This is a genomic window from Mucilaginibacter sp. (assembly GCF_039207105.1).
GTDB lineage: Bacteria > Bacteroidota > Bacteroidia > Sphingobacteriales > Sphingobacteriaceae > Mucilaginibacter.
Window position 1 is genome coordinate 1 of the sequence record NZ_JBCECK010000022.1, and the last position, 55,470, is coordinate 55,470.

Annotated in this window: 42 protein-coding genes; 22 read left to right on the forward strand and 20 right to left on the reverse strand. The window is 40.9% G+C overall.

From position 1 onward, the window contains the following. From AAGC65_RS06740 to AAGC65_RS06765, 6 genes are all read right to left on the reverse strand, one after another. On the reverse strand, positions 1 to 1,382 hold a 1,382-nt coding region (locus tag AAGC65_RS06740), incomplete at its 3' end, for a sialate O-acetylesterase (protein WP_343111660.1). Positions 1,383 to 1,387: 5 nt separating this feature from the next. After that, entirely contained in the window at positions 1,388 to 2,953 is a 1,566-nt protein-coding gene (locus AAGC65_RS06745) for a sodium:solute symporter (protein WP_343111661.1), read from the reverse strand. Between the two features lie 5 nt (positions 2,954 to 2,958). Further along, a complete protein-coding gene (locus AAGC65_RS06750) occupies positions 2,959 to 4,119 on the reverse strand; it encodes a four-carbon acid sugar kinase family protein (protein ID WP_343111662.1) in 1,161 nt (386 codons plus the stop codon). Next, on the reverse strand, positions 4,116 to 5,162 hold the full coding sequence (gene pdxA / locus AAGC65_RS06755; protein ID WP_343111663.1) for a 4-hydroxythreonine-4-phosphate dehydrogenase PdxA: 1,047 nt from the start codon (positions 5,160 to 5,162) through the stop codon (positions 4,116 to 4,118). The genes AAGC65_RS06750 and pdxA overlap by 4 nt, the downstream gene beginning before the upstream one ends. Next, on the reverse strand, positions 5,159 to 6,091 hold the full coding sequence (locus AAGC65_RS06760; protein ID WP_343111664.1) for a dihydrodipicolinate synthase family protein: 933 nt from the start codon (positions 6,089 to 6,091) through the stop codon (positions 5,159 to 5,161). The genes pdxA and AAGC65_RS06760 overlap by 4 nt, the downstream gene beginning before the upstream one ends. Positions 6,092 to 6,097: 6 nt before the next feature. After that, positions 6,098 to 7,261 carry an iron-containing alcohol dehydrogenase gene (locus tag AAGC65_RS06765; RefSeq protein WP_343111665.1) on the reverse strand — a complete coding sequence of 388 codons (1,164 nt, stop codon included), beginning with the start codon at positions 7,259 to 7,261 and terminating at the stop codon, positions 6,098 to 6,100. Between the two features lie 515 nt (positions 7,262 to 7,776). Between AAGC65_RS06765 and AAGC65_RS06770 the strand changes: the two genes are divergently transcribed. The 5 genes from AAGC65_RS06770 to AAGC65_RS06790 all read left to right on the forward strand — a co-directional run bounded on the left by AAGC65_RS06770 (position 7,777) and on the right by AAGC65_RS06790 (position 13,621). Further along, the gene (locus AAGC65_RS06770; RefSeq protein WP_343111666.1) at positions 7,777 to 9,483 is read left to right on the forward strand and encodes a ribulokinase; all 1,707 of its coding nucleotides are present in this window, start codon (positions 7,777 to 7,779) and stop codon (positions 9,481 to 9,483) included. A 4-nt stretch (positions 9,484 to 9,487) separates the two neighbouring features. Further along, entirely contained in the window at positions 9,488 to 10,186 is a 699-nt protein-coding gene (locus tag AAGC65_RS06775; protein ID WP_343111667.1) for an L-ribulose-5-phosphate 4-epimerase, read from the forward strand. A 47-nt stretch (positions 10,187 to 10,233) separates the two neighbouring features. Then, positions 10,234 to 11,724: an L-arabinose isomerase gene (araA, locus tag AAGC65_RS06780; protein WP_343111668.1), complete on the forward strand. Its 1,491-nt coding sequence runs from the start codon at positions 10,234 to 10,236 to the stop codon at positions 11,722 to 11,724. Positions 11,725 to 11,868: 144 nt separating this feature from the next. Continuing rightward, positions 11,869 to 12,459 carry a Crp/Fnr family transcriptional regulator gene (locus AAGC65_RS06785; protein WP_343111669.1) on the forward strand — a complete coding sequence of 197 codons (591 nt, stop codon included), beginning with the start codon at positions 11,869 to 11,871 and terminating at the stop codon, positions 12,457 to 12,459. Between the two features lie 94 nt (positions 12,460 to 12,553). After that, positions 12,554 to 13,621, forward strand: coding sequence for an SDR family oxidoreductase (locus AAGC65_RS06790; protein WP_343111670.1), 1,068 nt, complete (start codon positions 12,554 to 12,556; stop codon positions 13,619 to 13,621). A gap of 66 nt (positions 13,622 to 13,687) precedes the next feature. On the opposite strand, the gene AAGC65_RS06795 is transcribed toward AAGC65_RS06790, so the two are convergent. After that, entirely contained in the window at positions 13,688 to 14,725 is a 1,038-nt protein-coding gene (locus tag AAGC65_RS06795; RefSeq protein WP_343111671.1) for an acetamidase/formamidase family protein, read from the reverse strand. A 33-nt stretch (positions 14,726 to 14,758) separates the two neighbouring features. Beyond that, positions 14,759 to 16,159 carry a M28 family metallopeptidase gene (locus tag AAGC65_RS06800; RefSeq protein ID WP_343111672.1) on the reverse strand — a complete coding sequence of 467 codons (1,401 nt, stop codon included), beginning with the start codon at positions 16,157 to 16,159 and terminating at the stop codon, positions 14,759 to 14,761. A 213-nt stretch (positions 16,160 to 16,372) separates the two neighbouring features. Between AAGC65_RS06800 and AAGC65_RS06805 the strand changes: the two genes are divergently transcribed. Beyond that, on the forward strand, positions 16,373 to 17,383 hold the full coding sequence (locus AAGC65_RS06805; RefSeq protein WP_343111673.1) for a GntR family transcriptional regulator: 1,011 nt from the start codon (positions 16,373 to 16,375) through the stop codon (positions 17,381 to 17,383). Positions 17,384 to 17,385: 2 nt separating this feature from the next. On the opposite strand, the gene AAGC65_RS06810 is transcribed toward AAGC65_RS06805, so the two are convergent. Continuing rightward, entirely contained in the window at positions 17,386 to 18,417 is a 1,032-nt protein-coding gene (locus tag AAGC65_RS06810) for a GntR family transcriptional regulator (protein ID WP_343111674.1), read from the reverse strand. 194 nt (positions 18,418 to 18,611) lie between these two features. On the opposite strand from AAGC65_RS06810, the gene rhaM reads away from it, so the two are divergent. The 13 genes from rhaM to AAGC65_RS06875 all read left to right on the forward strand — a co-directional run bounded on the left by rhaM (position 18,612) and on the right by AAGC65_RS06875 (position 41,041). Beyond that, positions 18,612 to 18,926, forward strand: coding sequence for an L-rhamnose mutarotase (rhaM, locus tag AAGC65_RS06815; RefSeq protein ID WP_343111675.1), 315 nt, complete (start codon positions 18,612 to 18,614; stop codon positions 18,924 to 18,926). Between the two features lie 55 nt (positions 18,927 to 18,981). Further along, positions 18,982 to 22,632 carry a DUF4450 domain-containing protein gene (locus tag AAGC65_RS06820; protein WP_343111676.1) on the forward strand — a complete coding sequence of 1,217 codons (3,651 nt, stop codon included), beginning with the start codon at positions 18,982 to 18,984 and terminating at the stop codon, positions 22,630 to 22,632. A gap of 273 nt (positions 22,633 to 22,905) precedes the next feature. Further along, positions 22,906 to 24,132 carry an oligogalacturonate lyase family protein gene (locus AAGC65_RS06825; protein WP_343111677.1) on the forward strand — a complete coding sequence of 409 codons (1,227 nt, stop codon included), beginning with the start codon at positions 22,906 to 22,908 and terminating at the stop codon, positions 24,130 to 24,132. Between the two features lie 13 nt (positions 24,133 to 24,145). Beyond that, positions 24,146 to 27,001: a glycosyl hydrolase gene (locus AAGC65_RS06830; RefSeq protein ID WP_343111678.1), complete on the forward strand. Its 2,856-nt coding sequence runs from the start codon at positions 24,146 to 24,148 to the stop codon at positions 26,999 to 27,001. Positions 27,002 to 27,172: 171 nt separating this feature from the next. Further along, on the forward strand, positions 27,173 to 30,388 hold the full coding sequence (locus tag AAGC65_RS06835) for a TonB-dependent receptor (RefSeq protein ID WP_343111679.1): 3,216 nt from the start codon (positions 27,173 to 27,175) through the stop codon (positions 30,386 to 30,388). A gap of 19 nt (positions 30,389 to 30,407) precedes the next feature. Next, complete coding sequence (locus AAGC65_RS06840) at positions 30,408 to 31,928, forward strand: RagB/SusD family nutrient uptake outer membrane protein (RefSeq protein ID WP_343111680.1); 1,521 nt, start codon at positions 30,408 to 30,410, stop codon at positions 31,926 to 31,928. Between the two features lie 91 nt (positions 31,929 to 32,019). Next, positions 32,020 to 33,426: a glycosyl hydrolase family 28 protein gene (locus AAGC65_RS06845; RefSeq protein WP_343111681.1), complete on the forward strand. Its 1,407-nt coding sequence runs from the start codon at positions 32,020 to 32,022 to the stop codon at positions 33,424 to 33,426. After that, positions 33,426 to 34,196 (forward strand): rhamnogalacturonan acetylesterase, encoded by a 771-nt coding sequence (locus AAGC65_RS06850; RefSeq protein ID WP_343111682.1) that lies wholly within the window; start codon positions 33,426 to 33,428, stop codon positions 34,194 to 34,196. The genes AAGC65_RS06845 and AAGC65_RS06850 overlap by 1 nt, the downstream gene beginning before the upstream one ends. Positions 34,197 to 34,205: 9 nt before the next feature. Then, a complete protein-coding gene (locus AAGC65_RS06855) occupies positions 34,206 to 35,015 on the forward strand; it encodes a rhamnogalacturonan acetylesterase (protein ID WP_343111683.1) in 810 nt (269 codons plus the stop codon). A gap of 24 nt (positions 35,016 to 35,039) precedes the next feature. Then, positions 35,040 to 36,110 carry a glycoside hydrolase family protein gene (locus tag AAGC65_RS06860; RefSeq protein ID WP_343111684.1) on the forward strand — a complete coding sequence of 357 codons (1,071 nt, stop codon included), beginning with the start codon at positions 35,040 to 35,042 and terminating at the stop codon, positions 36,108 to 36,110. Between the two features lie 9 nt (positions 36,111 to 36,119). Beyond that, a complete protein-coding gene (locus AAGC65_RS06865) occupies positions 36,120 to 38,261 on the forward strand; it encodes a hypothetical protein (RefSeq protein WP_343111685.1) in 2,142 nt (713 codons plus the stop codon). A 42-nt stretch (positions 38,262 to 38,303) separates the two neighbouring features. Continuing rightward, the gene (locus tag AAGC65_RS06870) at positions 38,304 to 39,449 is read left to right on the forward strand and encodes a glycoside hydrolase family 88 protein (RefSeq protein WP_343111686.1); all 1,146 of its coding nucleotides are present in this window, start codon (positions 38,304 to 38,306) and stop codon (positions 39,447 to 39,449) included. Beyond that, on the forward strand, positions 39,449 to 41,041 hold the full coding sequence (locus AAGC65_RS06875; RefSeq protein WP_343111687.1) for an arylsulfatase: 1,593 nt from the start codon (positions 39,449 to 39,451) through the stop codon (positions 41,039 to 41,041). Before AAGC65_RS06870 ends, AAGC65_RS06875 begins: the two co-directional genes overlap by 1 nt. A gap of 40 nt (positions 41,042 to 41,081) precedes the next feature. Here AAGC65_RS06875 and AAGC65_RS06880 read toward each other — a convergent pair whose 3' ends face one another. Together AAGC65_RS06880 and AAGC65_RS06885 are read right to left on the reverse strand one after the other, a co-directional pair. After that, positions 41,082 to 42,293: a hypothetical protein gene (locus AAGC65_RS06880; protein WP_343111688.1), complete on the reverse strand. Its 1,212-nt coding sequence runs from the start codon at positions 42,291 to 42,293 to the stop codon at positions 41,082 to 41,084. An 86-nt stretch (positions 42,294 to 42,379) separates the two neighbouring features. Beyond that, on the reverse strand, positions 42,380 to 43,993 hold the full coding sequence (locus AAGC65_RS06885; protein WP_343111689.1) for a Na+/H+ antiporter: 1,614 nt from the start codon (positions 43,991 to 43,993) through the stop codon (positions 42,380 to 42,382). A 222-nt stretch (positions 43,994 to 44,215) separates the two neighbouring features. Here AAGC65_RS06885 and AAGC65_RS06890 point away from each other — a divergent pair, with 222 nt between their 5' ends. The 3 genes from AAGC65_RS06890 (at position 44,216) to AAGC65_RS06900 (ending at position 48,001) form a co-directional block, all read left to right on the forward strand. Next, complete coding sequence (locus AAGC65_RS06890) at positions 44,216 to 45,907, forward strand: GH39 family glycosyl hydrolase (RefSeq protein ID WP_343111690.1); 1,692 nt, start codon at positions 44,216 to 44,218, stop codon at positions 45,905 to 45,907. Between the two features lie 133 nt (positions 45,908 to 46,040). After that, the gene (locus AAGC65_RS06895; protein WP_343111691.1) at positions 46,041 to 47,717 is read left to right on the forward strand and encodes a GMC family oxidoreductase; all 1,677 of its coding nucleotides are present in this window, start codon (positions 46,041 to 46,043) and stop codon (positions 47,715 to 47,717) included. Between the two features lie 62 nt (positions 47,718 to 47,779). Further along, a complete protein-coding gene (locus AAGC65_RS06900; protein WP_343111692.1) occupies positions 47,780 to 48,001 on the forward strand; it encodes a DUF6965 family protein in 222 nt (73 codons plus the stop codon). A gap of 53 nt (positions 48,002 to 48,054) precedes the next feature. Here AAGC65_RS06900 and AAGC65_RS06905 read toward each other — a convergent pair whose 3' ends face one another. From AAGC65_RS06905 to AAGC65_RS06945, 9 genes are all read right to left on the reverse strand, one after another. Then, entirely contained in the window at positions 48,055 to 48,363 is a 309-nt protein-coding gene (locus AAGC65_RS06905) for a hypothetical protein (protein ID WP_343111693.1), read from the reverse strand. Between the two features lie 143 nt (positions 48,364 to 48,506). Continuing rightward, the gene (locus AAGC65_RS06910; RefSeq protein ID WP_343111694.1) at positions 48,507 to 48,680 is read right to left on the reverse strand and encodes a histone H1; all 174 of its coding nucleotides are present in this window, start codon (positions 48,678 to 48,680) and stop codon (positions 48,507 to 48,509) included. Positions 48,681 to 48,766: 86 nt separating this feature from the next. After that, positions 48,767 to 50,128 carry a nucleotide pyrophosphatase/phosphodiesterase family protein gene (locus AAGC65_RS06915; RefSeq protein ID WP_343111695.1) on the reverse strand — a complete coding sequence of 454 codons (1,362 nt, stop codon included), beginning with the start codon at positions 50,126 to 50,128 and terminating at the stop codon, positions 48,767 to 48,769. A gap of 8 nt (positions 50,129 to 50,136) precedes the next feature. Beyond that, positions 50,137 to 51,342: a metabolite traffic protein EboE gene (gene eboE / locus AAGC65_RS06920; RefSeq protein WP_343111696.1), complete on the reverse strand. Its 1,206-nt coding sequence runs from the start codon at positions 51,340 to 51,342 to the stop codon at positions 50,137 to 50,139. A gap of 6 nt (positions 51,343 to 51,348) precedes the next feature. Beyond that, a complete protein-coding gene (locus AAGC65_RS06925; protein WP_343111697.1) occupies positions 51,349 to 52,515 on the reverse strand; it encodes a 3-dehydroquinate synthase in 1,167 nt (388 codons plus the stop codon). Positions 52,516 to 52,544: 29 nt separating this feature from the next. Then, positions 52,545 to 53,432 carry a UbiA-like protein EboC gene (gene eboC / locus AAGC65_RS06930; RefSeq protein ID WP_343111698.1) on the reverse strand — a complete coding sequence of 296 codons (888 nt, stop codon included), beginning with the start codon at positions 53,430 to 53,432 and terminating at the stop codon, positions 52,545 to 52,547. 5 nt (positions 53,433 to 53,437) lie between these two features. Then, a complete protein-coding gene (locus AAGC65_RS06935; RefSeq protein ID WP_343111699.1) occupies positions 53,438 to 54,421 on the reverse strand; it encodes a TatD family hydrolase in 984 nt (327 codons plus the stop codon). 25 nt (positions 54,422 to 54,446) lie between these two features. After that, the gene (locus AAGC65_RS06940) at positions 54,447 to 55,166 is read right to left on the reverse strand and encodes an EboA domain-containing protein (RefSeq protein ID WP_343111700.1); all 720 of its coding nucleotides are present in this window, start codon (positions 55,164 to 55,166) and stop codon (positions 54,447 to 54,449) included. 7 nt (positions 55,167 to 55,173) lie between these two features. Then, the coding region (locus AAGC65_RS06945) for a transmembrane 220 family protein (protein ID WP_343111701.1) at positions 55,174 to 55,470 on the reverse strand (297 nt) is incomplete at its 5' end.

Here is a 55,470-nt window from a genome sequence, read left to right on the forward strand (position 1 = left end):
GTGCCAAACAGATCACCTTCTATAAAATCTTTAAAAGCATAACGTACCGCTACAGGTTCTTTTACCAAAGGTGATGATACAATGATCACACTGCCCGATATATTAGCCTGCGCGGGATAAAATATTTTATCCTTACCGGCAATTTCAAACTCCTGCAAAGGCTTGTTCCAGGAAGTGAGTCCATTTTCGGCATGATCGAAACGGATGGTTGCCCGGTTTCCGTCAACGGTAATACTCTTATACAACGGGCTGGCGTAGTCAAATCCCTTAATGCCATAAGTTTGCGCAAGTGCCAAATAGGCTAAACGGGTGCCCACCTGTTCTTTACGTGGCGGATGGATAGTAGCCTGTTCGCCTACATCAAGTAAGACCGCCATACCACTATTAGGTATTACATTTATAGATTTACGCTGGGCGTCTCGCAGATACGCTGAGTTATATTTTTTACCGGCATTGTAGGGAGGTAGCTGGGCGTAATCATAAGGGGCTATTTGTACATAATAAAATGGGAAGTCACCTTGTGCCCAAAGCTGCCGCCAGCGCTTTACCATAGCAGGGAAAAGTTTTTCGTATTCATCTGGCCGCTCATAGTTTGATTCGCCCTGGTAATAAATGCAGCCTTTAATAGCATAGCCGATAACAGGATGTAACATGCCATTGAAAAGCGTAGTAGGAGTACGGGATACGTCCTTTATAGAATCTGTTTTGGCCGGAATTTTTATCTCAGGAAAATCTTTTAAGCCATCAGGATCCATCCAGGCCTCCGAGCTCGATCCTCCATAACAATCACTAATGAGGCCAATAGGCACATGCAGCATCTCGTTCAATAACCGGCCAAAATAGTAGCCTGTCGCACTGAAATTAGCTACAAATTCTGGCGATGCCACATGCCACTGAGATGGTTTGCTGTTTTCCTGCACTTCAGTAACCGATGAATGCGGAACAGTATAAATGCGGATATTGTTATTGGTTGATTTCAATATGGCGTCAACCGAACCGGTGATGGGCTGGCTTTTATAGCCTTTCATAGGTATCTCCATGTTTGATTGCCCTGTGCAAATCCAAACCTCACCAATTAATACGTTACTGAGTTTAATGGTTGAATCGCCTTTTACTGTGATAGTATAGGGGCCTCCGTAAACTGGTGTAGTTACTTTTGCCATCCATTTGCCATTACTGTTTGCTTTAACCTGATAGCTTTTTTTATTCCAGGAAGTAGTTATGGTAATGTTTTTGTCTGGCTTTGCCCAACCCCAAATAGGGGCGTGGCTTTGCTGTTGCAGTACCATGTTGCTGGTAAATACAGATGCTAATTTTTGTGCTTTAACAGGAAGATTTATAAGAAGACTACAGATCAGTAATGACAATAATTTATTTTTCATCCGTATTATTTATTCAATTTATGGGCGCGTTTAGCTTCAAGCCATCCGCTGAATAGTAAATTCTTATTAAGTACCGGTTTTGGAAAAAACAGGCTGGCTCCGTAGCCTACCACAATAACCACCAGATGACTATAAACACCTAACATGTATTTATGTTGATTGAAATTGTAATTACCTAAATCAAGCAATATATGTTTATCATCGCCCAAGCCAATTTTGGTAGATGTTAAAAAAGCGTAAGCAGTGAATATGATGCAGGCTGTAATACCAATGTTAAGTCCTTGCCAGTTGGCGCGGCTGCTGAACAAGCCTAATAAGAAAATACCCGCAATACCACCAGAGAATATAGCATACAGCGTGAACACTATTCCTAAAGCACCCTCGTCACCGGCAAGCAAGTATAGTGTGGCAATTAAAATGGCACCTATTCCTGCTAATACTACTATCCATCGGCCGGCCTTTAAATATTCTTCATCAGTTTTATGAGGACGAAATTTTTTGTAATAATCTTCAATACCAATAGCCGAAAGGCAGTTGAGGTCGGCTCCAAGGCTGGATATGGCGGCTGATATTAATGCAGCTAATATCAAACCCACTACACCAGTAGGCAGTTTGGTCATGATAAAATACGGGAATACCGCATCGGCTTTAATACCCGCAGGTAAAGGGTTTTGCTGATAAAATGCAAACAGCGCCGTTCCTATAAACATAAACAATGCCCATAGCGGAACGGTTAAGGCTACTCCTAATATTGATGCCCTTATAGCTGCTTTATCTGTTTTGGCAGTAAGGTAGCGCTGAACCATAGTTTGGTCGGTACCATACTTTTGTATGGCATAAAACACGCCGTTAATGGCCATTACAATAAAGGTGAGCTTTTTGAAATCCCACGCGTAAGGACCAAAGTTGTTTTTATGATTAATGCTGGCAATATGCCAAAGCTCTGGAAAACCGCCTTTTATAGAGTATATGAGGATAATGAATGACACTATACCACCACCAATGAGCAGAAATCCCTGCACCACATCGGCCCAGATCACAGCCTCAATACCGCCTATAAGCGTTATTACAATGATCACAAAACCAATGATCCATATAATGGCATAAGTGTTAGTATTGGTCATATTAGCCAGGGCAAGGGCCAGCAAAAAAAATACGGTGCCCATTTTGGAAAAATGCGTTAATACAAAACTTACAGAACTATAAAAGCGTGCAAATGTGCCGAAACGTTTTTCAAAATACTCATAAGTACTTACACCAATTACTTCGCGATAAAGCGGAACTATGAACCACACCATCAGGAGTAGTATAATGGGTACCATAAGCCCTTGTACCAATAATATCCAGTTTGATGAAAAACCTTCGCCCGGGTAGGCCAAAAAGGTTACACTGCTAATAAGGGTAGCCATGAGCGACATTCCAATAGCCCAGGCAGGTATAGATCCCCTGGAGACAAAATATTTTTTGGTTGAGTTTTGTCCTTTAGAAAATCGTAAACCGATAGTTAATGAAACAGCCAGTGCTACTGCTATAATAATATAATCTGCAAGGTGCAGGGTTTCATGCTTCATAAATTTTATAGGTTAGAAGGTGCCCAGACCTGAGTTGGCCACTCATAACTGCCGGGTTTTAAAGTTACACATAATTGGTTATCGCCTGCTATATTCATCCGAATAACACCGGGACTCATTTGTTGCAATGGGTATAATTTTGAAATTTGAAGGTGCGCTAATATGGCCCACGCTGTTGCGCCACCTTCTATTAATAATTCTTTTAAAGCTATTTGCTGGCTAATGCATTTTAGAATGAGTCCCATTTTATGGGCAAGTAACATAGGGTCAATATCAAGCTTTTTGGTGGTATTGGGATGTACGGCTATAATGGCATTTTGATATTCATTTAAATTTTGCACTACCTCATTTGCGTAAGATTCATACAGATAGTGTTTTAAATGCTGATCGCTAATGATCCATGAAGGGATATAAATAACCGGGATGTTATTTATAATGCCGTTGCTCATTTCAATTTTATCCTGAAAAAATGTACTGCCGAATACAAAAAGCTTTGGTGTCAACAGTGAAAACGGAGCTTTTGCAACAGATGAATGTTGATGGCCCAAATGCTTTAGCAATTGGGTAAATAATCCCGAGGCACCTGCAATAATAGTTTGGTCATCAGCTTGCTTGATCCAGTGTTTGAGATCAAATTCTTCTGCAGCTTCGCATATTGTTATCCCTTCATTACACAATTTTTCATTTGATTTTGCTATAGGTAGTCTATCATTAGCGCGGAGCATATGGTTTACGTTTGATGAAACTACCGGAAATGCAGGATCAATAGCATAATTGCTCAAATGAACTGGTTGATTGTTGTAATAGTAAATGCCATCCTTTACCTTTTTATTATGCAGCGGGTTTCCAGGAACTATAATGGCCTTTTTGGTACCTGATGCCTCTAACTGACTGTCTAATTCGGCGATGATATGCCCCCTTAATACAGAATCTATCTTTTTAAATATTACCTGCGGTTTAAGTGCGATAAGCTGAAGTGTAAGTTCATAAGTTATACGTTTTGCGTCGGTTTCTGTTAGTGAACGTGTATCTGTCGCGATGATCAGCAGATCGGTATCATAAGCAGGTTTAACATTGGTAGTAACCTCAGTTTTTAAACCATGTTCTAAACCAATACCGGCCAGTTCTGCCGCCCCCGTTAAATCATCTGCAATTACAGCTATCATGCATTTTGCTTTAACCTTGTTTTGCTAAGCCTTACAGCCGATTCTACAGCCAGGATCATAGCATCGCAACTGGCAACACCTTTGCCTGCTATTTCAAAGGCCGTACCATGATCAACTGATGTACGGATGATAGGCAAGCCCATAGTAATATTTACACCTTTTACGCTATCCATCTGCTGTTTTTGCGCGTTCCATTTAAAGCCGGTGAGTTTAAACGGAATATGTCCCTGGTCATGATACATGGCCACTATACCGCCGTAATGCCCTGTTGATGCTTTTGAAAAAAGCGTATCGGCGGGTATCGGGCCTTCTACATCGTAACCAGATTTTAAGGCTTCCTGCACAGCCGGTAATATTTCCATGTCATCCTCTGTTCCAAATAAACCAGAATCACCGGCGTGTGGGTTTAGTCCGGCAATACCTATCTTTAAATTGGTTTCACCAAGCTGTATCAACCCATTGTGCAGCAATTCAATTACTTGTATTATTCTGTCTTTCTTTACCAGATCACAGGCTTGCCTCAAAGAAACATGAGTTGATACATGTATTACCTTCATGTTCTCTTCAACTAAAAGCATGGCATATTTTTTAGTGCCGGTAAAATGAGCATATATCTCGGTGTGCCCGGCAAAATGATGCCCAGCCTCGTTAACCGATTTTTTATTGATGGGGCCAGTTACCGTAGCATCAATCTCGTCAGCAAGGGCCAGTTCTATCACTTTTTTTACCGCTTCAAAAGACGCGTTGCCCGCCATAGCAGATATCTCTCCAAATTGCAATTGGCCCATGTCAACATTTTCCAGATCATATACATCAGGTTCGCCGTAAACAAAACGGGCATCCTTTATATTTTTTATGGAATTGATATTGGCATGCAACCCCAATTTTTTAATGATATCTGTAAAAACGACTGCATCACCAATAATTACCGGGTTGCATATCTCAAACAAGTGCTTGGTTAATAGTGCTTTTACAGCTATCTCCGGACCGATACTGGCCGGATCTCCCATCGTAATTCCTATAATTGGTTTATTGTTTATCATTGGTATATAGGCAAATTAAGGTTTTCGCGGGTAATAATATTTTGCAGACCTTGTTGCAGTTCAGCAGCATCAGCCGGGGATACTTGTTGTAAAGGCGGCATCATATAAGAGTGGCATAAACCTGCACTTTCCATCAATGATTTTAATGCGGCTAACGATCCCCCTAATAAACGTTTATTTTGGTAAATATCACCAAGCAGATTAGAATGTCTCTGCAAAAGCAAGGCTGCCTGTTCATCATTATTATCGGCCGCTACCAGCATTTTGTAATAAATATCCGGAAACAAGTTGCCGGTGCTTGGTACTAAACCATCGCTTCCGGCAAACAATGCATGTACGGATTGGGCCCCCCAGCCCAAAAAATGACTAAAATCTAAGCGTTTGGCCCAAAGAACGAGTGATTGCTTTAAACGGTCGATATTACGCTCAGAATCTTTTGTGCCTATAATATTTTCATGAAAGCTTAACTCATCCAACAAGTTTACCTGTATTGAAGTATGTGTTGTAGCCGGTATGTTATAAACAATTAGTGGTAGCGGGCTTTTGTTAGCCAATGTTTCAAAGTATTCTTTTATTTCATCATCTGTTAATGAAAAATATGCGGGCAGATGGGCTACAACAACATCTACCCCCTCATCGGCACATTGGTTGGCTATAGCTACTGAATCTGCCACGCAATTAGATGATATACCGGCATAAAGTAATTTGTTGGGCTGTTTAAGTTTAGCAGCAAGCTTAATAAAATCAAGTTTTACATCGTTGGGCAAAGATTGTGCTTCGCCGGTTGTACCCAATATAAAAGGCACGCCGCCATAGTTAAATATGTTGTCAAAAATCCGCTCAACAGCTTCATGATCAAGTTTATGGTCTTGGGTTAATGGAGTTATTGTAGGTATAACCAAGCCATTATATTTCTTTTTTACTTTCATTTTATTTCAATAAGCTGCTTCATAAATATGGATAGCATCGTTAAGATTTATCTGTCGTGGATTATTTTTAAGTAGTCGTGTAATTTTCATGGCATCAACAGCCATAGCAGGTATATCGTCTTTATTTACGCCGGCCTCGCCCAATGTTGAGGGTATATCGCATTGTCTTATCAGTTCGCGGATCTTATTAACGCCTGCATAAGCAGTTTCGAGCTCAGTTTTTTCGGTATTGCAGCCTAAGGCACGTGCAACCTGGGCGTAGCGTTCGGTTGCAGCCGGTATATTAAATTCCATTACATAAGGTAGCAGCAAGGCGTTTGATAAGCCATGAGCCATATGAAACATGCTGCCCAATGGATACGATAACGCGTGCACGCCTGCAGTATTAACCGGACCTAAACAAAAGCCGCCTAACAAGCTGCCAATAGCAAGCTGCGTACGGGCGTTTTCGTCGCTGCCTGTTTTAACTGCCTTGACCAGATTATCAGCAATAAGCCTCATGCCCTCATAAGCATACATATCAATAAAAGGGTGCGCAAATAAATTGGTATAAGCTTCAAGGCAATGGGTAAGCGCGTCGAGTCCGGTGGCTGCGGTAATTGCAGAGGGTAAATTATAAGTTAATTCCGGATCAATGATTACCGCATCAGGGACAAGATAAGGGCTTATAATTCCCTTTTTTTGATTGTCACCATCTAACAGTATAGCATTGGGAGACACTTCACTACCAGTACCAGATGTAGTAGGTACGCATATTAATTTAATATCGCGCTTTTTAAGCAGGCCAATGCCAGTGATGTCAGCTAAGGTTTGAGTATTATTAAGCTGAGCGGCAAGTAATTTGGCTACATCTAACACACTGCCGCCGCCAATACCAATTACTACATCCGCAGATTGGTTTGTAAAAGATTGGAGCAGTGTTTCAAAATCATGGAATGATGGTTCCTGAACAATCGATGTATTTACTTGAACAGCTATGCCATTAGCCTTAAGCCGCTGTATAAGTGGATGGAGTTTTGTTAAAAGTATATCAATGGTAATAATTAACACATTTGAATAGCCTGCCTCCGATACCTCATTAACCAACTTAAGAATGGAGTTTTTCCCGATAATTATTTGCGATGGAAATCTTACTGTGATATCTCTAAAGGCACTATCTGTTTGTATCATATATGTTTATATGCAATCTTTAATAAAACGGATCCCATTTTATTAGGAAATAATACAGGGATTGGTTAATTGGTTGATATGAACAAAGATGTACAAAGACGTTTCTGCTTTTTACTTATGTGTTATCAAATTATTGTATGATATTATCTAAAGTAGATCTTTAATGCAGGTAATATTTGAAACCTTTTGACAGGAGTTTTTACTGTAATTGCCGCATACCGCAATGAATGTTCCTGCAAGCATGATGAACGTTAAGTACTAACCACTCATGTCAATTTATCATATAGAAGCGCAAAATTTAAGTATAAACGGGCTTTTTTGCTGTATATAAATGTGTTTTTAACATTTATAAATAATATGTTTTTATAATTAAAAATTTTACTGCCAGAATAAATTAAGCGATTTTATTTTTTGATAATAATTTATTAGATCGACTTAATAGGGGTTGGAAAAATAGGGATAGACTTTTTTTTGTGAAAAATTAAGTGTTATTTTGACAATCAATTATAAATTTTATGAGCAATGACCCGTTAGTTATTGGGATCGATTATGGATCAGATTCTGTACGTTCCGTTATTGTTAATGCCCTCAATGGCCAGGAAATGGCCTCGTCGGTATACGAGTATCCACGTTGGCGCGATGGTTTATTTTGTGAACCAGGATCAAACCAGTTCAGACAGCACCCGCAGGATTATATAGACGGACTTGAGGCTACGATTAAAGATTGCATTTCCCAAGCCGGTGGCGAAGGGATCGCGAAATCAATTAAAGGCATATCTGTTGATACAACAGGTTCAACCCCTGTAGCAGTAAACGCGAACGGTGTCCCGCTGGCATTAACACCCGGCTTTGAAAATAATCCTAACGCCATGTTTGTGTTATGGAAAGACCACACTGCTATCAAAGAAGCCGCTCAAATTAATGCGCATGCTGCTTTGTTTGAGATTAACTATTTGCAATATGTAGGGGGTATATACTCATCCGAGTGGTTTTGGGCTAAGTTATTACACGTTTTAAGGGTTGATAAAGGAGTACGCAATGCAACTGCCTCATGGATTGAACATTGCGACTGGATACCCTTCCTGTTAACCGGAGGCAACGATATTACCAAAATGAAACGCGGTCGCTGTTCGGCTGGGCACAAAGCGCTTTGGGCCGAGGAATTTGGCGGTTTACCACCCGATGATTTTTTTGCTTCGCTTGATCCCTTGCTAAAGGGTTTTACCCATAAATTATATACAGATACTTATACCGCTGATGTTGCGGCCGGTACATTAAGCGCTGAATGGGCACAACGTTTGGGTTTACATACCGATGTTGTAGTAGGTACCGGTGCATTTGATGCGCATATGGGCGCTGTTGGAGGTCAAATTGAACCTTACCATTTAAGTAAGGTGATGGGCACCTCAACCTGCGATATTTTGGTGGCACCGGCTGCTGGCATGCAGGATAAGCTTGTTCGTGGTATTTGCGGACAGGTAAATGGTTCAGTTATTCCTGGAATGGTGGGCTTAGAAGCCGGTCAATCAGCCTTTGGCGATACCTATGCCTGGTTTAAAAATATTGTTTCCTGGCCGGTAAATAACTTACTGACACAATCAAAGGTAATTGATGCCGCAACGGCAAAAGCGCTAAAGGCTGAGCTATCTGATTTAATCATTCCGGAGTTAAGCCGTCAGGCTGCTTTGATTGATGTTAATGAGACTAATGAGTTGGCTGTTGACTGGTTTAATGGTCGCCGTACACCTGATGCCAATCAGGAACTCAAAGGAGCTATAACAGGCATTAGCTTAGGGAGTGATGCGCCAAGGGTTTTCCGGGCTTTGGTTGAGGCTACCTGCTTTGGGGCCAAAAGTATTGTGGATCGTTTTATTAGCGAGGGAATACCAGTAAAGGGCATCATTGGCATAGGAGGCGTGGCCAAAAAATCGCCATTTGTAATGCAAATGATGGCCGACGTATTGGGGATGCCTATTCGTATTCACCAGTTTAAACATACCTGTGCTTTAGGTGCTGCTATGTTTGCGGCCGTAGTAGCAGGAATCTATCCGACAGTTGAAGAAGCTATGAGCGCGATGGGCCGCGGTTTTGATGAAGAATATCATCCAGATATTAATCTTAAAAACGTTTACGAAAAACGTTACCAGCAGTACAAAACCCTGGGCCAATTTGTAGCGGCACAAGTAACAAAAAGTACAGAAACCGAACTCCAAAACGCTTAACAAAATGAGCAAATATCAACATATTAAACAAACGGCTTATAATGCTAATATGCAGTTGCCAAAGCTTGGTCTTGTGCTATTCACCTTTGGTAACGTGAGTGCTGCTGATCGGGATCTGGGTGTTTTTGCCATTAAACCCAGCGGCGTAGCTTATGATGAGCTGACACCGGAAAAAATGGTGATCGTAGATTTTGATGGCAATACCATCGAGGGAGATCTGCGCCCATCGTCAGATACACTTACCCACGCTGTATTGTATAAAAATTGGGAACATATCAATGGTATAGTACATACGCATTCTATGTACGCAACTGCCTGGGCGCAGTCGTTACGGTGCATCCCAATTTTTGGTACTACCCATGCTGATCATTTAACGGCCGATATACCCTGCGCCCCACCAATGGATGATAACCTGATATCAGGTGATTATGAATATCAAACAGGATTCCAGATCATGAACTGCTTTCAGGAAAAAGGTATTGACTACAGAGAGGTTGAAATGGTGTTGGTAGGCAACCATGCTCCCTTTACCTGGGGAAAAACTGCCGAGAAGGCTGTTTATAACAGCGCCGTTTTAGAAGCTGTTGCACAAATGGCCTGCCTTACTGAGCAAATCAATAACAATGCCCCCCGGTTAAAAAACTCATTGATTAAAAAGCATTACGAACGCAAACATGGGCCCGATTCCTACTATGGACAGTAAGACAAAATCAATAATACGTTAATTCAATAAATCAATAATTATTATTCATGATAGATTTAAAAACATTTGAAGTTTGGTTCATTACGGGCAGTCAGGATCTGTACGGTGAAGAAACATTAAAAAAAGTAGCTGAGCATTCACAGCAAATAACTTCTGGGTTAAATGACGCTTCACAAATTCCCGTACATGTGGTTTATAAACCGGTTGTTAAAAGTACGGACGAAATTTATAATACCCTGCAGCAGGCCAATGTGGCCGAAAATTGTATAGGTATTATTACCTGGATGCATACCTTTTCGCCCGCAAAAATGTGGATACGTGGTTTAAGTATCCTCAAAAAGCCTATGTTGCACTTGCATACGCAGTTTAATCGCGATATTCCTTGGAGCTCTATCGATATGGATTTCATGAACCTTAATCAAAGTGCTCATGGCGATCGGGAATTTGGTTTTATGGTTTCACGTATGCGTATTAACCGTAAAGTAGTGGTAGGGCATTGGCAAGACTCTGAGGTTATAAGCCAAATTGAAACATGGACCCGCGCAGCTGCTGGCTGGTACGATTGGCAAGGTGCTAAGTTTGCCCGTTTTGGCGATAATATGCGATTTGTAGCTGTTACTGATGGCGACAAAGTAGAAGCTGAATTGAAGTTTGGTTTCTCGGTGAATACCTACGGTATAGGCGATCTGGTAGCCGTAATAAACGCGATAAGTGATACTGAGGTTAATGCATTGGTTGACGAATATGAGGCAACTTACACTATGGCTGCTGATCTGAAAAGAGGAGGGGCTAAACATTCATCAGTTTACGAAGCTGCCAAAATTGAGTTAGGCATGCGTAAGTTTTTGAAGGATGGTGGCTTCAAAGGCTTTTCGGATACGTTTGAAGATTTGCACGGTATGGCCCAGCTTCCGGGAATTGCTTCGCAACGCCTCATGGCCGATGGGTATGGTTTTGCCGGCGAAGGAGATTGGAAAACAGCCGCCCTCGTGCGTGCATTTAAAGTAATGGGTGCAGGCTTAAAAGGAGGAAATGCCTTTATGGAAGACTATACCTATCACTTTGATCCTAATAATGCGCTCGTATTAGGATCGCATATGTTGGAAGTGGATGCTTCTTTAGCCAATGGTAAAGCATCGTTGGAGGTACATCCCTTGGGTATTGGGGGTAAGGCAGACCCGGCACGTTTGGTTTTTAATGTAGCTGGCGGCCCGGCGCTTAACGGAGCCATTGTAGATATGGGTAACCGTTTCCGTTTGATCATTAATGAAGTTGAAGCAGTTGAACCGGTAAATGATCTACCTAAGTTACCTGTAGCACGAGTACTATGGAAACCTTATCCGGATATGAAAACAGGTTGCGCTGCCTGGATATACGCAGGCGGGGCTCATCATACCGCCTATAGCCAGAACCTTACGGCCGAACACCTGCAGGATTTTGCTGATATGGCTGGTATTGAGTTTTTACGTATAGGAAAAGATACCCGTATTGATCAATTTCGCAATGAGATCAGGTGGAATGATGCTGCTTACAAATAATCCGGATTCAATAAGTTAGGTGAATTATAATTTATCTATTAAGTACAGCCAGGCCATTGCAAGCCTGGCTGTATGCGTTTAATACCCCGGGTGATTAAGTATCAATGATAAATTCTGTTTGTAATTTCATTTTATACTATTTTTATGCCTCGGATATTACAAAACGGCATGGAAGAAATTCTGAGAAAACAGATTGAGAAAATTGTAGCGTTAACAGATGACGAATTTCAGTTTGTGTTGTCTCATTTTACAGCCAGAATTTTCAGAAAGCACCAGTATGTTGTTCAGTCGGGAGATGCCGCGCCCAATGATCATTTTGTGGTTAAAGGGTTATTGAAATCATTTTATGTTGATGATTCTGGTAAAACCCACATCCTGCAATTTGCTATGGAAGACTGGTGGATATCTGACCCGCAGGCTTACCATAACAGAACAACAGCTACTCTGAACATTGACTGTTTGGAAGATACTCAGATTCTGTTTATTTCCATTGATAACAGGGAAAAGCTCTGCGCCGATTTGAAAAAAATGGAATACTTTTTTTTGAAAAAAACTACCGCGGGTTACATCGCGTTGCAAAAACGGATCTTATCTCTCATGAGCCAAAACGCGGAGGATCGGTTTGCTCAATTCTTGCAGCTTTACCCAACCCTTTTGCCAAGAGTTCCAAAGGCTTTGATTGCTTCTTACCTGGGCATTAGCCGGGAAACATTAAGTCGTGTATCTGCCGCTTAGTGTGACATATCGCACACTTTTTTTGTGAGCTATCTCCTTTACCACTTTCTGAAATTTAGCGACTATTGCTGAGTAATTTTAAAATCAATATACAATGGATAAGATAGCATTAGTAGTTGGTGCAAGCGGTATTATTGGCAGCAACCTGGCCGAAAACTTAATAACCAAAGGCTGGACAGTTTACGGTTTAGCCCGCACCCCAAATAAGGAAATAGAAAATCTGAAACCTGTTTCGGCAGATCTGCTTAATACAGATAGCTTAAAGGTCGCCCTTGAAAATATTTCCCCGACGCACGTATTTATAACCAGTTGGATGCGTAACGATACTGAAGCCGAAAATATCAGGGTAAACAGCTTAATGGTACGTAATCTGCTGGATGTGTTGTCGCCCAAACATTCCGTACAACATGTTGCCTTGGTAACAGGTTTGAAGCATTATTTAGGCCCATTTGAAGCTTATGCCAAAGAAGGATTTCTGCCGGTAACACCATTAAGGGAAGAACATCCGAGACTGGATATAGAAAACTTTTACTACGCCCAGGAAGACGAGGTATATGCCGCTGCTGCCCGCGATGGCTTTACCTGGAGCATTCACAGACCTCATACCGTTATAGGTAAAGCGGTAGGTAACCTCATGAATTTGGGTACCACTTTAGCGATTTACGCTACAATTTGCAAAGAAACCGGTCGCCCATTCCGTTGGCCGGGATCTGGAGCGCAGTGGAATGGTATTTCTGATGTTACAGATGCACGCGTATTGGCAGAGCAGTTGATCTGGGCCTCTACTACAGGGGCTGCCCAAAATGAAGCCTTTAATATTGTTAACGGAGATGTTTTTAGGTGGAGCTGGTTATGGAAGCAATTAGCTTCCTACTTCGGGATTGAAGCTGTAGGTTATGATGGTACCATTCATCCTTTGGAAGAGGAAATTGCCAATGATGGCCCGCTTTGGAGTCAAATAGCAACAAAATATAATTTAAAGGAAGCTGATATCAATCGTTTGGCTTCTGCCTGGCACACAGATTTGGATTTAGGTCGTCCGATAGAGGTGATGACCGATATGAGCAAAAGCCGTAAACTTGGGTTTTCTGTTTTTCAAAAAACTGATGAATCATTTTTTGATCTGTTTGAAAAACTTCGTGCCGAGCGGTTAATCCCCTGAGCTGCTATTAAACGATTATGAAATACCGGGATATTGAAATATAATATCCCGGTATTTTTTTGGATTTTACTTTTTTGTAAATATGGATTTTGGTAACATGGCATGTACGCCAACGTTACCATCAACCAGTTGAGTAATATCCATATCAACGGCTACGCTGCAAAGCATGTAGGCATCGGCCTGTGAAAGTTTTTTCTCATCCATCAGGTAACGGATCATTTCGCGCAGTGCTATATGGGTAGCCGCGTTTAAGTCCCGATCGCAGCCCATTGTTATAATGTGAGTAGCAGTTTCGGCATATGGCCAATGCAGTGTGTTGCCTTTATGAACTATAAATTCAAGGTTGCCAATAAGCGAAGTTTCAATAGCGGTTATGTCAACTTCGCCATTGCCCTGGGCTGCATGGCCATCGCCTAATTCAAAAAGCGCGCCTTTAATATGCACCGGAAGAAAAAGTGATGAACCTGCTACTAATTCTTTATTATCCAAATTACCTCCATGAACCCAGGGCGGGGTACTGTTCCAGCGGCCGGCCTCTTTTGGTGGCGCTACACCAGCACTTCCGAAAAAAGGATGCAAAGGAATATCAATACCATCAGCAAAATGGCCAATCATTTTATTTTTATCAAGGGAGATGATCTTCATTTTTCGATCAAAAATTTCATCAGATAAGTAGCCGTTTTGGCCAATGGCGTTATATCCATAAGGTATTGCCAGATCAATGGCGTGAAACCGAACCTCCAAAACGTCGCCAGGTTCGGCATTTTCAATGTAAATAGGGCCAGTAAGCACGTGACCACCCGGTCCGCGATCTTTAACCTCTTGTACATCACGCAATTCTTTCTCAACCTGATTTGCCGGGAGCCCTGCTGCTTCTAAGCTTTTGGGGTTAGAAGTAATCAGGGTATGTATCTTTACGTAATCGCCAGAATGAATACGAAGTGCGGGAGAAAGCTCTGACCAGTAACTGCCCCATACTACTGTGCTGGGCGATGCATTTAATTCATACGGGTTAGAGGCCGAACCTTTTTGCTGTGCTGCTACTGAAAGTGAAAGCCCGGTTAAGGCAAATACTAATAATTTAAATTGATTTTTGAAGATCATAGGGATAGCTTATAAAGAAATCACACGTTAGCTTTAGTTACTCTTTTGATTAGCAGCAGGTGCAACCGGGCGTGATTGCCTTAGCACCGCCGAAACTACAGGTAAGCTTTCGTTGCCATCAGCACTGACAGATTGTACAGCAAAAAAGTAATTATCCTTAGAGTAGGGTAGTTTTATATCAGTAGCGGTTGTGAAAAACTTTTTTTGCCAAACCGGGCTTGTTGTTTCCCTCATCATGACATAATATCCCTTTACTTTTCCGTTGGCCGGAGCCTTCCAGGTGATACTGGTAGAATTACCCAGACCTGCCATAATTAGAGATACCGATTGAGGCATAGATGGGGCCTTTGCCAGATTAGCCAGGTTGCATAAGTTTAAGGCAGTGTTTTTACGCAGATATTCAAAATCCATGTACTCGGGTAAATCACCATAGTTTATCCCATTCTCGGAGCGTACATTTTGATGCTGGTGGTAAAAGTTTTCATTCATTTCGGTTAAACGCACTGCTGTATAGCCATTTTGCTGATAGGGTGCCTGATCACCGCCACGCCCAAAGCGGTCAGGACGGTATACCATAAATACTTCCAGGTTATCCACATAACGTTCTCCCGTTTCTTTCACATAGCGGGCCAGCTGCCTGGATGGACTGTCATTCTCTAAACCCATAAGGCGTATGGCTGCCGCTTTTTTACTGTCAAGTTCGTAGGTAGGTAAACCCTCGCTAAATACCCTTATCTTGGTGTTTTCAATGATATTGGTTTCATTGCTGTTGTTACTGCCGATAATATCATTGTTTAAAACCGCCTCAATATCCCAATTATTCTTTTTGGCGTTAGTAGCCATAAAACCCGAACCAAGCAAGCCTTGTTCTTCTCCACAAACGGTAACAAATATGATAGTAGCCGGAAAGGTGTGTTTGCTCATGATGCGTGCGCACTCTAAAACCGCTGCAGATCCGCTGCCATCATCATTGGCTCCGGGAGCATCGCCGTTACGGTCCATAACATCAGTACGCATGTTATCCATGTGGCCACTTATTACAAAAATGCGGTGATCATTTGGGTCTGTTCCTTTCAGGGTGGCTATTACATTGGTTAGCACAACTGGTACGTCTATCCGTTTACCATCGGGTTGATAGTTATTGGTATCAAGCCTGGCAGTTAACCTTCCGCCTGCTGATTGTGCATAGGTGTTAAATTTGCTTAGTATCCAGTTGCGTGCCACCCCAATTCCCCTTTTAGGATTGTTAGTAGCACTTAATGTGTTGCGAGTGCCAAAGCTCACCAGTTTAATAATATTTGCATGCAGTGAATCGGCCGATACTTCACTTACCATTTTTTCTATTTGCTCATCTTTCTGAATAATGACCGGCGATTGCGCCAAAACGCAGGTAAAGCTACCGGATAATATTAAAAGCACTATTAATTTTCTCATGAAATGTATTTTAAAAGTTAAATATAATACATTAAAAAAGGCTGTCATTGTTTAAGCTATGGTTATCTTAAATGTTACAGTCTGGGTTTACGAAAAGGGAAATCCAGTTACATCTGATGAATCAATTAAAACTTATTATAAATTTACATTTCCGGCATTGCCAATTGTAAACCGAACTCAAGGAAATTTAATTCAGATACCGTATATAAACTAATGTTAAAGAAAAGCAGAACAGATTATCCTGGAATGGGAACATTGGTGCAGCAAATAGCTAACTCTATTAAAAAAGATATAGATAAGGGTGTTTACCGTAAGAATGATAAATTGCTATCCATCAATATTTACAGCAAACAATTTGGTGTTGCAAGGGATACTATTGAAAAAGCTTATATCAAATTAAAACAGGATGGATATATTCACTCGGTATCTGGTAAAGGATACTTTGTGATCGGTAAACCGGATGTCAGGATAAAAGTACTTCTTTTATTCAATAAGTTAAGTTCATATAAAAAAACAGTGTATGACGCTATAGTACATGCGCTGGGGGACAAAGGCAAGGTTGACCTGCATATTCATCATTATAATCCGGCGCTGCTTGAAGAAAGTGTAGATGCTAATTTGGGTAATTATCATTATTACGTGGTGATGCCTCATTTTTTTGATTATGCCAAAGAACAGGAATACTTAAATATTTTAAAAAGGATTCCGAGCGACCAGTTAATATTGCTTGATAAGGATATTCCGCAGTTAAATAGGTATGCCGCCGTTTATCAGGATTTTAGGAATGATATTTACGGGGCATTAAATGATGTTACGCAACACGTTTCTAAATACGAAACGGTAACTATTATTTTTCCGCCAGATCGTCATCACCCGATGGAGATCAAGGATGGCGTGGCTCAGTTTTGTGAAGAGAATAATAAAAAGCTGGAGGTTGTTCCGTCAATAAAGCTTGATGAACTTAAAAAGGGAACTGTTTATATTGTACTTACTGAGAATGATCTGGCTGATTTGATTAAAGGTGCGAGAATTACAGGAAACAAACTGGGGAAAGATATTGGCATCATATCATTTAATGAAACCGTATTTAAAGAGCTACTGGATATTACTGTAATTTCAACCGATTTTGAAGAGATGGGGCGTAAAACGGCAGAGCTTATGCTACAAAATAAAGCAACCGTAATTAAAAATGAATTCAAGATAATTATCAGGAAGTCGTTATAAGCTTATAACGAAGATCTTAAGGTTAGGTAAAAAGGAACTTCATAACGGGCTGTAGTACCGTTTTTAATAATTTCGGCAGTCATTTTCCCCATTTGTTCAAAGTCTGTTGATATGGTGGTCAGCCCATTCAAAATGATCTTTTTTAGCGGCGTTTCATTGTAAGATATCACACCCACATCTTTACCTATTAATAGTTTGGTTGACAGGATACGTTCAATTAAAACAACCAGGTCATTTTCCATGAGGTTAATAAACACTTCGCCCTCGTTTATAGGTTCGCCCTGTATATCATGAACTACCTTATAAGTGAAAGCGTATTGAATGCAAAAACTAAAAAAGCCTTTTAATATTTCGCCCGGGAAATAAGTGTATTCCGGGAAAATGATCTTTAGCGTATGATACTTACTTAATTGCGGCAGGGCTTCTTTAAGGGCCTGGAAAATATCCTTCTCAAAGTTTTCATAAACAGCTGCAAACTCTCCTTTTACCCCGGGCACCAGTTTGTCCAATATGATCAATTTTTCCTTAGGCAGCGTGTTAATGATATCATGAACGTTTTCACCTCCGTCCATAAAATGCGGTAATATTACATAGTGGGTGTAATCATTGCTTCTGTTTTGAAGTAGCTTCTTGAAAAACTCAAAATCATTATTGTAAATATAAAAGTCAATAGCCGCCTCGTGACCAAGGCCATCTACAATGGCATCGTATACTAATTTTTTATGTGTACTTAGCTTATTAAATATTAAAAATACTTTAAAATGTTGGTCGGCCTCGGTGTTTTTGATGTAATATCCTTTGCCCGGAACAGAGCCAAGCAAGCCAATAGATTTTAAGTGTTTGTATGCTTTTTCGGCAGTATCCCGTGATATTTCAAAATTAAGATTCAGTTCATTAATAGAAGGCAGGGTTTCGTTAATTACCAATTTGCCTTCACGCACAGTTTTTATAATGGAGTTGGCTAACTGAATGTATTTAGGTGTAGATGAGTAATAATCAATGTATATATAATCTAATAATCGCGAAGACTTCATACCACAACATTAAATAGAAGAAATTGGCTAAATAATTAAGTTTAGCAAGGTAAAAACTTTTCGGCTTTAATCATGATGCTACAGGATGGTTATTTGAAAAAAGCAAGCTTATTTAGTAAAACGTTTAAAAGTATATACCAATTTGAACGAATAGCGCATAACCAATTACCGCACTAATAATTATTTATTTACTAATGGATAGAGTAGCCTTTAAAATGAAGCTATTTCCAGGCTTTGAGCAAGAGTATAAAAAACGGCATGATGAAATATGGCCCGAGCTGGTAGCGCTTCTCAAAAGTGCCGGTATAAGTGATTACTCTATATTTCTGGATCAGGAAACCAACAATCTTATCGGCTTTTTAAAGGTAACAGATAAAGCTGTAATGGATGCCTTGCCTGCCCATGCTATTATGCAAAAGTGGTGGGCTTATATGGCTAATGTAATGGAAAGTAATGCTGATAATTCACCGGTGAGTGTGCCCCTGCAGGAAGTGTTTTATCTGCCATAAATTAAATATGAGGTTATCGAAGTGCTTTAAAATCTTCATTAGTCTATTTTTAATTATGCTGATTTTATCGGCCATAAAAAGTTATGCCCAATCAACAGACCAGAGTTTATGGCATAATATTAAACGTGAATTGCGCTATCATCCTGATGGAGCTGATTTTGTAATTGTTAATGGAAAGCACAGGTTCAATAGGGCTTTATATGGCACTCATACCGCGTTCCGGGTAGAAACCGGTGACTTGCCTGAATTTGCCCTTTACCTGCCCGGAATGGGTGGTAACCTTAAATTTGGTTTGGTTAATGGCAATCAGTCCAAGTGGTTGGTTAATGCCGAATTTATTGAGGCTCGTTATCGTCCCGGTAGTATGATCTATACCATAAAAGATAAACTGTTAGGGCAAAAAGGTATACTTCATATTGAAGTGCTTGCCGGTTCATCTGCCGAAAATATTTTGGTAAAAGCACGAGTTTCCAATCTGGATAAACAGGTTAAACTGTTTTGGGCATTTGGTGGCGCTACAGGTAAAAAGTTTTCAAGGGACGGAGATATTGGTGCCGATCCTGAATCGAGTTTTGATATGCAACCCGATTATTGTAAAGGAAATAATTTTCAAATACATGATCAAAACTTTACACTTCAGTTTAACGGCAAAAGCTTAAGCGAAGCGGGCCGTTATGAAAACGGACAGGTTAAGTCAGATGATCAAAAAAAGGAGCTCATATCTAAAAATGTGCTTTACGGCAGTTATCCTGTATCAGTCAATGTGCATTTGGCTGATGCAAATGTACAGGATACTCCATTAAGCATGTTTAACTCAAAAGCTACTGATAAACCTGTAATTACGGGCTTAGCAAACTTTACAGCAGATCATAATTTGTTTTGGGTAATTCAGAACGGAAAACCAATTGAGCAAACTAATCTTGCTAAATTATTTAAGGAGGCAGAGTGTTATCGGAAAAAACTGGCATCACGGGTTATTGTTCATACTCCAGACGCTTATATCAATACGCTGGGTGGTGCGCTAAGCATTGCTGCTGATGGCATATGGGAAAATCCATCCTATATGCATGGTGCTGTAGCCTGGCGTATGCGTTTGCCTGCCTGGCGCGGGCCGTATGTTGCCGATCCTTTAGGTTGGCATGATAGAGCATGGCTTCATTTTAGTAGTTATGCCTTATCGCAAATCACTGAATCTACATTTGGGCCGGTTGTTGCTGATACTGCCTTACACCTTGCCCGTCAACAGGAAAAGTTAGGTACATCTATGTTCAGTAGTGGTTACATCAGCCGTAATCCGGGTGGCGATATCCGTCCGCATCATTATGATATGAATTTGGTTTACATAGATGAATTGCTCAATCACTTTAAATGGACAGGTGATTTAAACGAGGTTAAAAAAATGTGGCCTGTTATTGAGCGGCATCTTGCCTGGGAAAAACGAAATTTTGATGCCGATGGAGATGGCTTGTATGATGCCTATTGCGCTATTTGGGCAAGCGATGCCCTGCAATATAGTGGTGGCGGAGTAACACATTCATCAGCTTACAATTATAAAGCCAATAAAATGGTCGCTTACCTGGCTCAGCTCATTGGTAAAGATCCGAAACCTTATCAGCAGGAAGCAGATAAAATATTAAGAGCTATTAATAAAACATTATGGATGCCTGCTACAGGAAGTTATGCAGAGTATCAGGACCTATTGGGTTCGCGTTTATTACACCCATCGGCAGGTTTATGGACGATTTATCATACCATTGATTCGGAGGTGCCAGATGCTTTTCAAAAGTACCAGGCATTAAGATATGTAGATACGCAAATTCCCCACATCCCAGTTATTGCAGAGGGTTTATCGGGGAATAATTGTTTGTTATCAACTACCAATTGGCTGCCTTATGATTGGTCGTTGAATAATGTGGTCATGGCCGAAAATCTACATACGGCATTGGCTTACTGGCAAGGTAACCGGAATGAAGAAGCCTTTACCCTGTGGAAAAGTGCCATTCTGGAAAGCATGTATCTGGGTGCCAGCCCGGGCAATTTTCAGCAAATATCATTTTATGATGCGCACCGGGGAGAGCTGTACAGGGATTTTGCAGATCCGATAGGTATGGCTGCCCGGTCATTGGTAGAGGGATTATTTGGTATTGAACCCGATCTGTTAAAAGATACATTAACCATTAAACCTGGTTTACCGCGGCAATGGAACTATGCTTCTTTATCGATACCAGATGTTCAATTTGATTATAAGTGTGTTGGGCAAGCCGATAGTTATATTATTAAACCAGCCTTTAAAAAAACGCCTACACTGAAATTTCAGGTTGCAGCAAAATCTGTTTCTGTATTATCAGTTACTATAAACGGCAGGCCTGTAAAATGGACGGCAGTTACTAATTCAGTTGGTAATCCAGTTTTACAAATATTGGCTGGAAAGCAAAAAGTATGGCAAATTAAAATAGAATGGGGTAAGGAGAAGCCAGTGGGTTCGTTTTTAGAAACCTCCATTACAGCCGGGGAAATGTTGGATCAAACATTTAGTAAAGCGCAGATTGTAAAAATCAAAGATCCTCAGAAAATATTAGATGTTCCGGTTATTAAAGACACAGAGTTGACTGCAAGAATAGTTGGATCGCAGGGCGACCACACCTTTTTTGCTCAGTTAAAGCAGGATGGTTTTACCTGGTGGCAACCAGTAAACGTAAATATTGTTAAGCCTTTAGTTGTGGTTGCTGATACGATGCAAGGTGAACGGTTCCAATTTAAAATTGTGAATAATGGCTCAGGCAATAATATAAGCATTACAGTAAATCCGCAATTAAAAATAGCATATCATACAAATATTATTACTGCATCTGCAAAGAAAACGGTAATAACTGTTCCTGCAGTTAGCCTGGTGCCGGGGAGTAATCAGATTCATTTATCAGATAGGCAAAACGTTTTGGATACCACTTTAGTCAATTGGAATATCAATAAACAGCCTGATTGGAAGCCTGAAACAATTGATCTGTCAACATATTTTAATGATAAGCTTAGCCAGATTTTCAAAAATAAATACCTTTCGCCACGTCCAAAATCAACCACGCTTCAATTACCCTGGCAGGGAATAGGTAATTGGGCTTACCCGCTTATTACAGCAAATATTGATGATAGCGGATTAAAGAAAGCCGCTGCTGAAAATAAAGGGATTTTTGAATTGCCTGATCAAATACCTTTTGACACTCCTACAGATGATCGTAAAAATATCATCTTTACTTCGCATTGGGATAATTACCCTAACCAAATCAGCATTCCGTTAACCGGCCAGGCTGCTCACGTTTATCTGCTTATGGCTGGTTCAACCAATCCAATGCAATCGCGCCTTACTAATGCAACCGTAACTGTTAATTATCAGGATGGTACGCAGGCTGTTTTAAATATTAAGAATCCCGAAAATTGGTGGCCCATAGAACAAGACGATGACTTCGACGATTTTGCTTTTAAAACCGGAGCTCCCAAACCTTTGCGTGTTTATTTAAAAACGGGAGAGGTAGCTACAGACCATAAGCAATACATTACCATTAAAGGTTATACTAATAAAGGTATTGATGGTGGTGCAGCTACTGTGCTTGATTTGCCGCTTGATAGTAAAAAGCAATTGAAAAATCTGGAATTAAGAACGCTGACAAATGATGTAGTGATTGGTTTGATGAGTGTTACCCTAATGCGCTAAAAATAAGTAAGATTTCTCCGAGTCGCAATGTGATGGATTTGTTACACTATATCGTCCTTGAATCAGGATGGTGCAGGACGCTGTTTGCATACCCAACCTATAAATTAGCTTTATTATAAACCACGGCTCATTTAAGCTGCCGTAACCAATTTAATAATATTTTGTGATTGATTATGTGGCCTGAAAGGCATTGTCATTCTGCATAGTATCAAAGACTCTGCTGCGTACAATTAAAAAATGTTAGTCACGATAACCAATTTAAACCTTAATAAAATGAGCCTAAGAAAAAAACTGTGTTTTATTACCCTTGCACTTTTGCAGGTAGGAGTAACTGCTGTAAAAGCCCAGGAAACTATGGAAACGGGTGGTACTAAACCAATGCCTGCGCAGTGGATAGATAAAGAAACCGGTCATAAGGTGATTCGCCTCGTGAACCGCGAAGGAGATAACGGAAGTTTTTATTTTAACAATAATCCGTTTGTTCCGCAGAAAACCAATGAAGGTGATCTGATGGTATTTTCAGGTAAAACAGACAAGGGCTTTCAGTTGTTTACGGTTAATCTAAAAACAAAAAAGATAGAACAGCTAACCAACCGTGAAAAGGTTGCAGGCGAGATGGTTTGCGCCAAAACCCGCGAAGCATTTTATCAAAGTGGCGACAGTATATTCGCTGTAAATGTAAATACCCATAAAACAAGGTTTATTTACGCGTTTGCGCCCGATTTTAAAGGGCGGGTAGGAACGGTAAATGCTGATGGAACTTTTATGGCTTGTGTAAAGGCTACCGGGGAGCAGGAAAGGGAAATATTAGCAAAGTATCCTGAAAAACATGATTTCTTTAATCGGATATATGACGCGCACATCCAACATACACTTTATGTACTTGATGTTAAGCGGAAAACATTAAAACAAATTCATCAGGAAAACGAATGGACTAATCACCTGCTTTTCTCACCCACAGATCCAGATAATTTATCCTATTGTCATGAAGGCCCCTGGGAAAAGGTAGACCGCATATGGAATATCAATATTAAAACAGGCGAAAATAAATTGTTGCACAAGCGCACTATGGTAAACGAAATTGCAGGGCATGAATTTTTTTCGCCCCTGGGTAATACCGAGTGGTTTGATCTGCAAAAACCTAAAGGACAAACTTTTTTTCTGGCCGGTATTAATATGAAAACAGGTAAAGAAGACCGGGTTTATCAAATGGACCGTAATGAATGGTCTATCCATTTCAATGTGACCAAGGATGAGCAAACATTTGCCGGCGATGGAGGTAATTCTGGCCAGGTAGCCAAAGCACCTGATGGCATGTGGATATATCTGTTTAAACCAAACGGAGATCATTTTAAATCACAAAAACTGGTAAATATGAAGAATCATAATTATCACCTTGAACCAAATGTGCATTTTTCTCCGGATGAAAAATGGGTTATATTCAGAGCAAACTTTGAAGGTCACGAAGGGGTTTACGCGGTTGAAATAGCCAAACACTAAAAGCAGGATAATAATGTCATTAATAACAAAGAATTTAAAAGCAGCTGCTTTGTTGGCAATTTTGTTGGCTTCGCAAAGTGTTTCAGCACAAGTGGGATGGCCAACCGTTACCAAACAAACCAAACCCTGGGCACGATGGTGGTGGGAGGGCAGCGCTGTAAATCAAAAAGACCTCAGCTGGAACATGCAAAGTTACCACGATGCTGGTTTGGGTGGTATGGAAATAACGCCGATCTATGGTGTTAAAGGACATGAAAATGAGTTTATTCAATACCTTTCGCCGCAATGGGTAGATATGTTGAAATATACCCTACATGAGGCTAAGCGCCTGGATATGGGTATAGATATGGCCAATGCAACCGGCTGGCCTTTTGGTGGACCCTGGGTAACTGATCAGGATGCCAGTAAAGAGCTGTTCTGGAAAAATTATGATCTGAAAAGCGGCGAAAAACTGAATGATCCAATTGTATTTGTTCAGCAACCTTTGATCAGGGCCGATGGGGTGGCACCAAAGATTACAGACTTGGTTGAGCCTATCAGCAGCAACAAAAAACTGCAGTTAATGGCCCTTGACCAGGTTAGGTTTGAAAAAAAAATACCCTTAACTGTTTTAATGGCCTATGATGGTAAAGGACAGGCTTTGAACCTTACCGACAAAGTTAATGCAGATGGAAAACTAAACTGGACCGCTCCTTCAGGTGACTGGAAACTTTATGCGCTTTTTCAGGGTTGGCACGGAAAAATGGTTGAGCGCGCCGCTCCGGGTGGAGAGGGCTATGTGATAGATCACTTTTCAAAACCAGCGCTTGATCATTACCTTGATAAATTTGATCAGGTGTTTAAAGGTCAGGATGTAAGCGCTATACGCGCATATTTTAATGATTCGTATGAGGTGGATGATGCCCGGGGGCAGTCAAACTTTACCCCGCAATTTTTTAACGAGTTTATTAAACGAAGGGGTTATGATCTGCGCGATCATTTGACTGCTTTATTTGGTAACGAAAGCAAAGAGAACAACAACAGGATTCTGTGCGATTACCGCGAAACCATATCTGATCTGCTGTTGGATGATTTTACTAAACCCTGGCATGATTGGGCCAAAAGCAAAGGCGCATTAATACGCAACCAATCGCACGGATCGCCATCCAATATACTTGATCTGTATGCCGCGATCGATATACCCGAAACTGAAGGAAATGATATTTTACGTTTTAAGTTCGCCACTTCGGCGGCACACGTTACCGGGAAACCTTTAGCATCATCAGAGTCGGCAACATGGTTAAATGATCATTTTTTGTCGTCATTAGGAGATGTTAAGCAGTCTATTGACAAGTATTTTATAGGCGGTGTTAACCATATATTTTATCATGGTATCAGCTATTCGCCAAAAGATGCACCCTGGCCGGGCTGGTTGTTTTATGCGGCGGTACACTTTAACCAAACCAATCCGTTTTGGGACGATTTTTCAACCCTTAACCAATACATTACCAATTGCCAGTCGTTTTTACAGCAAGGTAATCCGGATAATGATGTGTTGGTTTATTATCCTTTATTTGATAGTTTTTCTGAACCGGGTGAGCGTGGATTGCTTAAACACTACGATGCCATGAAGCCTGATTTTCAGGGTACAGGATTTGAATTATCTACTGAAGAAATGCTGAAAAGAGGTTACACTTTTGATTTTATATCAGATAAGCAAATATTGGGTTCGAAAACTGAAAATGGCAGCATCATAACCGGAAACCATCAATACAAAACCATTTTACTGCCCGATTGCAAATACATACCCTTGCCGACGTTAAATAAACTGATGGATATGGCAAAGGCCGGAGCAACAATAGTTGTATACAAAAATTTACCTTCAGAAGTACCTGGTTATGCTAATTTAATTGAACGTGAAAAACAGTTTAAAGCTTTGTTAGGCAGTTTGAATTTTGTTGAAGAGAAGAATAGCAAGGTGGCTAAAGTAGGTATGGGCCGGTTTTTAATAGCTTCTGATATATCTTCCCTGCTTGACGATGCCGGGATAAAAAGAGAAAGTATGACAGACGAAGGTTTACAGTTTGTACGGCGGACTTACAAAAATGGAAACAGCTATTTTATTGCCAATCATGGCGATAAGGCGGTTAATAGTTGGGTGAATTTATCTGTAAATGCAGCGTCGGTAGTCATATTTGACCCGATGACAAAAAAATACGGGATGGCCAGAAGCAGGAAGCAGGGTAAAGATCAAACCAACGTTTATTTGCAGCTACAACCCGGAGCAAGCTGTATTCTGCAAACTTCGCCTACAAAAACGACCGTTGCAAACTATGCCTATTTTCAAGCAGCTGGTAAACCCGTGGCTATTAATGGTTCATGGATGCTTAGTTTTACTAAAGGCGGCCCAACACTGCCTAAGCCATTAAAGTTGAATGAACTTAAGTCATGGACAGATTTGGATGGTGACGAGTTTAAAGCTTTCTCAGGCACAGGTACTTATGCCATAAGCTTTAAAAAGCCGACACCAAATGCATTGTTCTGGCAGCTTGACCTGGGTAAGGTTCACGAAAACGCTGAAGTTTATCTGAATGGCAAAAAATTGGCAACGCTTATCGGACCGCAGTATACGGTTACTATACCTTCAGCACAGTTAAAGACGGTTAATGAACTACAGGTAAAAGTAGCTAACCTGATGGTGAACCGTATTATTGATATGGATAAGAAAAATATGCCTTACAGGATATTTTATAATACCAACTTTCAATCGCATAGTCAGGGCTCAAAAGGTAAAGATGGTCTGTTTACCGCTATAAATTGGGAGCCTAAACCATCAGGTTTGCTCGGTCCGGTAACACTTACACCACTTAAGTATTTGGCTATAAAATAGTTTTGTTTACAACTTAATAAGGGAAGGGCGATCAATCTGATCGCCCTTTTTATGCACTATCCGGCTTTTAAGCAGGACGCTACAGGATGGTGTTGTTGAAATTAAGGTTTAAGTTCGTATTACAATTATAATCTGACTGCACCAAACAGTTAAACCAATAAACCCAATTTTATGAACAGAATTTTTATCTATTCTTGTAAAATGCTATTGCTGTTACTTTTATTTAACGTAACAGGTATTTATAGCGCTTTTGCACAGCAAATCAGCATTACAGGTATTATTACCGATAGTAAGCACGTTCCCGTTGCAGCTGCTTCTGTGCAACTAAAAGGTACAAAATCTGGCACTACAGCCAATGTTGATGGTAAATATTCCATTAAAGCAACGCCCGGTCAGGTGTTAGTATTTAAATCAATAGGATTTGATGCTAAAGAAGTTACAGTAGGCACAAATACCGTAATTAACGTAAGCTTATCAGAAACCGAATCACAGTTAAATGAGGTGGTTGTTATTGGTTACGGTACGCAAAAAAAGGGTAACGTTACTGGAGCCCTTGCTACTTTTAAAGCCGATAACCTCGATGAACGCGCCATAACCCGGGTGGATCAGGCGCTTGTTGGCCAAATGGCCGGTGTTAGCGTTAAACAAACTACCGGCGTTCCGGGTAAAGCCTTTAGCGTAAACGTTCGCGGCAGCGGTTCTATCAGCGCCGGCAACGAACCATTATATGTTATTGATGGCTTTCCTTTATCGGTGTCACCGATAGGTACTGGCGGTAGTTTCGGCACTGGTAACCCATTGGATAATATCAACCCTAATGATATTGAAGATATCCAGGTTTTAAAAGATGCAGCGGCAGCGGCTATCTATGGATCAAGGGCTTCGAACGGTGTTGTATTGATCACTACCAAGAAAGGTAAATCAGGTAAAGCAAAAATTACTTATAACGCATATTATGGGTATAATGCAGCTGCTAAATATTTGCCAATGCTTAACGGCGACCAGTGGATTGACCGTGCTACAGAAATGATCAATGCGGCTTATGTACTTAAATATGGCGCCCAAGGTGCAACCGCCAGCGATGATGTTGCAAAACGCCAGGCACTTAATGGCGGGGCATTCAGTTCGGCTTATATCCCTGATCCACGCTGGGCTATGCCTGGACATCCTGGCCTGCAATATATTGATTGGGAAAAGGCCATCGAGCAAAAAGGAGCTATGCAAAATCAAGCGCTGAGCGCCAGCGGTGGTAACGAGTTCGTAAACTATTTTATTTCCGGTAACTATGCTAATCAGGATGGTTTTGTAAAAGGCCTGGGCTATAAAGCTTACTCAGCGCGGGCAAATGTTGAAGTAAAAGTTGCAAAAAATGTAAAGTTGGGCTTAAATTTAGCTCCTACTTATTCAATATCTCAAGATCCTGGTGTAGAAGGTAAAGACAATATCTTTCATCAGGCCATCAGTTATAGCCCTATTCAGGAAGATACAGTGGGTCTATATCCCAATGCTTTTAAAAACGGGCAATATACCTGGGGTAACTCTGCTAACAGCCCTATTGCCAAGTTAGAAAACAAAGTTGGGCAAACTAAAAAATACCGTACACTGGGAAGTTTATTTGCTGAATACGAAATTATCAAAGGACTGACCCTAAGAAGTTCACTCAATTTGGATAATGTTGATAATGCGTCAAACAGCTATACTCCGTATACTATTTCAGGTACACAGGCTTCCAGAACTTTTAACGCGTCTACAAACTCCAACCTTACCGCCAATACATCAGGTTCATACAGTACTTTTAAAAGGCAAACATTTGTAAATGAAAATACGCTAACCTATAATACCACATTTAATGCGGTCCATAGCCTGAATGTTTTGGTCGGCCAGTCTTATAATTCAGATCGATTAGATCAGTCAACTTTATCATCCGTTGGTGGCTATACCAGCAGTGTAATTCAAACACTAAATGCCGCTGCTAATGTAACAGGTAATACTACAGGTACTAAGAGTGTTCTGGTATCATATTTTAGCCGCGTGCAATACGGGTTTAAAGATAAATACCTGTTGTCGGCAAGTTTACGTGAGGATGGTTCATCCAGATTTGGCGCCAATACCAAATATGGCGTATTCCCATCTGCATCTGTGGGCTGGCGCATTGTACAAGAAGATTTCATGAAACGTGTTCCTGTTGTAAGTGATTTAAAATTGCGTGCCAGTTATGGTGTAAACGGTAATAACAGCATAGGCGATTACGGAAGTATTTCAACAATAGGTTCATACGGGTATGTTTTGGGCTCGCCTCAGGGTTTAGCTATTGGTCAGGCGCCAAACAATTTACCTAACCCTGATATACAGTGGGAAAAATCGCAAACTTATGATTTGGGCCTTGATTTCGGATTGTTCAGCAACCGTTTAACCGGTTCATTTGATTACTTTAATAAATTGAATACCCAGCTATTGCTCAATGTGCCGATTTTACAATCAACAGGTTTTGGTAGCCAGCTACGTAACGCGGGTTCTGTACGTAACATTGGCCAGGAACTGGAATTAACCAGCCATAACCTGGTAGGTAATTTTCAATGGAGCACCTCTATCAATATTAGCCATTATGCAAATAAAATTGTAAATCTGTACGGCAATCAACAACAAATTATTATTCCAAATTCGTTTGATGTGTCTGATGCTATCTTACGTGTAGGTCAACCTATCAACAGTATATATGTAGTGAGACAAATCGGGTTTCTTACACAGGCGGATCTGGATAACCACGTGGCAACATATGGTACCGGCGAAACCGTTGGTGATCCAAAATATCAGGATTTGAATGGCGACGGTGTAATTACCGAGGCTGATAAGCAAATTGTTGGTCACCCGAATCCTACTTATACATGGGGTATAACCAATACTGTACGCTGGAAAGGTTTTGACCTGACTGTATTGGTACAGGGCCAAAATGGCGGCTCAATTTATTCCTTACTGGGTAGGGCTATTACCCGAACTGGCCAGGGTTTTACAGATAACGCGCCCGCATTTTATGCAAATCGTTGGAGATCGCCAGACAACCAGGGAGATGGACGTGTAAGTAAGGCTTATTCAACCTTTGGTTTTGTGGCCAACACCGATTGGTTATACTCATCAGATTATGTACGGGTTAGAAATATTACACTTGGTTACGACCTTAAAAGAGTATTTAAAACCAAAGTATTAGGCGCCGCGCGAGTTTATGTTACTGCCGAAAATTTCTTTGGTCACGACAAATATTACGGAGGCTTTAACCCTGAAGCACAAAATACTGCTATTAGCTCTGATAGCGCGTATCCGGAAGCAGGCGACTATGGTGGTTTACCATTAGCTAAATCATTGATTTTCGGTATGAGTGTTACATTTTAATTATTTCAACATTATCAAAATGAAAAAGATATTTTTTCTATCAACCATATCAGCAGTTATCCTGATGGCTTCCTGCAAAAAGGATTTAAACCAGGTACCGATCTCTAATTCAACAACGGCAACCTTTTACAAATCACCGAGTGATTTTTTGCAAGGGGCAAATGCAGTATATGCTGATTTGCATAACTATCCCGTACGCTTGTTAAACATGTCCGAAATACGGTCAGACAATATTTATGGCGTTTCGGTTACCGTACGTGATTGGGACCCTGTTAATGATTTTTCACCATCATTGGCGGCAAATGCTTATGTAACTGAAGCCTGGGCAACTGATTTTAATGGTATTTTCAGAGCCAATACCCTGCTTGATCAGATAGCTAAGAACGGTAGTTTCATAGGCTCTGCTTTATTAGCCACCAGGTTACAAGCGGAGGCAAAATTTCTGCGTGCTTTTTATTACTTTGATCTGGTTAAATATTTTGGTAAGCTCCCAATAATTGATCATCCGGTTACTGCACCAGAGGCTAATACCATAAATCGCAGTTCTGTTCCGGACGTGTATAAACTTATCATCGCTGATCTCCAAGCTGCTATTACTGATTTACCAACCAGTTACACCGGCGTTGATGTTGGCAGAGCCACTAAATATGCGGCAGAAGCTTTGCTGGCTCAGGTGTATATGGCTAAATCTGCCTCCAATTATGGCATAGAAGGTCCTGGAACAGGATCGAACGAATGGAATTTGGCTTTGCCATTATTACAGGATGTGATCAATAGCGGACAATTTGCTTTTAATCCTGTTTACAGTAGCGTCTTTTCATATACTAACCAAAGTCCAACAACCAACAAGGAGGCTGTTTTTGATGTGATGTATACCAGCGGCATTAGCGGTAGTGCTGATTTGTACGGCGCGTCATTCCCATGGACGCTGGCTCCAAATACCTATTTTTTATCTATTAAGGATACCAAATCAAATGGCAGTTTAGAAATCATTCCGGTATCAAATGATCTGGCGAATAGTTATGCCGCAGCCGATACCCGCAAAGCGTTCAGCTTATACACGGCTGGTTATACCAATGCCGGGACTACTGAAATTCGTCCCTTTTTTAAAAAATGGCTTGATATTACCAAAATTCCGACTGCCAGCCGTTTTGATTGGGGAATCAACTATATAGCCATCAGGTACACAGATATTTTAATGCTAAAAGCAGAATGTATATTACACGGAGCTCCGGGCGCACAGGGAGATGTTGACGCGATTGTTAACCAGGTAAGAACGAGAGCTGGTTTACCATCTGTATCCGGAGTAACACTTGATCAGTTATTTGATGAACGCCGCCGGGAATTTGCAGATGAGGGCTTACGCTGGTTTGACTTGCAAAGAAGCGGCAATCTGCTAACCATTATGAACGCCTGGATAGCGAAAGAAGATGCTCAAAAGGCCATTAAACCTGTTGTGGCAAACTATGTAATTTATCCGGTGCCCCAAACACAGTTAGATGCTGCTCCGGGATTATACTCACAAAATCCAGGATATTAGCAATATGGTTTACTCTCCTCAAACAATATTGAGGAGAGTAACTAATATGATCATGTTACCCATAATTATACTAAACTGAATAATACTACTTATGAAATTACTACGCTGTTCTGTTTTGTTATTACTCGTTGCCGCAAGCATAGCAAACGCGCAAACCAATATGGATTGGACTACAAAGGTTGGTGCTAAAAGTTATCCGGCTAAAACAAATATTCTGTTTGTAAATGATAACGGTGCAGTAAATGATGGCAAAATCTTAAATTCTGCAGCTATTCAAAAAACTATTGACCAGTGTTCGGCAAAGGGCGGCGGTATAGTTTCATTTAAGCCAGGCAAGTATTTAACGGGATCTATATTTCTTAAAAAGAATGTTTGCCTCAATATTGAAACAGGAGTTGAGTTGTTGGGAAGCCAGGATATCAAAGATTATCCGGAGATAGATACCCGTGTGGCAGGTATAGAGATGAAATGGCCGGCAGCGCTGATTAACGTTATCGGACAGGCCAATATTGCTATAACGGGAAACGGTTTGGTAAATGCCCAGGGCAAACCGTTTTGGGATATGTATCGCAAAATGCGCACCGAGTATGATCCTAAAGGTTTGCGTTGGATAGTTGATTATGATGCCAAACGCCCCCGTACACTGCTGGTATCTAACTCAAGCGATGTTACTATTAAAAATATTACCTTACAACAGGCTGGTTTTTGGACGGTTCAGTTGCTTTATTCAAAACAGGTAACGGTTGATGGGATCATTATCCGCAATAATGTAGATGGGCATGGGCCATCAACAGATGGGATAGATATAGATTCATCAAGCTGGATCCTGGTACAAAACTGTGACATTGATTGCAACGATGATGATTTTTGCCTCAAAGCAGGTCGCGATTGGGATGGTTTAAGGGTAAATAAGCCTACAGAATATGTAGTGATACGCAAATGTATCTCCAGGGCGGGGGCTGGCCTTATTACTTGCGGGAGTGAAACTTCCGGAGATATCAGGCACGTGTTAGCTACTGATTTAACCGGCAATGGAACCAGTAACGGCCTCAACCTTAAATCGGCCATTACCAGGGGAGGCACGGTAGAAGATATTCATTTTACCAATATAACCATGAATGGTGTTGGAACGGCTTTTCAGTTTACCATGAACTGGAATCCAAGTTACAGCTATTCTAAACTTCCGGAGGGGTATAATCCCGAGAGCCTTCCCCCGCATTGGAAAAAAATATTGCACCAGGTTGAGCCTGCAGAAAAGGGAATACCTCATTTTAAAAACATATACATTTCTAACGTTAAAGTAACAGGAGCAAAAAAAGCTATTAATGCTGTAGGCTTAAAAGAATCAACCATGCAGAATTTTTACTTTGATAAGGTTGATGTTGAAGCAGCAACAGCAGGCGATGTAAAGTTTGCCGAGGGCTGGGGGTGGAAAGATTCAAAAATTACAGCTACAGATAACACCAAAGTATCCATTAGTGATAATGCTGGCAAATAATGATGAAAGCATCAAGACCCATTATAACCTTATTAATTGTTGCCCTTGCAGGTTTAGCATTTGTTAAACAGCAAAAGCCAACAATTTATCTGATAGGCGATTCTACAACTCATAATAACGATAAAGAAACGTGGGGCTGGGGAAGTATTATTTCGAATTATTTTGATTTGTCAAGGATAAGCATAGAGAATGACGCGATGGCCGGCCGAAGCACCCGCACTTTTATAAAAGAGGGTCGCTGGCACAAGGTTGATTCATTACTAAAACCGGGTGATTATGTAATGATGGTATTTGGCCACAACGAAGGCAGCAAGCCCGACACTACAAAAAGTGGATATCGTGGTGTGTTAAAGGGTACAGGTGATGAAACGGTGGAACTTACCTGGCCAAATGGGTTAAAAGAGACCGTGCATACATACGGTTGGTACTTCCACAAATTTATACAGGAAACTAAGGCAAAAGGAGCTACACCAGTTGTATTATCCATGATTCCCCGAAACGAATTTCGTGATGGGAAGGTAATACGTGCTAATAATGATTATGGTAAATGGGCGCAGGAGGTGGCGAAGCAGGAGGGGGCTATATTTATTGATATGAACCGTATCACTGCTGATAAATATGATAAATGGGGCCCGGATTCTGTGAAAAAGTTTTTCCCCGGCGACCATACGCACACCAATAAAATGGGGGCTACTATCAATGCGGAATCTGTTGCAGAAGGGATCAGGGCAGATAGCAGAAATCCTTTAAATAAATACCTCAAAAACTGATCAATTGTTATGATGGGCAACTTTATTAAAAAAAATGCAAGTTTAAGTCTGCTGTTGATAGGGGCAATTGTGCTATCATCTTTTATACTTTATAAACCCGCTGACAAACCAACATTTTATCTGATAGGTGATTCTACCGTAAAAAACGGTAAAGGGAAGGGCGATGGAGGTTTATGGGGATGGGGTAATTACATCGCCACTTATTTTGATACCACAAAAGTTGCTGTAGAAAATGATGCCTTGGGTGGTACCAGCAGCCGTACTTTTCAAACTATGGGTTTATGGGATAAGGTACTGGCAAAAGTTAAGCCCGGGGATTTTGTGATCATGCAATTTGGTCATAATGATAATGGCAAATTGGATGATACCGCCCGCGCCCGAGGTACGATTAAGGGTATAGGTAAGGAACAACAGGAGATCTATAACCCTATCAGGAAAGTGCAGGAAGTGGTACATACTTATGGTTGGTACATGCGCAAATATGTAAATGATATAAAAGCAAAAGGAGCAATCCCGATTATTTGCTCACCGATACCCCGTAATACCTGGAAAGATGGTAAATCTGATGGTCGTAACGATATAAACAATTACGGGCAATGGGCTAAAGAAACAGCAGCACAAACCCAGGCTTATTTCATTGACCTGAACAAAATGATAGCCGATGATTATGATACCGAAGGAGAAGCAAAAGTTAAATCAAGCTATTTTGGAACAGATGCTACCCATACATTGGAAGCCGGTGCGCAATTAAATGCAAAGTTTGTTATTCAGGGCATCAGGTTAATCCCTGAACTGGGATTAAATAAATATTTAAAGTAACGGAGCGAATATATTTTTTGGAAGATGAAAAGACGGGATTTTATTGAGCATTTAGGTTTGGCATCTGCAATGATATTAATGCCAGGATTGGCAATTGCAGAGAGTGATGATCATGTTTCTGCGTTTGCAAAAAAATTAAAACCCGTTGGCCGTACGCTGGAAATGGAGGGCTATTATGTTTGGTGTAACAGCCCAATTGAAGGCCCGGATGGAAAGATACATGTATTTTTTTCACGCTGGGTAGCCTCGAAAAAGATGGGTGGATGGATCAATGGCTCAGAAATATGCCACGCGATAGCAGATACGCCGGAAAGTGAACTTAAATTTCAGGGTGTTATTCTTGCCCCGAGAGGCCCGGGATTTTGGGATGCAACTACCTGTCATAACCCGTCGATTAAAAAAGTTGATGGTAAATGCTGCCTGTTTTTTATGGGTAATTCCAATGGTAAAACCAATACCAAGCGGATAGGCTTAGCTACCGCCGATTCGCTTGACGGTCCCTGGACACGTCCTGATGCTCCCTTGTTAGAGGCGGGTAAAGCCGGTTCCTGGGATGATCATTGTACTACCAATCCGGCGTTTATAAAACACCCGAACGGGCAATACTGGCTATTTTATAAATCATGGAATACTGCTGAATATGAAAATTCGACTGATCCATTAGTAAAAGGAAACCGCAAATATGGTCTGGCTATTGCCGATAAACTGGAAGGGCCATATATAAAATACAGCGGTAACCCTGTGATTGATTTTTCGGGTAAGAGTAACAATGCCCAGTTGGAAGATGCTTTTGTATGGATGGATAAGGGCCGTTTTAAAATGCTGGCCCGTGACATGGGCGTATTTAACCATCAATATGGTTTATACATGGAATCAAAAACCGGTAAAAAATGGAGTGAGCCCGAAATAGGTTATTTTAATGCCGATTACTATCATATTAATCAACCACCTCCACCAAAATATCTGAATAAATACGGTCGTTTTGAAAGGCCTCAGCTATTGTTTCAAAACGGAAAACCAACATATATGTTCACCACATCGCAGGGAGGCAAGTATATGACGGCTTCTCCCTTCTTATTTAAAATTGAAGGATAACAACCATATATGAAAAAACTATTGCCTGTATATTTCTCTATCTGTGTTTTGGTTTGGTCGGTTATTGTAAAGGCTCAAACCAAAATTGATCGTAAAGCTTTGGTACAACGCCATAATGTGGTTAATAATGGTACTGATACTTTATCCTCCCTATCAGTTGGCAATGGTCGTTTTGCCTTTACTGTTGATGCTACAGGTTTACAAACTTTCCCTGAACATTATGACAAAGGTATCCCTTTAGGTACGCAATCTGAATGGGGATGGCATAGCTTTAAAGATACGGTAGGCTATAAATTTGATGAAACATTAAAAACATATACACTCAATGGCCGAAAGGTAACCTATTCCGTACAATGGAGCCAACCCAAACGAAATAAAGATGCGGCCAACTGGTTTCGCGAAAATGTACATCGTTTGCAATTAGGCAACCTGGGTTTTATTCTGCTGCGTAAAGATGGTACCGAAGCCCGGATAGAAGATATTAAAAATATTCGCCAGGAACTTGACCTGTGGACTGGGAGGATCAACAGCTCCTTTACTTTTGATGGCGAAGCAGTAAACGTTGAAACCTATGCGCATCAGGGATTTGACTTAATAGGAGTGAGAGTGCAGTCAAAATTATTATCTGAAGGTCGGCTCAAGGTGAGGTTACGTTTTCCTTTTCCAACCAATCAATTTGCTGATTATGGAGACAACTGGAAAAATCCTGAGAAACATAGCTCGTCAATAATTTCTTCAGGCAAGCAGGAAACTACAATTATTCACCGTCTTGATACGAACCAATATTATGTACGTTTAGGCTGGCAGGGAACGGCTATTGTTAAAAACTCAGGTGTTCATCAGTTTATATTATCGCCGCAGGGGAAAGCCGATTCTTTGACGTTTACATGCATGTTTAGTTCACGTAATCCAACAACGGTTAGCCCTGATTTTTCTCTTGTACAAGCAAACAGCATACAACAATGGAAAGCCTTTTGGCTGAGTGGTGGTGCAGTAGATTTTAAAGGTAGCACCGATCCTCGCGCCAATGAACTGGAACGCAGGATAACACTATCCCAATACCTCACCAAAATACAATGCTCGGGGCACCAGCCTCCGCAAGAAACTGGTTTAACTTACAATAGCTGGTATGGTAAACCCCACCTGGAAATGCACTGGTGGCATGGTATCCATTTTGCGCTTTGGGGTAGGGAGCAACTATTGGAAAACAGCATGGATTGGTATCATCATGTTAAAGCCAATGCTAAGGCCATAGCCCAAAGGCAGGGTTATGATGGTGTTCGCTGGCAAAAAATGACTGACCCGGATGGTAATGAAAGCCCATCATCGGTTGGTGCGTTCCTGATATGGCAGCAGCCTCATTTTATTTATTTTGCCGAGTTGGATTACCGTGCTCACCCAAATAAACAAACACTGGATAAATACAAAGATCTGGTATTGGCCGACGCCGATTTTATGGCGTCTTTTCCGACCTATGATCAGGAACATGACCGTTATATTTTAGGCAAAGGCATTATCCTGGCTCAGGAACGTTATAAACCGGAAGAAACTTTTAATCCTACTTATGAGCTGCAATACTGGCGTTGGGCATTAAACACCGCACAACAATGGCGCAAGCGTTTAGGAATGCAGCCAAATAAAAAATACGCGCTCATCCTCCAAAAACTTTCAGCCCTTCCGCAAAAGAATGGCGTATACCTGGCGGCGGAAAGCGCACCTGATGGATATACTAATCCTAAGTTAAAAACGGATCATCCGGCTGTATTGGCTGCTTATGGTATGCTGCCTTACAATAATAAGCTCGATACCCTGGTGATGAAGAAAACCTTTAACCTGGTTTGGGATGTTTGGGATTGGAAAGATACCTGGGGCTGGGATTTCCCGATGACTGCCATGACGGCTGCCCGCCTTAACATGCCGGATAAAGCTATTGATGCATTATTCATGCCTATTAAGACCAATACTTATTTGCCTAACGGGCACAATTATCAGGATGGCCGACTGCGCTTGTACCTGCCAGGTAATGGGGGATTATTGGCTGCCATAGCTATGATGTGCGCCGGATGGGATGGTTCAACCACTACCAATCCGGGATTTCCTAAAAACGGAAAATGGAAAGTAAAATGGGAAGGTCTTAAACGAATGCCATAGGGCTAAGCCGATACCAAATTAATGAGATATAAAACCTACAATATGAATAAACTATTTGCAAAGGTAAAGATGATACTGTGCGCCGCTGCTATGATCGGGATAATAAACGTGGTGCAGGCTCAATTACCAGCCAAAACAAAAGTACTGGCCGATATGGCTTTGGCTAACAACTATTTTATGCAAAAATGGCCGGATGCGGGTGCCAAAGTCACTGTAAAAGGCATCACCCGTACCAGTAACCTGTGGACACGAGCTGTTTACTATGAGGGGTTGATGGCTATGTATAAAATAGATCCTCAGAAAAAATATTATGATTATGCTGTTGACTGGAGCGATAAACATGACTGGAGTCCACGCGATGCGATAAGCACCCGTAATGCGGACAATCAATGCTGCGGGCAAACCTATTTAGATCTTTATCTGATAGATAAAAAGCCGGAACGTATCGAAAAAATAAAACAATCTATAGATCTGATGGTGAACAGTGAGAAAAAAGATGACTGGAATTGGATTGATGCTCTGCAAATGGCAATGCCGGTATATGCCAGGTTGGGCCAAATTTATAATGACGATAAGTATTATGAAAAAATGTTCGCCATTTATAATTACACCAAGACTGTTCATGGCGGCAATGGACTGTATAATACCACTGATCATTTGTGGTGGCGCGATAAGGATTTTGTACCGCCCTACAAAGAACCAAATGGGGCTGATTGCTACTGGTCGCGAGGTAATGGTTGGGTAGTAGCTGCCATGCTGCGGGTTTTAGAGATCATGCCCGAAAATGCCCCTCATCGTAAAGAATACCTGAATGTTTATAAAGAAATGATAACGGCCTTGGTTCCATTGCAACGTGCGGACGGGTATTGGAACGTGAGCTTAAAAGATTCAACCAATTTTGGTGGAAAAGAATTGTCGGGCACAGCACTGTTTACCTATGGAATGGCCTGGGGGATTAACCATGGTATCCTGAAAAAGAAAACCTACTTACCTTTAATTACCAAAGCTTGGAATGCCATGTCGACAGAGTGTTTACACCAGGATGGTATGCTTGGTTTTGTACAAGGAACCGGAAAAGAACCTAAAGATGGGCAACCGGTTGGTTATGATAAGGTACCAGATTTTGAAGATTATGGATTAGGTTGTTTCCTGCTGGCAGGTAGTGAGGTATATAAATTAAGCAAATAATGAGAAAGGTATTTCTGCTTTTAACTGTAGCTTTTTTAACGCCGGTAGCCGTTTTTGCTCAACAAAAGCCAAACATCATTATTATTCTGGCTGATGATATGGGCTATTCAGACATAGGATGTTTTGGTTCGGAAACGCAAACCCCGAATCTTGATGCTTTGGCTAAAGAGGGTTTGCGCATGACCCAGTTTTACAATGCATCACGTTGTTGCCCAACGCGGGCATCGCTGCTTACCGGGCTTTACCAACACCAGGCTGGGGTAGGCGATATGGTAAACCACCGCGATGTACCGGCCTATCAGGGCTATCTGAATAAAAACTGTGTAACCATTGCCGAAGCGCTTAAACAGGGTGGATATAACACCTTAATGGCAGGTAAATGGCATGTGGGTACCAACCCCGAGCATTGGCCTGTAAAGCGCGGTTTTGATCATTACTTTGGTTTAATTGATGGTGCAAGTAGTTATTTTAATCCAACAATGCCTTACCGACCCAATCAGAAATTAACCATTGCTTTGGACGACAAGGAATTTACACCCGGGCCAAATTGGTATTCGACTAATGCTTATGCTGATTATGCCGTTAAATTTATTGATGATAATAAAACAACCGGTAAGCCTTTTTTTCTGTATATGGCATTTACCAGCCCTCATTGGCCTGTACAGGCATTGCCTGAAGATATAGCCAAATATAAAGGTAAATACCTGAAGGGTTGGGATAAGCTTCGTGAAGAGCGGTTAGCCAGGCAGAAAGAGCTGGGTATTGTCAATAAAGATGAAAAGCTTTCGCCCAGAGATAAAAGCGTGCCTGAGTGGGATAGTCTTACTCCTGAAGAAAAAGAACGTTTCGATACCAAAATGGCAGTGTATGCAGCCATGATCGATCGTATGGATCAAAATATAGGCCGTATAAGGGCTAAACTTAAAGAACTGGGTGAAGATAAAAATACAGTGATCATGTTTTTATCAGATAACGGCGCCAGTAATGAAAGCATTAAGGGGCCTGGGTTTACTCCTGAGGTATTAGCTGCTAATAATAAACCTGCCAGCGATCCAACCTCATTTACATCATACGAATCGTTAGGCGCTAATGTAAGCGATACGCCCTTCAGGTTGTTTAAGCACTGGGAGTATGAGGGTGGCACTGCTACTCCTTTTATTGCATGGTATCCTGGTGTTATTCAGCCAGGTTCTCTGGTGAGCAAGCCAGCGCATATTATTGATTTAATGGCCACCTGTCTTGATTTGGCTAAGGTATCGTATCCTAAAGTTTACAATGGGAATTCTATAACTCCAACAGAAGGTATAAGTCTGGTACCTGTATTTAAGGGTCAAACATGGAAGGGGCACAACGGGCTGTTTTTTGAACATGAGGGTAACCGTGCCGTAAGGCAAGGCGACTGGAAACTGGTATCACAAAGGCCTGCAAATAAGTGGGAGCTTTATAATATCAGTACAGACCGCTCTGAGCTAAATGATCTGGCTGCAAAATATCCTGAAAAGGTTATTGAATTGACCAAAATGTATAACGAATGGGCTTCTCGTGCAGGAGTGGTAGAATTTGATAAATTAGGAAAATCGAAAGGCGAGTAAACAAGAGCAGCATGATCAGAATCATGCTGCTCTGTTTTATTTATTTTTCAGATTGAGTGGCTCCTGGATCTTTCTTATTAGTCGGATTTGCCAACTTTAGTTGCGCTGCATTTTTCGCATTAATATTTTCTGGCAGTTTAGCACTCAGGTAAGATACCGAACTAAAACCGGCTAAATATAAAAGTGTATCGGAAAAAACAGGCATGGCTTTATGCACTATGGTGTATACTATAAAATATAAGCCTAAAACCAAATTCCAGGCAAAAGTTTGTATCCGGGGGATACTGTAAGAGTCGCCATCACTAAGGATATCATAAAAAAATGATTTGCTGCGTTTATCACTTACAATAAGGTTATTCTGATTAAAAGAAGTATCAATTGCAGTGGCACTTCCGGTTGTACCAATACTTATTCCCAATAAAAGCAAAATAGAGGTATTCAAGCTATTAGTAATATCCGTAAGTACTACGGTGTAAATAAATCCACCTATGATCAATGCCGTCCAAAATAATAATTGGGTATATGACAAGCTGTATGGGCCATCGGGGCGTTCTTTCAAAGCATCAGATTTTCGGGCAACCAGTAAAAAGAATATTAAAATTATCAGGTACAATCCAAGCCACCCCCAGAATATCCACTGCTGGTAATAAACTATCCGGATAGCGCGTAAAGATGGTGCTCGTTCAAGTGAGCTCATGCCTTCCCAACCAATTGAGGCATCTATATCAACATAATTTGACCAAAAATGCCTGCTGCCACTGTAAAAGAAATTCCAGGCAGCTTGAGTGGTATCGTTTCGCAAAAGTTTTACATCAATATCAGCGGTAGTACCCAATGCCGGTATTTGACCGCTGTTGATATCTAACCGGGTTATATTTCTGTACCAACTGTTGCTGATCCCATTCAGTTCAACCCCATTAGCATAAATTACAATTTTGGCATTATCTGTAGGTTTGGCCCGTAAAAATGCATCCGGATTTGAAATGGTAAACCGTAATGTATTATCCGGAAACGCGGTGGTTCGTCTGTTCTTTTTTTCATTCTGCTGTTCTTCTTCGCTGGCATATACCGTTTGTATTTTAATTACACGCGGAATTTTAGTTATTGGAGCAACGGTTACAGGAAGAGTTTGATTGTTAACGGCTGGAGAAACAGTAGTATCCTGGGCTTTGTGGGCTATACCGGAAAACGGAGTAAATAAAAGTGTTAGCCAAATTAATGTATATGCCCAATACAGCATGTTCTTTTTCATAAAATTAGCAGTTAGATGTAAATAAGTTTGGATAAGCTAATGATAATGAATGTTTTTTATTGGGACAACGGTTTGGTATTTATTTTTCAAACAGTTTCAATGTCGTCATCCAGCCTTTCTTCATCAAGGTCGAGCCGTCTTTCAATGAGGCGAATAACATCATCATCAAAATCTGGTTGGTGTCTAAAATGACGGAGTTGTTTTCGTTCATGCTCTGTTATTTGCATCATGATCTTTTTAAAGCTTTTTATGATAGCCAAAGCGTTCTCCCTTTTTTTGCGGTCGTCGCCAAGGTTTTGATAAATGCTAACTTTAAATGCTAATAAGTCCATTCTGTTTTTAAGCATGCCATTTTCTTGAAGTTCAGCCGAATATTTCAAATTAAGCTCAGTAATAGCGGCGGATATTAAATGCTGATCTATTTCAATCAGCTGCTGATTATCTTCTTTTGATCCGAGTATGGATTCTGGTCTCACGGCTTTAATTACCCAGGGCAAAGCAAGGCCTTGCCCAACAAGTGTAACAATAATAACCACAAATGTAATGAACAGAATAAGATCCCGATACGGAAAAGCTTGTCCGCCCGGGAGCACGAGCGGGATGGCTAAAGCAGAGGCTAAAGATACTACGCCGCGCATGCCAGCCCAGCTGATGATCAAAGGGTTTCGCCAGCCAGGATGACTTACGGCAACCGTGATGTAATGACTAATAAAAGATGTAAAAATAGAGGAGATATAACCGGCCAGCAACCTGATCACAATAATGAGCAGGGAAATAATCAAGGCAATTTGTAGTGCGTTTGAAATTGGGATGCTCTTTACACCCGCCATGATATCGGGAAGTTGCAACCCGATCAGGAAAAATATAACGGCGTTCAGGATAAAGATAATAGCCGGCCAAACCGCATTGGCCTTAAGCCTACTGCTGTGCGAGAAAATAAAATGATTTTGATAAGATATAAATACGCCGCCGCTAACTATAGCCAATACACCCGATGAATGAACGGCTTCAGCACTTAGGTAAATGAGATAGGGCAATACAAACGAAAGCGCGATATCCAGGTTAGCCGTAGTAGGTAACCACTTGTAAAAGGCATAAAATAATAAGCCAAAAAACAACCCAATGGCAATGCCCGAAACACAAACCAATACAAAATTGCCAACAGCATTGTACCAAACAAAATTATTAGTAATAATGGCAGCAAGCGCAAACCTGAAAACTGTAAGGCTGGTAGCATCGTTCAGTAAACTTTCGCCCTCCAATATAGATACAAGGCCTTTGGGTAATCTTATCCTTTGAAGTACAGCAGTAGCTGCCGCAGCATCAGGCGGAGATATAATGGCGCCCAATAAAAAACCTTGGGGGAGTGTAAATCCTGGTATAAGTAAGCAGGCAACAAAGGCAACAATAGTTGCTGTAAGTAACACATATCCTAATGCCATTACGGTAATAATGCGCCGCCACTTCCATAAAGCTTTGCAGGATGTATTTTGGGCAGCGTCAAATAAAACAGGTGGCAGTATGATAAGAAAAACCAGGTTAGGATCAATATGTATAACCGGAATACCTGGTATAAAGCCAAAAGCTAAGCCGGCGATAACAAGAAAAATAGGATAAGGGATCGACAGCTTTCTGGCAATAAGAACCAGGAACGACACGCTCATGATCAGGCCTAAACAAAGCAGTAGATTTTCATGCATATAAGGCTATTATTTAACTTGTTACAATATAAGGTTTTCTGGATTATTTAGGTGGCTCGTTTCCTGATTGATCATATTAAAGATTGGGTTTGGTATCATAAACGTTGTTTGCTGTAACAATAACATCACACATATACAATCAGTGTTCTATGAGTTGCTGTTTATTATCCTTAATTATTATTTTCGGTTGCCAGTTTAATCTATCACCATATAACTTAATTCATGAGTTCCAGAGCGGTATACACTTTTTTGTTTTTGCTTGTTTTGTTGTTCTGCCCGCACCATATTTTTGCTCAGGGGGCAGCAACTATTTCTGTTGATTTGAAACAAGAAACAGGAGATATGAAGCCGATTTGGGCATGGTTCGGGCATGATGAGCCCAACTATACTTATATGAAAGATGGGAAAAAGTTGCTTGCAGAATTGGCCGCATTGAGCCCGGTTCCAGTGCATATGCGCGTACACAATCTGTTAAATACAGGTAATGGAGAAGCTGCTTTAAAATGGGGCTCAACCAATGCTTATACGGAGTATGCACAGGGAAAACCGGTTTATGACTGGCACTTGGTGGATAGTATATTTGATACTTATATCAAATTAGGCATAAAACCTTATGCCCAGATTGGCTTTATGCCCGAAGCTTTATCATCGCACCCACAGCCTTATCGGCATCACTGGCAGCCTGGGCATGATTACAATGAAATTTATACTGGCTGGGCATATCCGCCAAACGATTATAATAAATGGGAAGAGCTGATTTACCAGTGGGTAAAACATGAGGTAGGCCGATATGGTAAAAAAGAAGTTGAAAGCTGGTACTGGGAAGTTTGGAATGAGCCCAACATCAGCTATTGGAAAGGTACTATGACCGAGTTTTTTAAAATGTATGATTATGCAGCGCATGGTGTAAAAAGAGCTTTGGCCACTGCCAAGGTTGGCGGACCGGAAGTAGCCGGAGGATCAAGCCAAAGCGGTATGCGATTTTTGAAGGCCTTTATTGAACATTGTATATCCGGTACTAACTATGTAACAGGTAAAATTGGGTCGCCTGTTGATGTTATTTCTTTTCATGCTAAAGGCAATCCCACCTTGGTTAATGGTCGCGTCAGGATGAATATGGCACCGCAGATACGTGATATCAGGGAAGGTTTTAAAATTGTGGCCTCTTATCCTCAAACTAAAAATATCCCGATTGTTATTGGTGAATCTGATCCGGAAGGCTGTGCCGCTTGTGGTATGGCAACCAATCCATCTAATGCTTATCGCAACGGCACTATGTATTCCAGCTATACAGCTGCATCATTTGCACGTGTGTATGAGTTGGCAGATTCATTGAAGGTGAATCTAATGGGCGCGGTTTCCTGGTCGTTTGAGTTTGAAGATCAGCCCTGGTTTTATGGATTTCGGGATCTGTCAACAAACGGAGTTGATAAACCCGTACTAAATGTGTTCAGGATGTTTGGTATGATGAAGGGCAAAAGGGTAGAGGTGAAAGGTAACCGTATGCATGAGCTACAAACTATTGCTGACTCAAGCGTGAGGGGTTTGAACACAGATATAGGTGCTTTAGCTGCCAAAGATAAAGCAACGGCTACAGTGATGCTTTGGAATTACCATGACGATGATATACAGAATGCTGGCGAAACCATCAACATTCAAATTAATGATATACCTGCTAAAGCAGTCACAATAACCCAATATTGTATTGATCAGGAACACAGCAATTCGTATGAAGTTTGGAAAAAAATGGGATCGCCACAAAGCCCAACTGAAGCGCAAATACGGGAATTGGAAAAAGCCGGGCAATTAAAAATAGCCGGTAAGCCTGAGAACAAAAATGTTATAAAGGGGCATTTAAAAACAAGTATAATATTACCTCGTCAAGGTGTTTACCTATTGAAGTTGGATTGGTAATTTCAGATACAAAAATGAAGATAGTTATGGTCAATTATAGCTTATTTCAATTGATCTTTCTCGAGAATTAGACAGATATTTAGAAAAATGCTATTTTGTGTTTTTTATACAATTAATCTACCGATTATAAATTATGGATAACTACACTTACGACGCCATTGTTGTTGGGTCAGGAATTTCGGGTGGTTGGGCTGCGAAAGAACTAACTGAAAAAGGACTCAAGGTATTGATGTTAGAAAGAGGCGAAAATATTGAACATGTAACTGGTTATAAAACGGCTATGAAAGCTCCCTGGGAGTTTCCACATCATGATGGTGTAATTCAGGCCAAAATCAAAGATCATCCAGTATTGTATCAGGCTGGAGGCTTGAATGAATCCAATATCGATTTTTGGGTTAACGAAACAGAAAATCCTTATACTCAGGTTCAACCATATAAATGGCGCCGGGGCTACCATGTAGGTGGGAGGTCACTGATGTGGGGTAGGCAAAGTTACCGCTGGAGCGATTTTGATTTTGAAGCTAATGCAAAAGAAGGAATAGCGATTGACTGGCCGGTGCGTTACAAAGAAATTGCACCCTGGTATGATCATGCGGAAAAATTTGCTGGCATCAGTGGTTCTTTGGAAGGATTGCCTCAACTACCGGATGGCCAGTTTCAGCCACCAATGGAAATGAATTGTGTGGAAAAAGATGTGGCGGCACGCATTAAAAAGCAATATGCGGGCAAACGCGCAATGATCATAGGCCGTACGGCTAATTTAACTGTGCCAATACAAGGGCGCACAAATTGTCAGTATCGTAACAAATGTATTCTTGGTTGTCCTTTTGGCGGGTATTTTAGCACACAGTCGTCTACCTTGCCGGCTGCTATGGCTACCAAAAATTTAACGGTTAGGCCGTGGTCAATAGTTACCCGGGTATTATACAATAAGGATACTAAAAGAGCAACGGGAGTAGAAGTACTTGATGCCGAAAATAACAAAACGTATACCTATAACGCTAAAATTATTTTTCTGAATGCCAGTACTTTCAATAGCGCCTGGATACTCATGCATTCTGCCACAGATATATGGCCAGATGGTTTGGGCAGCAGTAGTGGTCAGTTGGGCCATAATATTATGGATCACCATGTAGGTGGTGGAGCTTCTGGTATTATGGAAGGTTATGAGGATAAATATACTTTTGGACGCAGGGCAAACGGCATCTATATTCCGCGTTATAGGAATCTTTTTGCTGACAAGCGCGATTATTTGCGTGGATTTGGCTACCAGGGAGGGGCTGGCAGACAGACCTGGAGCAGGGAAATACCTGAAATTAGCATAGGTGCCGACCTTAAAAATGAACTTACCGAACCTGGAAACTGGTCTATGTCAATAGTGAGTTTTGGTGAAGTATTACCATACCGCGAAAACAGAATAAGCATTAATAAAGAATTAAAAGATAAGTGGGGATTGAACACGCTTAATGTAGATATTGGCTTAAAAGAGAATGAACGTAAAATGGAAATTGATATGGAAGCAGATGCCAGAGAAATGCTTGAACTATCGGGGCTTAAAAATATAAAAAGCTTTGAGCAGCGCAAAGATATAGGCGCTATACATGAAATGGGGTCGGCAAGAATGGGACATGATCCTAAAACATCTGTACTCAATAAATGGAATCAGGTATGGGATGCACCTAATGTTTTCATAACAGATGGATCATTCATGGTGTCAGCATCATGCGTAAATCCTTCATTAACGTATATGGCCTTTACTGCCAGAGCGGTGGATCATGCGGTGAGCGAGTTGAAAAAAATGAACATATAACCATGCCGGCTATGTGTAGAATTTAAGATCGGCTTATTGTTTGGGTTTATTACTTTTGCAGCATGACAGAACAGGAATTAATAGCATATTTTGAAACTGCAACCTTACCGGAAACGCTTCGGATTGATAGAGCAACCACACAATTTGAGGTTAAGGAAGCCGTGGCAAGAAACCTGGAAACCATTAGGATGGATCCTCAAAATGAGAATGCGAGATACCGGTTAGTGCAGATCATACATGCACTTGAACATCCTTATAGCGGGCCTGAGATACCAAAGCTATAACCTTAAGTTAGATATTTGCGATTTTATTGATTGTCGGAAATACCCCTTTTTTATTAAAAATAACTTTCCGTCGACGCAACTACAGACAGTAGTTCTAAATTGGGTTCAACCTCTAAGTTGCTTGACCACAATTCGTCGGCAAACTTCTTAAATGAAAGAAGCTCTTGTAATATCTGGTGCGCTTCTTCATTCTCAAACTGATCAAAATGCATAAAGGTTTTACTGTCTGGCAGTAGCCAGGCGGTATATTTTATTCCAGAGTGATTAAGCATTTTTAGCTCATTTACTATGGCTGTAATATTTTGCTGGTTTACAGCAGCAAATTCCGGGCGGGTGGTGTATTGAACTCTTACAACTTTCATACTCCAAATTTAATGCATGGATTGCTAAAATATAACGTGTAAATGCGTCAATAGTAGGGTGTTGCAGCGACAATCGCTGGCGAAAAATAAAAGCCTGGCTAATTTTAGCCAGGCTTTTATTAAAGAGTTCTTAATGCTTTTAGTTATGCGTTCTTTTTCTCAGTTACCTCTTTACGGATATCTGTAGCTAATACTTTTAATTGTTGCATTGCATTACGCAGACGAGTACCGGCTGCTTTATTGCCTTTTTCATAAAAACTTGCAGCATCAACTTCGGCAGCGGCAATCAGGTCTTTTAATTTTTGAAAATTTTCCATAGTTATGTTTTAAAGAGGGCAAATGTAGGATTTTGGTTTAAATTCCGGATAAGTCTTTTAATAATGAACAATTAAGTTGCTGATACTTAATTGTCTTTTTCATTTAGATGCTGCCAAATAATATCAAAAACATCAACAGGAGCAATGCTATCCTGCAAAAAGCTTCTCTTTGTTATCAGCACAGGTTTATATTTTTCGGCTATACCAACCCGTCCATGAGACCCTTTGATCAAAGTAGCATCCAGTGGAATCACGTCCATCACATACCTTAAGCCTGCTTTTTTACGGAGCAGTTTATACCCTGCACGGGCTTTTGACGTCATAAACATCTCTACCGGATCATACCCTGGCTTTTTGTGAATATCAACTACCCGGGCATAATCAGGCGCTTTTGCATCATCCAGCCAAAAATAGTAGGTAAACCAACTGTTCTCGTCGGCCATCAAAACCAGGTCGCCGGCCCGCTCATGGTCTATGTGATAAACAGCTTGTTCAGTACGGTCAAGTACCAATTCAACGCCAGGTACAGCTTTTAATAATGCCTTAACCTGTTCGGTTACAGACGGATCATTAATATAAACATGTGCTAATTGATGATCGGCGACAACAAACGCTTTGGATGCACCAGGGTCAAGGAGCTCTAAACCACGCTCAACACGTATTTGTAACAGATTATGCTGACGTAATATCCGGTTAAGATGAATAGGATTATTTACCGGAGCAATACCATATTCAGATAACAGGATTATGCGGGCTCCCTTCTTTTCATAAAAGGTAACCAGTTCTTCAACCAAAGCGTCTATTTCCTTAAGTTCCTGAGCAATTTTTGATACGTCTGGCCCAAATTTTTGTAGGCAATAATCTAAATGCGGCAAGTAGATCAGGCTAAGGGTAGGGTTATGCAGATCATCCGTGTACATTGATGCATCAGCTATCCATTTACTTGATTTAATGTTTGCACCCGGCCCCCAAAATTGGAAAAGCGGAAACTGCCCGAGTTTTTCCTGCAATATATCGCGAAACTCGGCGGGGTGTGAATAACAATCGGGCATTTTTCGACCATCGGCCAGATAATTAGGTCTTGGTGTTACCGAATAATCTGTAGTAGAATACATATTGTACCACCAAAACATCATTGACGAGGTAAAAGAAGGATCTTGCTTTTTTGCTTTATCCCATATTTTCTCTCCGGCCACCAGCTTGTTTGATTGTTTCCAGAATTTTACCTCGCTGTCCACACGGTCATACCATCCATTGCCTACAATACCATTTTCAGATGGATATTTCCCGGTGAGGTAAGCGGATTGTACTGATGTTGTAACCGCTGGTAAAAGTGGTTCAATTGTACTTAGTTTATTGCTGGCGATATACTGTTTTAAAAAGGGCGTATGCTCGCCAATTACGGAGGCGGATAAGCCTACAATATCAATAACAACAGTTTTATGCATAATACTGATTAGTTAATTAATTTGTTTTTCACCCATTCTAACTCCCGTATAACGGATTGGGTAAGTGGGATTTTCAACGCATCGGGCAACACACCCCAGGTATAGGTTTCTACCTCCAGATGATTGGTAAATGCATTTTGAGCCTGTAGAGCTAACACTTTAACAATATCGGTTTGTGTAGATTGCAGCAGGCCAAAGTTTTCTAAAAATACGGGGACGTGAAAATGCGCTCTCCATTCCTGCGGTTTATCTGCAGCAGCTAATGCATCAGGAAGATCTGTGTACCGTACCAAACTTCCATCAGCAAGCCTTGCAATAACCTGGTGCAGGTATGTTGGCTCATTGAATTTTTCAAATTCAAGTAAAATGAGCTGGTTATCATCGGTAGGTGCGTCAAATATTGCCTTTAAGGCAGCGCTTATCTGAATTTTACCTACTTTGATGCCCTTTTGATCAAGTTCATTGATAATAAGCTCATGGGGCTCATAACCAATAGCAAAGTGGCAAATATCGTAGCATAAATTCACATGCTCTTTAATTACTTCCTGGGCTATTGAAGTTGGTAGGTGCAATTCATCATTAAAAAAAGCGATACCTTGTGGTAGTAACATATCTTCAAACCAACTGATAAACTCTTTACCGGTTTCCAGTATTCCATCTGGCTCGGGCTCTATATCCAGATGTAGGGTGATACCAGTTTGCTGTTTGATTTTATACAGTTCTGCTGCCACTTTTAGTATATTTTGGGTCGCCTCTGTTTTTGCTGCGTTAAGCGCCGCTTCTTTATTAAACCAATATTTATAGCTTAGAGGTGATGTTGAAATGCCACCGGCCATGCCTTCTGGTACTAACTGGGCCAATATGTTGAAAATACGGATGGTATAATCGGTACGGTCAGCGGTTGTCCAGTCGGGTGCATGTACCTGATCTTTTACTATTGAGTTATGAAAGCTTCCGTAGGGGAAACCATTCATCGTAAATACGTAACCATCGTTAAGTTGCAGCCACTGTTTAAACTGTTGCAGGTTATCATGCTGCACGATTTCTGTACTGGCCAGGTTTGATAAACGCAAGCCGATACCCATTGGTGCATTGGGCGATAATTGTTGTTTTATATCAGGAAAGCTCTGTTTGAGTGCATCAAAATGTTCGGCCCAGGTTTCGCCTGCATATATATTGGTACAATAAGTTAAATGCCCAGCTGTAAGTTTCATATGGTATTAATTATTGCAATTTAGGCTTTTTGTATCGCAAAGTTTTTTACCGGCTTGTTTTAATATTTCTATATCAATTTCATGTACCTCTTCACCGTGACCAATGCCGTTAAGCAGCATAATGGTTAGCTGACCACCCAAGTGTTCCCGAAATTCCTCAAGGCCGGCCAAAATAGGGCTGTTATCTCCGTCAACCTGCAGTAAGTCATGTGAAACTTCAAAGCCTATGTTTTGTAAGGTTTGTATTACTCTATCGCTTTCCTCTGATGATATGCGACCTGAAAGATTGGAATAAACAGTATCCAGTGCAATTCCGAGAGCAACAGCTTCTCCGTGACGCATTTCAAAATTGGTCAAATACTCCAGTTTATGCGCGCTCCAGTGGCCAAAATCAAGTGGGCGTGACGATCCGCTTTCAAATGGGTCGGCGCCTGCTATATGCTCCATATGAAGTTGTGCGCATTTCCATATCAGGTAGTTCATGGCATCCGCGTTTCGTTCATTCAGGGCTGTGGTGTTGTTCTCTATCCAGTTAAAGAATTCAGCATCTTTTAATAGAGCAACTTTTACTGCCTCAGAAATACCTGAACGCCAATCACGATCTGTAAGCGTTTTCAAAAAAAGTTCATCATTAAACACCGCCACAGGTGGAACGAATGTTCCCAGAAAGTTTTTCTTAGAGAAAAAATTGAAGCCATTTTTAACGCCTATTCCGGAATCATTTTGTGATAATACCGTAGTTGGAATGCGTATGTGTTTGATACCACGATGAGCAACAGCTGCAGCATAACCTACCATATCCAATACAGCCCCACCACCAATTGCAGCTATGTAGGAATGCCTGTCGATGCCATATTTATTAACCGCCTCAAGTACTTGGTTAAAGTATGCAAGATCATTTTTGGCAATTTCACCGCCTGGCACTATTAAAATATCTTGAATGAGTTGGACTTGGCTATGAAGTGAAAAATATTCCTGAATGTCCCGGATCAATTTGGGGTTAGCATCAGTAACACCTTTATCCGCAACGAAAAGTATTTTGCGTTTTGATGAAGATGTGGCAGAGTTAGTCAGAAAATGGTTAAGAAGCGTATTGGTTTTATTAAAAATATCAGCAGTAAAATAAACCTGATATTCAAACTTGATAGAAAATGATTGTGATAAGTGCTTCATGTAAATAATAAAGAACGTTTTGAATTTAATTAAGTAACCGCAAAAGCTTTTGCCAATAAAATAGATATAGGTAGTAAACAAGCAATTATCAAAGCTGCGATAATGGTACTAAATGTGGCTGCCCAGGCAGCGTCCATCAATATTAATGAAATAACGCCTGCCTTAACCGCACCTCCCACATTTTTACCTATTGGGTTTTTAATTGCCCTGAATAAGGGTTTAAATATCATCCATAAAAATGGGATCAGAATAATAGCCGATAAAAGCAACTTGTTATTGAGGTACGAAAAACAAAGCAGAAAGCCCGTTACTATACAATATAACACAGCCGCGATGTATAAATTTGATCTGCTGCCACCATGTACCTCACCACGGCTGATCATGGTGATTGAAAAGATATAGATAATCGGTACAATGGCCAAAAAATACCATTGTAATAGAGCTCCGGCAATAATACTAACGCCTAAAAGTAAATTTAAGCCCCGGCAGCAGCCCATATTCAGTGGCCCCCAGAATGGGTGATGTTTGCCAATTTTGTTATATAATAACGCAAAGAAGGCTATTGCTAAGGCCAATAAACCCGATGTTGGGCTAACGAATGCTGCGGCTATAATACCAGAAAGTAAAAGTATACTTCCAAGTACAGAAGCCTGCTGTAAACTTACTTTTCCGCTCGGGATTGCACGTTCCGGGCGCTCAATTTTATCAATATCAGCATCAAAAACATCATTAAATACAATGCCGCCACCATACAAGCAAGCTGTCGAAATGCAGAGCATAATTATGGCCTTAATGTGATTGCTGAAAGCTTCTGCCGAAAAAACACCGGCTATAGCAGCCCCGGCTAACACATCAGCAACCGAAGTGATAACGTTAGCAGGCCGCATCATGCGTAAATAGGTCAGTATTTTTTCCAAAGTATTTAACTGATAATGATGGATGATTTATCTATGCGAGGTTGCTGGCCTCCGCGTAAAATACTATTTCCTTCAAATTTGGCACTTTGGTCAATCACAGAAACAAAATCAGCTTCATTGATTTGGCCACTTTGAGCAAAAGCAGTAATGGCATTACGGTAAGTAACTAACTCTATATCGGCAAGGCTTATACCATTAAGTTTCATCAAGGCCGCGGTTTTTGGTACAGCCATTGGATCACTAATGCCCCAGTCGGCAGCTGAATTGACCATGATACGTTCCGGACCGTATTGTTTGGTAATTTCTACCATACGCTGATTACCCATCTTGGTAAACGGATAAATAGTGAATGCAGCCCAAAATCCTCTCTCTAATACTTCTTTTACAGTTTCCTCATTGTTATGATCAACTATAACCATGCCCGGATCAAGCCCATGTTCAATAGCTATATCCATACTGCGTTGAGTACCGCGTTTTTTATCACGATGGGGAGTATGGATCTGCACAGGTAAGCCAGATTCCTTTGCCAGCTCAAGCTGTAAACGATAATACTTTTCTTCAGCAGCGGTTTGGTCATCAAATCCTATTTCGCCAATACCAACAACACCATCTTTATAGATAAATAAAGGTAACATTTCCATCACCTGCTCGGCCAGGGGTTCATTATTAGCTTCCCGTGAATTTAGGCCGATGGTGCAATAATGTTTAATGCCAAACTGTGATGAACGAAATCTTTCCCAACCTACCAGGCTGCTGTAATAATCTTTAAAGCTATCGGGTCCGGTACGCGGTTGACCAAGCCAGAACGATGGTTCAATGAGGGCAACAATACCGGCATCTGCCATAGCCTGATAATCATCAGTAGTACGGGATGTCATATGCACATGAGGATCGAAAAATTTCATCCCCCTGATCAAATCCATGTCAAACTTTTCTGTTGGTTGCGCTAACGGTACGCTTCTTTCCTCTGTATGATGACTGCAACACATTTTAGTATTTTTTTAAAGTAAACAATTAATCATTAAAATGACCTTGTTTCATGTTATTCAATTGTTGTTCGGTAACAAATTTTTGAACCAGGTACCAAAGCATATCATTTATTTGCCTGCCGGCTGCATGGCGTTCCCGGGCATAATCAATTAATATTCGTGCAAGTTCGGTATTTGCCCGGCTATCTAATCCATATATATTATTAATTTGTTTATCGGTAAAAAAAGCTTTTAAAACCATTTGGTTCCATGCCGGCTCCGGCAAATTTTCTGCAGGATAAGGGTTATGGTACATAATAGCTTCTAATACTATGCCGATATTACTCCTGATACCCTCAGCGCAACGCTTAAGCCATAATTCCGGATAAGAGATTAATGGAAGAGCGGAGTACAGTGCTACCTGTTCATTCATCTCGGCTGCCGAAAACAGATTCTCTATAGTGCGGAAATAAGTATTTTGATCATCGGCTTGATATTGTGCCAACAGCCAAACACGACTAAGGCGGTCTACCGCCCAACTATTAATACTTAAACCCGGCTTTGCAGCATTTATTAACTCTTGTTGCTGATTGGTTATTTGTACCAACGTTTTACCTGTTTTTCGGGGCATTATGCCAAATGCCAAATTAAGATCATAACTGTTAGCAGGATTTTTCTGTGCATAAAGCCAGTTCCATGCATCGCCGGGAATATTTTCTTTGATGATATCTGAAAATATGGTTATTAAATCTGATGCACTGGTCATGATAAGGTTATTTAGCAGCAAAATAATTAATTAACAGCGCTCCGGTGATAATGAGCAAACCAAAAAACTCTCTTGTTTTTTCAATATATGGTTTGGTGGCCTGCATACTTTCAACCAAACTGGGTTTATTATATTTAGTTACCCAATCGCGTACGCCATCTTTCTGAAAAAAAAGCATTGCCGCATAAATCAGGTAAAAAGCCATCAATAAAAGATAAAGAAGGACGTAAAACTTACCAACAGCTGCCATGCCGCAGCATATGGCGGCACTTAAATATATCGGGACCCATAAATACCAGTCTAC

Excerpts from the sequence above, each read along its gene's own strand:
- AAGC65_RS06915 (WP_343111695.1), bottom strand. The coding sequence starts at position 50,128 with ATGCATAAAACTGTTGTTATTGATATTGTAGGCTTATCCGCCTCCGTA.
- AAGC65_RS06795 (WP_343111671.1), bottom strand. The coding sequence starts at position 14,725 with ATGATCTTCAAAAATCAATTTAAATTATTAGTATTTGCCTTAACCGGG.
- AAGC65_RS06940 (WP_343111700.1), bottom strand. The coding sequence starts at position 55,166 with ATGACCAGTGCATCAGATTTAATAACCATATTTTCAGATATCATCAAA.
- rhaM (WP_343111675.1), top strand. The coding sequence starts at position 18,612 with ATGGATAGAGTAGCCTTTAAAATGAAGCTATTTCCAGGCTTTGAGCAA.
- AAGC65_RS06820 (WP_343111676.1), top strand. The coding sequence starts at position 18,982 with ATGCTGATTTTATCGGCCATAAAAAGTTATGCCCAATCAACAGACCAG.
- AAGC65_RS06900 (WP_343111692.1), top strand. The coding sequence starts at position 47,780 with ATGACAGAACAGGAATTAATAGCATATTTTGAAACTGCAACCTTACCG.
- pdxA (WP_343111663.1), bottom strand. The coding sequence starts at position 5,162 with ATGATAAACAATAAACCAATTATAGGAATTACGATGGGAGATCCGGCC.
- AAGC65_RS06895 (WP_343111691.1), top strand. The coding sequence starts at position 46,041 with ATGGATAACTACACTTACGACGCCATTGTTGTTGGGTCAGGAATTTCG.
- AAGC65_RS06850 (WP_343111682.1), top strand. The coding sequence starts at position 33,426 with ATGATGAAAGCATCAAGACCCATTATAACCTTATTAATTGTTGCCCTT.
- AAGC65_RS06890 (WP_343111690.1), top strand. The coding sequence starts at position 44,216 with ATGAGTTCCAGAGCGGTATACACTTTTTTGTTTTTGCTTGTTTTGTTG.
- AAGC65_RS06880 (WP_343111688.1), bottom strand. The coding sequence starts at position 42,293 with ATGAAAAAGAACATGCTGTATTGGGCATATACATTAATTTGGCTAACA.
- AAGC65_RS06865 (WP_343111685.1), top strand. The coding sequence starts at position 36,120 with ATGAAAAAACTATTGCCTGTATATTTCTCTATCTGTGTTTTGGTTTGG.
- AAGC65_RS06875 (WP_343111687.1), top strand. The coding sequence starts at position 39,449 with ATGAGAAAGGTATTTCTGCTTTTAACTGTAGCTTTTTTAACGCCGGTA.
- AAGC65_RS06870 (WP_343111686.1), top strand. The coding sequence starts at position 38,304 with ATGAATAAACTATTTGCAAAGGTAAAGATGATACTGTGCGCCGCTGCT.
- AAGC65_RS06745 (WP_343111661.1), bottom strand. The coding sequence starts at position 2,953 with ATGAAGCATGAAACCCTGCACCTTGCAGATTATATTATTATAGCAGTA.
- AAGC65_RS06785 (WP_343111669.1), top strand. The coding sequence starts at position 11,869 with ATGCCTCGGATATTACAAAACGGCATGGAAGAAATTCTGAGAAAACAG.
- AAGC65_RS06840 (WP_343111680.1), top strand. The coding sequence starts at position 30,408 with ATGAAAAAGATATTTTTTCTATCAACCATATCAGCAGTTATCCTGATG.
- AAGC65_RS06855 (WP_343111683.1), top strand. The coding sequence starts at position 34,206 with ATGATGGGCAACTTTATTAAAAAAAATGCAAGTTTAAGTCTGCTGTTG.
- AAGC65_RS06885 (WP_343111689.1), bottom strand. The coding sequence starts at position 43,993 with ATGCATGAAAATCTACTGCTTTGTTTAGGCCTGATCATGAGCGTGTCG.
- AAGC65_RS06860 (WP_343111684.1), top strand. The coding sequence starts at position 35,040 with ATGAAAAGACGGGATTTTATTGAGCATTTAGGTTTGGCATCTGCAATG.
- AAGC65_RS06770 (WP_343111666.1), top strand. The coding sequence starts at position 7,777 with ATGAGCAATGACCCGTTAGTTATTGGGATCGATTATGGATCAGATTCT.
- AAGC65_RS06760 (WP_343111664.1), bottom strand. The coding sequence starts at position 6,091 with ATGAAAGTAAAAAAGAAATATAATGGCTTGGTTATACCTACAATAACT.
- AAGC65_RS06805 (WP_343111673.1), top strand. The coding sequence starts at position 16,373 with ATGTTAAAGAAAAGCAGAACAGATTATCCTGGAATGGGAACATTGGTG.
- eboE (WP_343111696.1), bottom strand. The coding sequence starts at position 51,342 with ATGAAACTTACAGCTGGGCATTTAACTTATTGTACCAATATATATGCA.
- AAGC65_RS06910 (WP_343111694.1), bottom strand. The coding sequence starts at position 48,680 with ATGGAAAATTTTCAAAAATTAAAAGACCTGATTGCCGCTGCCGAAGTT.
- araA (WP_343111668.1), top strand. The coding sequence starts at position 10,234 with ATGATAGATTTAAAAACATTTGAAGTTTGGTTCATTACGGGCAGTCAG.
- AAGC65_RS06835 (WP_343111679.1), top strand. The coding sequence starts at position 27,173 with ATGAACAGAATTTTTATCTATTCTTGTAAAATGCTATTGCTGTTACTT.
- AAGC65_RS06905 (WP_343111693.1), bottom strand. The coding sequence starts at position 48,363 with ATGAAAGTTGTAAGAGTTCAATACACCACCCGCCCGGAATTTGCTGCT.
- AAGC65_RS06830 (WP_343111678.1), top strand. The coding sequence starts at position 24,146 with ATGTCATTAATAACAAAGAATTTAAAAGCAGCTGCTTTGTTGGCAATT.
- AAGC65_RS06935 (WP_343111699.1), bottom strand. The coding sequence starts at position 54,421 with ATGTGTTGCAGTCATCATACAGAGGAAAGAAGCGTACCGTTAGCGCAA.
- AAGC65_RS06790 (WP_343111670.1), top strand. The coding sequence starts at position 12,554 with ATGGATAAGATAGCATTAGTAGTTGGTGCAAGCGGTATTATTGGCAGC.
- AAGC65_RS06750 (WP_343111662.1), bottom strand. The coding sequence starts at position 4,119 with ATGATAGCTGTAATTGCAGATGATTTAACGGGGGCGGCAGAACTGGCC.
- AAGC65_RS06800 (WP_343111672.1), bottom strand. The coding sequence starts at position 16,159 with ATGAGAAAATTAATAGTGCTTTTAATATTATCCGGTAGCTTTACCTGC.
- AAGC65_RS06825 (WP_343111677.1), top strand. The coding sequence starts at position 22,906 with ATGAGCCTAAGAAAAAAACTGTGTTTTATTACCCTTGCACTTTTGCAG.
- AAGC65_RS06775 (WP_343111667.1), top strand. The coding sequence starts at position 9,488 with ATGAGCAAATATCAACATATTAAACAAACGGCTTATAATGCTAATATG.
- AAGC65_RS06810 (WP_343111674.1), bottom strand. The coding sequence starts at position 18,417 with ATGAAGTCTTCGCGATTATTAGATTATATATACATTGATTATTACTCA.
- AAGC65_RS06925 (WP_343111697.1), bottom strand. The coding sequence starts at position 52,515 with ATGAAGCACTTATCACAATCATTTTCTATCAAGTTTGAATATCAGGTT.
- AAGC65_RS06765 (WP_343111665.1), bottom strand. The coding sequence starts at position 7,261 with ATGATACAAACAGATAGTGCCTTTAGAGATATCACAGTAAGATTTCCA.
- AAGC65_RS06845 (WP_343111681.1), top strand. The coding sequence starts at position 32,020 with ATGAAATTACTACGCTGTTCTGTTTTGTTATTACTCGTTGCCGCAAGC.